Origin of the sequence: Burkholderia sp. HI2714 (assembly GCF_002223085.1) — a bacterium.
Taxonomy (GTDB): Bacteria; Pseudomonadota; Gammaproteobacteria; order Burkholderiales; family Burkholderiaceae; genus Burkholderia; species Burkholderia lata_D.
In genome coordinates, this window is sequence record NZ_NKFM01000024.1 from 113490 (window position 1) to 168915 (window position 55426).

The 55426-nt window shown below is 66.7% G+C and carries 54 protein-coding genes and 2 tRNA genes (2 of these 56 only partly in view); 30 read left to right on the top strand and 26 right to left on the bottom strand.

Going from position 1 to position 55426, the window contains the following annotated elements:
• A protein-coding gene (locus tag CFB82_RS13280) for a lactonase family protein (protein WP_089484368.1) crosses the window boundary here: on the bottom strand, positions 1-401 show its beginning. Its footprint begins 844 nt before the window's first position; 401 of the gene's 1245 nt are visible here — the first part of the coding sequence; the start codon lies at positions 399-401; its stop codon lies off the left edge, out of view.
• A 166-nt stretch (positions 402-567) separates the two neighbouring features.
• Between CFB82_RS13280 and CFB82_RS13290 the strand changes: the two genes are divergently transcribed.
• Entirely contained in the window at positions 568-2397 is a 1830-nt protein-coding gene (locus CFB82_RS13290; RefSeq protein ID WP_069248528.1) for a glycoside hydrolase family 15 protein, read from the top strand.
• A gap of 212 nt (positions 2398-2609) precedes the next feature.
• On the top strand, positions 2610-4076 hold the full coding sequence (locus CFB82_RS13300; protein WP_089484369.1) for a polyhydroxyalkanoate depolymerase: 1467 nt from the start codon (positions 2610-2612) through the stop codon (positions 4074-4076).
• Between the two features lie 88 nt (positions 4077-4164).
• Here CFB82_RS13300 and CFB82_RS13305 read toward each other — a convergent pair whose 3' ends face one another.
• Positions 4165-4797 carry a TetR family transcriptional regulator gene (locus CFB82_RS13305; RefSeq protein WP_069248530.1) on the bottom strand — a complete coding sequence of 211 codons (633 nt, stop codon included), beginning with the start codon at positions 4795-4797 and terminating at the stop codon, positions 4165-4167.
• Between the two features lie 156 nt (positions 4798-4953).
• Between CFB82_RS13305 and rsxB the strand changes: the two genes are divergently transcribed.
• Positions 4954-5955, top strand: a complete 1002-nt coding sequence (gene rsxB, locus CFB82_RS13310) for an electron transport complex subunit RsxB (RefSeq protein WP_089484370.1) — start codon at positions 4954-4956, stop codon at positions 5953-5955.
• Positions 5952-6596 (top strand): endonuclease III, encoded by a 645-nt coding sequence (gene nth, locus CFB82_RS13315; protein WP_069248532.1) that lies wholly within the window; start codon positions 5952-5954, stop codon positions 6594-6596. Before rsxB ends, nth begins: the two co-directional genes overlap by 4 nt.
• Before the next feature lie 155 nt (positions 6597-6751).
• On the opposite strand, the gene CFB82_RS13320 is transcribed toward nth, so the two are convergent.
• Positions 6752-7681, bottom strand: a complete 930-nt coding sequence (locus CFB82_RS13320) for a DMT family transporter (RefSeq protein WP_089484371.1) — start codon at positions 7679-7681, stop codon at positions 6752-6754.
• A gap of 216 nt (positions 7682-7897) precedes the next feature.
• Between CFB82_RS13320 and CFB82_RS13325 the strand changes: the two genes are divergently transcribed.
• Positions 7898-8365 (top strand): DUF1841 family protein, encoded by a 468-nt coding sequence (locus tag CFB82_RS13325; RefSeq protein ID WP_373558799.1) that lies wholly within the window; start codon positions 7898-7900, stop codon positions 8363-8365.
• A 99-nt stretch (positions 8366-8464) separates the two neighbouring features.
• Here CFB82_RS13325 and CFB82_RS13330 read toward each other — a convergent pair whose 3' ends face one another.
• Complete coding sequence (locus CFB82_RS13330) at positions 8465-8824, bottom strand: c-type cytochrome (RefSeq protein ID WP_011352792.1); 360 nt, start codon at positions 8822-8824, stop codon at positions 8465-8467.
• Between the two features lie 40 nt (positions 8825-8864).
• On the bottom strand, positions 8865-9224 hold the full coding sequence (locus CFB82_RS13335; protein ID WP_011352793.1) for a c-type cytochrome: 360 nt from the start codon (positions 9222-9224) through the stop codon (positions 8865-8867).
• Positions 9225-9470: 246 nt separating this feature from the next.
• On the opposite strand from CFB82_RS13335, the gene CFB82_RS13340 reads away from it, so the two are divergent.
• From CFB82_RS13340 to CFB82_RS13360, 5 genes are all read left to right on the top strand, one after another.
• On the top strand, positions 9471-10313 hold the full coding sequence (locus CFB82_RS13340; protein ID WP_011352794.1) for an AAA family ATPase: 843 nt from the start codon (positions 9471-9473) through the stop codon (positions 10311-10313).
• A gap of 27 nt (positions 10314-10340) precedes the next feature.
• Positions 10341-11516, top strand: a complete 1176-nt coding sequence (locus CFB82_RS13345) for a vWA domain-containing protein (RefSeq protein WP_089484372.1) — start codon at positions 10341-10343, stop codon at positions 11514-11516.
• A gap of 55 nt (positions 11517-11571) precedes the next feature.
• On the top strand, positions 11572-12783 hold the full coding sequence (locus CFB82_RS13350; RefSeq protein WP_089484373.1) for a benzoate/H(+) symporter BenE family transporter: 1212 nt from the start codon (positions 11572-11574) through the stop codon (positions 12781-12783).
• A gap of 171 nt (positions 12784-12954) precedes the next feature.
• Positions 12955-13908: a transaldolase gene (tal, locus tag CFB82_RS13355; protein ID WP_089484374.1), complete on the top strand. Its 954-nt coding sequence runs from the start codon at positions 12955-12957 to the stop codon at positions 13906-13908.
• Positions 13909-14175: 267 nt separating this feature from the next.
• Positions 14176-14631 (top strand): VOC family protein, encoded by a 456-nt coding sequence (locus CFB82_RS13360; protein WP_089484375.1) that lies wholly within the window; start codon positions 14176-14178, stop codon positions 14629-14631.
• A gap of 67 nt (positions 14632-14698) precedes the next feature.
• Here CFB82_RS13360 and mctP read toward each other — a convergent pair whose 3' ends face one another.
• The 3 genes from mctP to CFB82_RS13375 all read right to left on the bottom strand — a co-directional run bounded on the left by mctP (position 14699) and on the right by CFB82_RS13375 (position 17604).
• A complete protein-coding gene (gene mctP / locus CFB82_RS13365; protein WP_089484376.1) occupies positions 14699-16249 on the bottom strand; it encodes a monocarboxylate uptake permease MctP in 1551 nt (516 codons plus the stop codon).
• On the bottom strand, positions 16246-16488 hold the full coding sequence (locus CFB82_RS13370) for a DUF3311 domain-containing protein (protein ID WP_011352801.1): 243 nt from the start codon (positions 16486-16488) through the stop codon (positions 16246-16248). The genes mctP and CFB82_RS13370 overlap by 4 nt, the downstream gene beginning before the upstream one ends.
• Positions 16489-16686: 198 nt before the next feature.
• Positions 16687-17604, bottom strand: a complete 918-nt coding sequence (locus tag CFB82_RS13375; protein WP_089446161.1) for a spermidine synthase — start codon at positions 17602-17604, stop codon at positions 16687-16689.
• Positions 17605-17742: 138 nt separating this feature from the next.
• On the opposite strand from CFB82_RS13375, the gene CFB82_RS13380 reads away from it, so the two are divergent.
• Positions 17743-17997: a hypothetical protein gene (locus tag CFB82_RS13380; protein WP_089484377.1), complete on the top strand. Its 255-nt coding sequence runs from the start codon at positions 17743-17745 to the stop codon at positions 17995-17997.
• 225 nt (positions 17998-18222) lie between these two features.
• Positions 18223-19737 carry a patatin-like phospholipase family protein gene (locus CFB82_RS13385; RefSeq protein ID WP_089484378.1) on the top strand — a complete coding sequence of 505 codons (1515 nt, stop codon included), beginning with the start codon at positions 18223-18225 and terminating at the stop codon, positions 19735-19737.
• A 50-nt stretch (positions 19738-19787) separates the two neighbouring features.
• On the opposite strand, the gene CFB82_RS13390 is transcribed toward CFB82_RS13385, so the two are convergent.
• The 4 genes from CFB82_RS13390 to CFB82_RS13405 form a co-directional block, all read right to left on the bottom strand.
• Positions 19788-20264: a DNA-deoxyinosine glycosylase gene (locus CFB82_RS13390; protein WP_089484379.1), complete on the bottom strand. Its 477-nt coding sequence runs from the start codon at positions 20262-20264 to the stop codon at positions 19788-19790.
• Positions 20264-20860 carry a chorismate--pyruvate lyase family protein gene (locus CFB82_RS13395; RefSeq protein WP_089484450.1) on the bottom strand — a complete coding sequence of 199 codons (597 nt, stop codon included), beginning with the start codon at positions 20858-20860 and terminating at the stop codon, positions 20264-20266. Before CFB82_RS13395 ends, CFB82_RS13390 begins: the two co-directional genes overlap by 1 nt.
• Positions 20861-20868: 8 nt before the next feature.
• A complete protein-coding gene (gene htpG, locus CFB82_RS13400; RefSeq protein ID WP_069248543.1) occupies positions 20869-22767 on the bottom strand; it encodes a molecular chaperone HtpG in 1899 nt (632 codons plus the stop codon).
• Positions 22768-22925: 158 nt separating this feature from the next.
• Positions 22926-24386 carry an aminotransferase-like domain-containing protein gene (locus CFB82_RS13405; protein ID WP_069248544.1) on the bottom strand — a complete coding sequence of 487 codons (1461 nt, stop codon included), beginning with the start codon at positions 24384-24386 and terminating at the stop codon, positions 22926-22928.
• 230 nt (positions 24387-24616) lie between these two features.
• Here CFB82_RS13405 and CFB82_RS13410 point away from each other — a divergent pair, with 230 nt between their 5' ends.
• From CFB82_RS13410 to CFB82_RS13445, 7 genes are all read left to right on the top strand, one after another.
• A complete protein-coding gene (locus CFB82_RS13410) occupies positions 24617-25309 on the top strand; it encodes a VOC family protein (RefSeq protein ID WP_089484380.1) in 693 nt (230 codons plus the stop codon).
• 54 nt (positions 25310-25363) lie between these two features.
• Positions 25364-26272, top strand: a complete 909-nt coding sequence (locus CFB82_RS13415) for a DMT family transporter (RefSeq protein ID WP_089484381.1) — start codon at positions 25364-25366, stop codon at positions 26270-26272.
• A gap of 151 nt (positions 26273-26423) precedes the next feature.
• The gene (locus tag CFB82_RS13420) at positions 26424-27605 is read left to right on the top strand and encodes an aminotransferase-like domain-containing protein (RefSeq protein ID WP_089484382.1); all 1182 of its coding nucleotides are present in this window, start codon (positions 26424-26426) and stop codon (positions 27603-27605) included.
• 42 nt (positions 27606-27647) lie between these two features.
• Positions 27648-28106: a RidA family protein gene (locus CFB82_RS13425; protein WP_011352811.1), complete on the top strand. Its 459-nt coding sequence runs from the start codon at positions 27648-27650 to the stop codon at positions 28104-28106.
• Between the two features lie 13 nt (positions 28107-28119).
• A complete protein-coding gene (locus CFB82_RS13430; protein WP_069249342.1) occupies positions 28120-29001 on the top strand; it encodes a PhzF family phenazine biosynthesis protein in 882 nt (293 codons plus the stop codon).
• 219 nt (positions 29002-29220) lie between these two features.
• On the top strand, positions 29221-31560 hold the full coding sequence (locus tag CFB82_RS13440) for a bifunctional diguanylate cyclase/phosphodiesterase (protein ID WP_069248548.1): 2340 nt from the start codon (positions 29221-29223) through the stop codon (positions 31558-31560).
• 203 nt (positions 31561-31763) lie between these two features.
• Positions 31764-32972: a chromate transporter gene (locus tag CFB82_RS13445; protein WP_089484383.1), complete on the top strand. Its 1209-nt coding sequence runs from the start codon at positions 31764-31766 to the stop codon at positions 32970-32972.
• Positions 32973-33037: 65 nt separating this feature from the next.
• Here the strand turns inward: CFB82_RS13445 and CFB82_RS13450 are convergent, their stop codons facing one another.
• Complete coding sequence (locus CFB82_RS13450) at positions 33038-33484, bottom strand: multidrug/biocide efflux PACE transporter (RefSeq protein WP_069249343.1); 447 nt, start codon at positions 33482-33484, stop codon at positions 33038-33040.
• Between the two features lie 113 nt (positions 33485-33597).
• On the opposite strand from CFB82_RS13450, the gene CFB82_RS13455 reads away from it, so the two are divergent.
• Positions 33598-34482: a LysR family transcriptional regulator gene (locus CFB82_RS13455; RefSeq protein ID WP_089484384.1), complete on the top strand. Its 885-nt coding sequence runs from the start codon at positions 33598-33600 to the stop codon at positions 34480-34482.
• A 53-nt stretch (positions 34483-34535) separates the two neighbouring features.
• Here the strand turns inward: CFB82_RS13455 and CFB82_RS13460 are convergent, their stop codons facing one another.
• The 5 genes from CFB82_RS13460 to CFB82_RS13480 all read right to left on the bottom strand — a co-directional run bounded on the left by CFB82_RS13460 (position 34536) and on the right by CFB82_RS13480 (position 42523).
• Entirely contained in the window at positions 34536-34994 is a 459-nt protein-coding gene (locus CFB82_RS13460; RefSeq protein WP_069248551.1) for a CopD family protein, read from the bottom strand.
• A gap of 250 nt (positions 34995-35244) precedes the next feature.
• Positions 35245-37566 carry a DNA topoisomerase IV subunit A gene (gene parC / locus CFB82_RS13465; RefSeq protein WP_089484385.1) on the bottom strand — a complete coding sequence of 774 codons (2322 nt, stop codon included), beginning with the start codon at positions 37564-37566 and terminating at the stop codon, positions 35245-35247.
• Between the two features lie 69 nt (positions 37567-37635).
• Entirely contained in the window at positions 37636-39618 is a 1983-nt protein-coding gene (locus tag CFB82_RS13470; protein WP_069248553.1) for a DNA topoisomerase IV subunit B, read from the bottom strand.
• 241 nt (positions 39619-39859) lie between these two features.
• On the bottom strand, positions 39860-41809 hold the full coding sequence (locus CFB82_RS13475) for an ATP-binding cassette domain-containing protein (protein WP_069248554.1): 1950 nt from the start codon (positions 41807-41809) through the stop codon (positions 39860-39862).
• A 309-nt stretch (positions 41810-42118) separates the two neighbouring features.
• Entirely contained in the window at positions 42119-42523 is a 405-nt protein-coding gene (locus CFB82_RS13480) for a DUF4399 domain-containing protein (protein WP_089484386.1), read from the bottom strand.
• 199 nt (positions 42524-42722) lie between these two features.
• On the opposite strand from CFB82_RS13480, the gene CFB82_RS13485 reads away from it, so the two are divergent.
• The 4 genes from CFB82_RS13485 (at position 42723) to CFB82_RS13500 (ending at position 43964) form a co-directional block, all read left to right on the top strand.
• Entirely contained in the window at positions 42723-42905 is a 183-nt protein-coding gene (locus CFB82_RS13485; protein WP_006398668.1) for a rubredoxin, read from the top strand.
• A 155-nt stretch (positions 42906-43060) separates the two neighbouring features.
• Positions 43061-43135 (top strand) — tRNA-Arg (locus tag CFB82_RS13490).
• Positions 43136-43342: 207 nt separating this feature from the next.
• Positions 43343-43419, top strand: a tRNA-Met gene (locus CFB82_RS13495).
• 212 nt (positions 43420-43631) lie between these two features.
• Entirely contained in the window at positions 43632-43964 is a 333-nt protein-coding gene (locus CFB82_RS13500; RefSeq protein ID WP_089484387.1) for a hypothetical protein, read from the top strand.
• Positions 43965-44018: 54 nt separating this feature from the next.
• On the opposite strand, the gene CFB82_RS13505 is transcribed toward CFB82_RS13500, so the two are convergent.
• Entirely contained in the window at positions 44019-44759 is a 741-nt protein-coding gene (locus CFB82_RS13505; protein ID WP_089484388.1) for an SDR family NAD(P)-dependent oxidoreductase, read from the bottom strand.
• A gap of 115 nt (positions 44760-44874) precedes the next feature.
• On the opposite strand from CFB82_RS13505, the gene CFB82_RS13510 reads away from it, so the two are divergent.
• Positions 44875-45489 carry a TetR/AcrR family transcriptional regulator gene (locus tag CFB82_RS13510; RefSeq protein ID WP_089484389.1) on the top strand — a complete coding sequence of 205 codons (615 nt, stop codon included), beginning with the start codon at positions 44875-44877 and terminating at the stop codon, positions 45487-45489.
• Positions 45490-45528: 39 nt separating this feature from the next.
• Here the strand turns inward: CFB82_RS13510 and eco are convergent, their stop codons facing one another.
• A complete protein-coding gene (gene eco, locus CFB82_RS13515) occupies positions 45529-46029 on the bottom strand; it encodes a serine protease inhibitor ecotin (protein WP_046544670.1) in 501 nt (166 codons plus the stop codon).
• 142 nt (positions 46030-46171) lie between these two features.
• On the opposite strand from eco, the gene CFB82_RS13520 reads away from it, so the two are divergent.
• Entirely contained in the window at positions 46172-46504 is a 333-nt protein-coding gene (locus CFB82_RS13520) for a hypothetical protein (RefSeq protein WP_069248571.1), read from the top strand.
• Positions 46505-46699: 195 nt separating this feature from the next.
• On the opposite strand, the gene CFB82_RS13525 is transcribed toward CFB82_RS13520, so the two are convergent.
• Positions 46700-47101 carry a hypothetical protein gene (locus CFB82_RS13525; RefSeq protein ID WP_089484390.1) on the bottom strand — a complete coding sequence of 134 codons (402 nt, stop codon included), beginning with the start codon at positions 47099-47101 and terminating at the stop codon, positions 46700-46702.
• A 117-nt stretch (positions 47102-47218) separates the two neighbouring features.
• Between CFB82_RS13525 and CFB82_RS13530 the strand changes: the two genes are divergently transcribed.
• Positions 47219-47599: a DUF5594 family protein gene (locus CFB82_RS13530; protein WP_039368496.1), complete on the top strand. Its 381-nt coding sequence runs from the start codon at positions 47219-47221 to the stop codon at positions 47597-47599.
• A gap of 159 nt (positions 47600-47758) precedes the next feature.
• Positions 47759-49126 (top strand): MFS transporter, encoded by a 1368-nt coding sequence (locus tag CFB82_RS13535; protein WP_089484391.1) that lies wholly within the window; start codon positions 47759-47761, stop codon positions 49124-49126.
• Between the two features lie 31 nt (positions 49127-49157).
• On the opposite strand, the gene CFB82_RS13540 is transcribed toward CFB82_RS13535, so the two are convergent.
• The 3 genes from CFB82_RS13540 to CFB82_RS13550 all read right to left on the bottom strand — a co-directional run bounded on the left by CFB82_RS13540 (position 49158) and on the right by CFB82_RS13550 (position 51519).
• Entirely contained in the window at positions 49158-49751 is a 594-nt protein-coding gene (locus CFB82_RS13540) for an AAA family ATPase (RefSeq protein WP_089484392.1), read from the bottom strand.
• Positions 49744-51165 (bottom strand): alpha,alpha-trehalose-phosphate synthase (UDP-forming), encoded by a 1422-nt coding sequence (otsA, locus tag CFB82_RS13545; protein WP_089484393.1) that lies wholly within the window; start codon positions 51163-51165, stop codon positions 49744-49746. The genes CFB82_RS13540 and otsA overlap by 8 nt, the downstream gene beginning before the upstream one ends.
• A gap of 141 nt (positions 51166-51306) precedes the next feature.
• Complete coding sequence (locus CFB82_RS13550; RefSeq protein WP_089484394.1) at positions 51307-51519, bottom strand: hypothetical protein; 213 nt, start codon at positions 51517-51519, stop codon at positions 51307-51309.
• A 288-nt stretch (positions 51520-51807) separates the two neighbouring features.
• Here CFB82_RS13550 and CFB82_RS13555 point away from each other — a divergent pair, with 288 nt between their 5' ends.
• Entirely contained in the window at positions 51808-52359 is a 552-nt protein-coding gene (locus CFB82_RS13555) for a hypothetical protein (RefSeq protein WP_069248576.1), read from the top strand.
• The gene (locus CFB82_RS13560) at positions 52356-52850 is read left to right on the top strand and encodes a hypothetical protein (protein WP_069248577.1); all 495 of its coding nucleotides are present in this window, start codon (positions 52356-52358) and stop codon (positions 52848-52850) included. Before CFB82_RS13555 ends, CFB82_RS13560 begins: the two co-directional genes overlap by 4 nt.
• A gap of 67 nt (positions 52851-52917) precedes the next feature.
• Here CFB82_RS13560 and CFB82_RS13565 read toward each other — a convergent pair whose 3' ends face one another.
• Together CFB82_RS13565 and CFB82_RS13570 are read right to left on the bottom strand one after the other, a co-directional pair.
• Positions 52918-54255: an ABC transporter ATP-binding protein gene (locus CFB82_RS13565; protein ID WP_011352844.1), complete on the bottom strand. Its 1338-nt coding sequence runs from the start codon at positions 54253-54255 to the stop codon at positions 52918-52920.
• Positions 54256-54277: 22 nt separating this feature from the next.
• Positions 54278-55426, bottom strand: partial view of an ABC transporter permease gene (locus tag CFB82_RS13570; protein ID WP_069248578.1) — the 3' portion only. It continues 609 nt past the right edge of the window; 1149 of the gene's 1758 nt are visible here — the last part of the coding sequence; its start codon lies beyond the right edge, outside the window — the gene reads right to left on this strand; the stop codon is at positions 54278-54280.

A 55426-nucleotide genomic window follows, 5' to 3' on the forward strand; every position in this document is an offset into this window, starting at 1 on the left:
CTCAGCGCGCCCGTCTTCGCGTCGAAGCGGAATGCGCTGATGCCGCCGCGCGTCGTCGCCGGCCCGTCGTCGCCGGGCAGTTCGTTGACCGCGTAGACGGTGCGACCGTCGCGGCTCGGCAACAGGTACGACGGATTCACGGTCTTCGCCGACGACACGGGCGCGACGCTGCCGGTTTTCGTATCGAAGCGGTAAACATAGATGCCGTCGCTGCCGCCCCCCGTATAGGTGCCGACGAGCAGGTTGTAGACGCCGTCGGCCGGGGCAGGCGATTGCTGCGCAAATGCGTGGGTCGCAGAAAGGGAGAGCACGATCGCGAAACCTTTCATCCAGTGAGCGAGCCTAAGCGGGAACCCTCGTGTCGAAGCGCGTGCGTCACGCTCGCGTAAACGGTTGGGCATTGAATCCTCCTTGCATCGAGTCGCTTCAAGTGTTGAGATAGGACGAAACGCCGGCCGTTCATGCGCTCCGCCGCCCGGCCGAGTATACGGGGCGCGGTGCCAGCGCGTGAAGCCTTGGCCGGCGCCGTCCGCATTGTGAACTCGAATACCCAAGGATCGCCTGCCCATGCCTGCCCTGATCGAAGACTACGCCCTCGTCGGCGACGGCCACACCGCCGCGCTGATCGCTAAAGACGGCTCCGTCGACTGGCTGTGCTGGCCCCGCTTCGATTCGGGCGCCTGTTTCGCGGCGCTACTCGGCACCCCCGAGCACGGCCGCTGGCTGCTCGCGCCGGCCGCCGACGCCGCAATCACGCACACGACGCGCCGCTATCGCGGCGACACGCTGATTCTCGAAACCGACTACGAAAGCGCCGACGGCGCCGTCACCGTGGTCGACTTCATGCCGCCCGGCAACGGCTGGTCCGAACTGGTGCGGATCGTGGTCGGCCGCCACGGCACGATGAAGATGCGCATGGAGCTCGTGTTGCGCTTCGACTACGGCTTCTCGATCCCTTGGGTCACGCAGTTGACCCGCGAGGACGGCATGAAGGCGATCGCGGGCCCCGACACCGTCGTGCTGCGCACGCCGGTGCCGCTCACCGGCCAAAACCTTCATACGCTCGCGGAATTCACGGTGAGCGCCGACGAACGCGTGCCGTTCTCGCTCAGCTATGCGGCTTCGCACCTGCGGCTGCCGCCCGCGCGCGATCCGCTGTCGATGCTCGCGCGCACCGAGAACTACTGGCTCGAATGGTCGGGCCGCTGCCAGGTGCAGGGCCGCTACGCGGCCGCCGTGCGCCGCTCGCTGATCACGCTGAAGGCGCTCGCATACGAGCCGACCGGCGGCATCGTCGCCGCGCCGACCACGTCGCTGCCCGAGAAGATCGGCGGCAACCGCAACTGGGACTACCGCTACTGCTGGCTGCGCGACGCGACGATCACGCTGCTCGCGCTGATGCGCGGCGGCTATTACGACGAGGCGCGCGCGTGGCGCACGTGGCTGGGCCGCGTGATGGCCGGCTCGCCCGAGCAGATCCAGATCATGTACGGGATCGCCGGCGAACGCCGGCTGCCGGAAATGGAGCTCGACTGGCTGCCCGGCTACCAGGACTCGCAGCCGGTGCGCATCGGCAACGGCGCCGCGAACCAGCTCCAGCTCGACGTATTCGGCGAGGTGATGGCCGCGCTGCACCTCGCGCGGGTGGGCGGCCTGCAGGCCGACGACACGGTCTGGTCCGTGCAGTGCGCGCTGCTCGACCATCTCGAGAAGATCTGGCAGGAACCCGACGAAGGCATCTGGGAAACGCGCGGCGGCCGCCGCCATTTCACGTTCTCGAAGGTGATGGCGTGGGTCGCGTTCGACCGCGCGATCAAGTCGGCGGAGATGTTCCGGCTGCCCGGCTCGCTCGACCGCTGGCGCGCGCTGCGCGACCAGATCCATGCCGACGTGTGCACCAACGCGTGGCATGAAAGCAAACAGGCGTTTGCACAGAGCTACGGCAGCGACGAGCTCGACGCCAGCGTGCTGCTGATGCCGCTGCTCGGCTTCCTGCCGCCGGAAGATCCGCGCATCGTCGGCACGGTCGAGGCGATCGAGCGGGAATTGCTGCACGACGGGCTCGTGATGCGCTACCGCACGACCGACTACGACGACGGCCTGCCGCCCGGCGAAGGCACGTTTCTCGCGTGCAGCTTCTGGCTGGTCGACAACTATGCGCTGCTGGGCCGGATCGACGACGCGCATCGCCTGTTCAGCCGGCTGCTCGCGCTGTCGAACGACCTCGGGCTGCTCGCGGAGGAGTACGATCCGGTGGATGGGCGGCTCGTCGGCAACTTCCCGCAGGCGTTCTCGCACGTGGCGCTCGTGCATACCGCGATGAACCTGATGCACCACGAGGACGCGATGGCGCGCGCCGCCGGCCAGCCCGCGCCGGCCGTGGCGGCGGGGCGCTGAACGGGGGCGCGAGCGGCTAGGTCAGAGAACGTCAAATCGCAAAACTTTGATGAAAAATCGGGGAAATGTTGCATTGCACCACCCATCGTTGTCCGATATGATCGACGCGATTGTCCGGCTGCAATGCAACATGGCCGGTCGCTGACCCACACGGCACGCCGCGACGCCCCACGCCGCCCTTGCGCACCGTCCCCCACGCGGGAGTAGTCTGCATGCTTTACCAACTGCACGAATTCCAGCGCGCCATGCTGAGCCCGCTGACGGCCTGGGCCCAGGCCGCGTCCAAATCGTTCGCCAATCCGTCCAGCCCGTTCTCGCTGATGCCGGGCGCCCCGCGGATGGCCGCCGCGTACGAGCTGATGTACCGGCTCGGCAAGGATTACGAGAAGCCCGAATTCAACCTTCATCAGATCGTCAAGGACGGCCACAACATCCCGATCGTCGAGCAGACGATCATTGAGAAGCCGTTCTGCCGGCTGCTGCGCTTCAAGCGCTATTCGGACGATGCCGATGCCGTCACGCAGCTGAAGGACGAGCCGGTCGTGCTGGTCTGCGCGCCGCTGTCGGGCCACCACTCGACGCTGCTGCGCGACACCGTGCGCACGCTGCTGCAGGATCACAAGGTCTACATCACCGACTGGATCGACGCGCGGATGGTGCCGGTCGAGACCGGCCCGTTCCACCTGCACGACTACATCGCGTACATCCAGGAGTTCATCCGTCACATCGGCGCGCGCAACCTGCACGTGATCTCGGTGTGCCAGCCGACGGTGCCGGTGCTCGCGGCGATCTCGCTGATGGCGAGCCGCGGCGAGGACACGCCGCTCACGATGACGATGATGGGCGGCCCGATCGATGCGCGCCGCAGCCCGACGTCGGTGAATTCGCTCGCGACGCAGCACTCGACCGCGTGGTTCGAGAACAACGTGATCCACACGGTGCCGGCGAACTATCCGGGCGAAGGCCGCCAGGTGTATCCGGGCTTCCTGCAGCACACGGGCTTCGTCGCGATGAACCCGGAGCGGCACGCGCAATCGCACTGGGATTTCTACCAGAGCCTGCTGCGCGGCGACGAGGACGACGCCGAAGCGCACCGCCGCTTCTATGACGAATACAACGCGGTGCTCGACATGGCCGCCGAGTATTACCTCGAGACGATCCGCGTCGTGTTCCAGGAATTCCGCCTGGCGGAAGGCACGTGGGATGTCGAAGGCGAGCGCGTGCGCCCGCAGGACATCCAGCACACCGCGCTGATGACGATCGAGGGCGAACTCGACGACATCTCGGGCAGCGGCCAGACGCACGTCGCGCACGAGCTGTGCACGGGCATCCCGCAGGACCAGCGCCGCAGCCTGACCGCCGAGAAGTGCGGTCACTACGGGATCTTCTCGGGCCGCCGCTGGCGCACGATCATCTATCCGCAGCTGCGCGATTTCATCCGCGAGCATGCACCGGAGCCGAAGCACGGTGCGACGAAGGATGTCCCGGAAGCGCCGGCCACCAAGACGCTCTCCGCCGTGCCGGCCGCCGACGCACCGGCCGAAACGACGCGCGCCACGACAGCGAAGCGCGCGAAGGCGCCGGCGAAGGCCGCCGCCCCCGCCAAGGCCGCACCGGCCGCGAAACGCGCCGCCGCCAGCCCGCGCGCAAAAGCCGTGCGCACGCGCAAGGCCGCCTGACGCACCGCGTTCCGACGAAAAAACGCCGCCGTTGCCTGCGCACGGCGGCGTTTTTACATCGGGCGCCCGCTTCGGCGCGGTCAGCGCATCAGCGCCGCAGCAGATACGCGAGCAGCACCTCGGTGTTCATCCGGACCATCTCCGCGCGCTCGTCGGCGTCGGTGAAATCGCGGCCGAGCGTCGCGGCGAGCGTGAAGCGGTTCGACACGATGTAGTAGCCGAGCCCCGACAGCGTCACGTAGAAGCGCAGCGGATCGACGTCGGTGCGGAACAGCCCGGCCTTCTGGCCGCGCGTCAGCACGTTGCCGAGCTTCGCGACGATCGGCGACATCATCTCGCGGATCCGCGTCGACTTGTGCAGGTAGCGCGCTTCGTGCAGGTTCTCGTTGTTGATGAGCCTGAGCAGTTCCGGATGGTCGCGGTAGTAGTCCCAAACGAAATGCGCGAGCCGCGTGACGGCTTCGACCGGCGCGACGCCGTCGAGATCGAGCTCGCGCTCGACCTCGGTCAACGCGGAGAACGCGTGTTCGAGCACCGCCGTGAACAGCTGTTCCTTGCTGCCGAAATAGTAATAGAGCATGCGCTCGTTGGTTTCGGCCCGGCGCGCGATCTGGTCGACGCGCGCGCCGAACAGCCCTCCACTCGCGAACTCTTCGGCTGCCGCCATCAGGATGCGGCGGCGCGTACCTTCAGGATCTCTTTTGATTTTTGGCTGATTCATGGTGGCGTTTTGCTATGTGAGCCGCTTGATCCGGACCGGCACCCCCACCGCCTTGGCGCCGGCCGCCCTGGAACGGGCGCGCCGCGGGCGGCCGCCCTCCTGCTGAGCCCCTGCAAAAAAGCGGTTCGATTATGCGCACAGACGGCGTCCAGCGCAATGCGGGAAATCGGCGATAATCGAGCTTTGGCAAACCTTTCCGGCCGCGCCCGACGCGGCCGAGAGCCATTCGGCGCCGCTGCGCCCGTTGTCACCGTGACCGATTCCAAAACACTCGCAGATCGCATCGAAGATCTGCTTCCCCAGACGCAATGCACGAAGTGCGGCTATAACGGCTGCCGTCCGTACGCCGAGGCGATCGCCGCCGGCGACGCGAACTACAACCAGTGCCCGCCCGGCGGCGCCGAAGGCATCGTGCGCCTGTCGAGCCTGCTCGGCAAACCGGTGATTCCGCTGAACCCCGTCAACGGCAGCGAGCATCCGCGCGCGGTCGCCTTCATCGACGAAAACCTGTGCATCGGCTGCACGCTGTGCATGCAGGCGTGCCCGGTCGACGCGATCGTCGGCGCGCCGAAGCAGATGCACACGATCATCGAGTCGCAGTGCACCGGTTGCGACCTGTGCGTGCCGCCCTGCCCGGTCGACTGTATCGCGATGCTGCCGGTGACCGGCGAACGCACCGGCTGGGACGCGTGGTCGCAGGAGCAGGCCGATGCCGCACGCGAGCACCATGACCTGCGGCTCGCGCGCCAGCGCCGCGAACGCGAGGCCGCCGAAGCGCGCGCAGCCGCACGCCGCGCGGCCAGTGCCGCGAAACCGGCTGCGGCACAAGCGGAAACGCCATCCTCCGCACCGGCCGCCGCACCTGCGGACGACGCCGAAGCGAAGAAGCGCGCGATCATCGCCGCCGCGCTCGAGCGGGCGCGCAAGAAGAAGGAAGAGCTGTCCGGGCAAGGCACCGGGCCGAAGAACACCGAAAGCGTGAGCGCGGCCGTCCAGGCGCAGATCGACGCGGCCGAGGCGCGCCGCAAGCGGCTCGCCGAACAGCAGGCCCAACGCGACGCCGAGGCGGCCGCCGCGAGCGGCAACGACGAAGAGAACGACGCAGGCAACGACGGCCCGGGTGGCCCGTCCGCACCGCCCGACCAGAACGCTCCATGAACGCCAGCAAACGACGCGCGATCTACGAAACGCTGCAGAGCCTCAATCCGCATCCGACCACCGAGCTCGAATACTCGACGCCGTTCGAGTTGCTGATCGCCGTGATGCTGTCCGCGCAGGCGACCGACGTGTCGGTCAACAAGGCAATGCGGAAGATGTTTCCGGTCGCGAACACCCCGCGGCAAATCGTCGCACTCGGCGAAGAAGGCGTCACCGAGTACATCAAGACGATCGGCCTGTACCGGACCAAGGCGAAGAACGTGGTCGCGACGTGCCGGATCCTGCTGGACCGCTACGACGGCGAGGTGCCGGCCGATCGCGAAGCGCTCGAAGGGCTGCCGGGTGTGGGCCGCAAGACCGCGAACGTCGTGCTGAACACCGCGTTCGGCCAGCCGACGATCGCGGTCGACACGCATATCTTCCGCGTCGCGAACCGCACCGGGCTCGCGCCGGGCAAGGACGTGCGCGCCGTCGAGGCCGCGCTCGAGAAGTTCACGCCGAAGGAATTCCTGCAGGACGCGCATCACTGGCTGATCCTGCACGGGCGCTACGTGTGCAAGGCCCGCAGGCCCGAATGCTGGCACTGCGCGATCGAGCCGCTGTGCGAATTCCGGCCGAAGACGCCACCACCGAACGAGTGACGCGCCACCGCGGCTGACAGGCCGCAGGCCACCCGGCGCCAGGCGGCCGGGCGCACGATGCACGCCGCGCCCGCCGTTGGTCGGCCGTCTAACCGCAGCCGCAACCACGATAGCGCGTCGCCACCCGCGCCATCGCCCCGCTTTCCCCTTCCCGACTACGCGTTGGACGTCGCCGTCGCGTCGTCTGCCGCCGCGCCGCCCGCGCGCACCAGCGCCAGCACGGCAGCCAGAATCGCGACGCCGCCCGCCCACTGCAGCGGCGACAGCGCTTCGCCGAACAGCAGCGCCGCAAGCGCGACCGTCACGACCGGTTCGAGCGTCGACAGCATCGACGTGCGCGCGGCCCCGAGCCGTTCGAGCCCGGCAAAGAACGCGAGCATCGCCGCCACCGTCGACACCAGCGCGATCGCGAGCATCGACGCCCAGCCGCCGGCCGTCGCGGGCCAGCGCGGCGGAGCGCCGAACGCGGCGGTCCGCACGACGGCGATCGCCACGAGCGTCGCGGTTGCCGACAGGCAGATGATCGCGGTGGTCGCGAGCGGATCGACGCCGCGCGTCGCCTTCGTGCCGCCGACGATGTACAGCGAATAGATCACCGCGGCGGCCAGCGCGAGCGCGATCCCGAGCGGCTCGCCATGCCCGCCGCCGACCATCAGCGCCGAACCCGCGACGCACAGCACGAGCGCGACGGCCTTCGCGCGCGTGAGGCGCTCGCCGAGCCACCACGCGGCCAGCAGCGTGACGAAGGCCGGATACAGGTACAGCAGCAGCGCGACGAGGCTCGCCTGCGCGTGCTGCAGCGCGCTGAAATAGCAGAACGACTGCCCGACGTAGCCGAGCGCGCCCATCGCCACGAGCGGCGCGAGCGCGCGCCCGCGCGGCCACGCGACACGGCGATGCCGTGCAATCGCGGCGAGCACCGCGCCGCCGATCGCGAAGCGTACGATCAGCAGCCCGAGCACGTCGACGCCGGCCGCATACGCGTAGCGGCCGAAGATCGCCATCGCGCCGAACGCGGCGGCGGACAGCGCGACATAGAGCGTGCCCTGCAGGGCGGCGGACGACGTGTGGGTGGTGGCGGTCATGATGGAACGGGGACGATCGGCGTGGCGCCGGAAATCGTCGGAGTGTAACGGCGCGGCGGCGGCGAGCCTAGCCCGCGCTTACCCGTTCCCGGGCGCCGGCTCAGGGCGCCCGCAACCGGCCGGCGCGCGCCTGCTCGCCCGGCGGGCCGCCGCGCAACCCGCTCCCGCCCGCCGCCAGCGCCGTCCGCCGACCCGGCGTACAATGCGCGACGCGGCATTACGCCGTCCGAATCACGACGTTTCCCCACCATGTTCAATCCAAGCCGCGACGAAGTGCGTCGCTTTTTCACCGAGACCTGGCGCAAGCAGCGCGCCGGCGAGATCCTGACGCCGCTGGAAGCGATCGCAGCCGACTGGATCGTCGAGCATCCCGAATACCACGACGAACTCGCCGACGCCGATGGCGCGACCGCGCGCGAGTACACGCCCGAGGAAGGCCGCACGAACCCGTTCCTGCACCTGTCGATGCATCTCGCGATCAGCGAGCAGTTGTCGATCGACCAGCCGCCCGGCATCCGCGCCGCGCACGACAAGCTCGCGGCCAAGCTCGACTCGACCCACGACGCGCAGCACGTGATCATGGAATGCCTCGGCGAGACGATCTGGGAAGCCCAGCGCACGAACACGCCGCCCGATACCGACGCGTACCTGCAGCGCATCCTGCGTCGCGCATCGCGCGATTGAGCGCCGCGGCGCCGGCCCTTGGGCGCCGGCGTGCGGACAAAAAAATACCCCGCCTCGGCGGGGTATTTTTGCTGCGCGAGCCCGTCGGGCCCGTCGCGCTTACTTCTTGAACACGAGATCGGTTTCTTTCAGCGACTCGATGTAGGCCGCGATGTCCTTCATGTCGCTGACCGACAGGCTCTGCACCTGCGCCTGCATGATCGCGTTGTTGCGACCGAGCAGCGGATTCGTCAGGCCCATCTGGTACTGGCGCATCGCCCACACGAGGTAGTCGGCGTGCTGGCCGGCGAGGCGCGGATATTCGGCGTTGATCGGCTTGTTCATCTGCGCGCCGTGGCAGGCGGCGCAGTTGTGCGATTCGACCAGTTCCTTGCCCTTCGTGGTGTCCGCCGCGTGCGCGGTACCGATCGCGAGGCCGGCCGCCAGTGCAACCGCCGCCGTCTTGAATGCGTTGTTCATGAATGCTCCTGTCCCGCCGGTCAGATCGGCGGCGCGCGCTTTACTTGTAGGGATTGTCCTTCGTGTCGGCCTTCTGGACGGCGTAGTACGCCGCCAGATCCGCGATGTCCTGGTCCGTCAGCGAACCGGCGATCGCATTCATCGACGGGAAGTGACGATCCTTCTTGCGATAGGCCTTCAGCGCGTTCTCGAGATATTGCTGGTTCTGGCCGCCGAGGACAGGCACCCGGTAGACCTCCGGGTACGCCGCGCGGTAGTCCTGGATGCCGTGGCAACCGATGCACATGGCGGCCTTGCTCGCCCCGTCCTTCGGGTTGCCGACCACACCGGCCGCCTGCGCGCTGCCCGCGAGCGCCACGAGCGCTGCGACAACGACGTGTTTGCCGACGAATTTGTTCATAGCTCTTGTAACCTAGCTTGAGGGGAAACTGGCGCCGAAGCGGCAACGGCCCGCGCCGTTATGCTTATCAGGTCGCCACGCAGGCCAAAAAAAACGGCCAGATTGTACCGCGTCGGCGGGGAACGCGTCCACAAGGCACCCCGGTTCTCCCCGCCACAGCCCCGCAACGATACGCGGGCGTGGCCCAACCGGACAGCCCTTCTGACTTATACTGGGTTTTTTTCCCCGATTGAGAAGAGCGCCGCCATGCGTTTCGAAGGGTCCTCGCACTACGTCGCCACCGACGATCTGAAGCTCGCGGTCAATGCCGCGCTGACGCTGCAACGCCCGCTGCTGATCAAGGGCGAGCCCGGCACCGGCAAGACCATGCTCGCCGAGGAAGTGGCCGCCGCGCTCGACATGCCGCTGCTGCAGTGGCACATCAAGTCGACCACGAAGGCGCAGCAGGGCCTGTATGAATACGATGCCGTGTCGCGGCTGCGCGATTCGCAGCTCGGCGACGAGCGCGTGAAGGACATCTCGAACTACATCGTCAAGGGCGTGCTGTGGCAGGCGTTCGACGCCGAGCACCCGAGCGTGCTGCTGATCGACGAGATCGACAAGGCCGACATCGAATTCCCGAACGACCTGCTGCGCGAGCTCGACCGGATGGAGTTCCATGTGTACGAAACACGGGAAACTGTCCGCGCGAAGCACCGCCCGCTCGTCATCATCACGTCGAACAACGAGAAGGAGCTGCCCGACGCGTTCCTGCGCCGCTGCTTCTTCCACTACATCCAGTTTCCCGACCCGGCAACGATGCAGAAGATCGTCGCGGTCCATTTCCCGGACATCCGCGAGGAGCTGCTGCGCGCGGCGCTCGAGAGCTTCTTCGAATTGCGCGGCGTGTCGGGCCTGAAGAAGAAGCCGTCGACGTCCGAGCTGCTCGACTGGCTGAAGCTGCTGCTCGCCGAGAACATCCCGGCCGACCAGCTGCGCGGCGTGGATGCGAAGCAGATCGTCCCGCCGCTCGCGGGCGCGCTGCTGAAGAACGAGCAGGATCTGAGCCTGCTCGAACGGCTCGTCTACATGAACCGGCACAACCGGTAATCCTCTCTCACCCGCGAAGGCCCGGCCATGCTGCTCAATTTCTTCTACGCGCTGCGCGCAGCCAAGCTGCCCGTCTCGGTGAAGGAATACCTGACGCTGCTCGAATCGCTGAAGGCCGGGCTGATCTCGCCGTCGATCGATGCGTTCTACTTCCTCGCGCGGATGACGCTCGTCAAGGACGAGCAGTACTTCGACAAGTTCGACCAGGCGTTCGGCGCGTATTTCCACGGCGTGTCCGCGTTGCCGTCCGAAGCGTTCGACATTCCGCTCGACTGGCTCGAGAAGCGCCTCGAGCGCGAGCTGTCGCCCGAGGAAAAGGCGCAGATCGAGGCGATGGGCGGCCTCGACAAGCTGATGGAGCGCCTGAAGGCACTGCTCGACGAGCAGAAGGAGCGCCACGAAGGCGGCAACAAGTGGATCGGCACCGGCGGCACGTCGCCGTTCGGGCACGGCGGCTACAACCCGGAAGGCGTGCGCATCGGCGGCCCGTCGAACGGCAACCGCACCGCGGTGAAGGTGTGGGAAGCACGCGCGTATCGCGACTACGACGATTCCGTCGAGATCGGCACGCGCAACATCAAGGTCGCGCTGCGGCGGCTGCGCCGCTTCGCGCGCGAAGGCGCCGCCGAGGAGCTCGACCTGCCCGGCACGATCCGCAGCACCGCAGCGAACGCGGGCTGGCTCGACCTGCGGATGGTGCCCGAGCGCCACAACAACGTGAAGGTGCTGATGCTGCTCGATGTCGGCGGCTCGATGGACGATCACATCAAGCGCACCGAAGAGCTGTTCTCCGCCGCGAAGGCCGAATTCAAGCACCTGGAGTTCTTCTACTTCCACAACTGCGTGTACGACCACCTGTGGAAGAACAACCGCCGCCGCCACTCGGAACGCACCGCGACGTGGGACGTGCTGCACAAGTTCACGCCCGACTACAAGCTGATCTTCGTCGGCGATGCAACGATGAGCCCGTACGAAGTGCTGCAGCCCGGCGGCTCGGTCGAATACAACAACCCGGAAGCCGGCGCCGTATGGCTGCGCCGCCTCGCCGACCAGTTCCCCCATCATGCATGGCTGAACCCCGAGCCCGAGCGGCTATGGGAGTATCGCCAGTCCGTCTCGATCATTCGCGACGTGCTCGGCCATCGCATGTATCCGCTCACGCTCGCGGGCCTCGAAACCGCGATGCGCGCACTCAGCAAGTAACGACACCCACCAAGACACGAAGGCCGCGTCCGAGCGGCCTCCCCCCGGAGATAGCATGAACCCCTCGCCCACCGCGAGCGCCAGCCGCGCCGGCGGCCGCCGCTTCTTTGCCGATACGTCCGTGTCCGCGCTCGTCGCCGGCTTCGTCGCGATGATGACCGGCTATACGAGCTCGCTCGTGCTGATGTTCCAGGCCGGCCGCGCCGCCCACCTCACCGACGCGCAGATCTCGTCGTGGATCTGGGCGCTGTCGATCGGCATGGCGTTGACGACGATCGGCCTGTCGCTGCGCTTTCGCGCGCCCGTCGTCGTCGCGTGGTCGACGCCCGGCGCCGCGCTGCTGATCGCATCGCTGCCCGGCGTGCCCTACCCCGAGGCGATCGGTGCGTTCGTCGTCTGCGCGGTGCTGCTGACGGCCGTCGGCGTGAGCGGCCTGTTCGACACGCTGATGCGCAAGATTCCGGCCGGCATCGCAGCCGCGTTGCTCGCGGGCATCCTGTTCGAGATCGGCATCGAGATCTTCCGCGCCGCGCAGTTCCAGACGGCGCTGGTGCTCGCGATGTTCTTCACGTACCTGATCGTCAAGCGGCTCGCGCCGCGCTATGCGATCGTGACGACGCTGATCGTCGGCACGGCGGTCGCCGGCGGTCTCGGCCTGCTCGACTTCAGCGGCTTTCACATCGCGTTCGCGAAGCCCGTATTCACGATGCCCGCGTTCTCGATCGCGTCGATCGTCAGCATCGGCATCCCGCTGTTCGTCGTCGCGATGGCGTCGCAGAACGTGCCGGGCATCGCGGTGCTGCGCGCGGACGGCTATCAGACCCCGTCGTCGCCGCTGATCGCGACCACCGGCCTCGCGTCGCTGCTGCTCGCGCCGTTCGGCTCGCACGGCGTCAACCTCGCGGCGATCACGGCCGCGATCTGCACGGGCCCGGAAGCACACGAGGATCGCGCGAAGCGCTACACGGCCGCCGTGTGGTGCGGCACGTTCTACCTGGTCGCGGGGATCTTCGGCGCGACGATCGCCGCGCTGTTCGCGGCGCTGCCGAAAGCGCTCGTCGTGTCGGTCGCCGCGCTCGCGCTGTTCGGCTCGATCATGAGCGGCCTCGCGAACGCGATGCAGGACGTGAAGCAGCGCGAGGCCGCGCTCGTCACGTTCATGGTCACCGCGTCGGGCCTTACGCTGCTGTCGATCGGCTCGGCATTCTGGGGGCTCGTCGCGGGGATCGTCACGCAGGTGATCCTGAACGCGCGCCGCCCCGCGTGACGCGGCGCGGCCCCCGCCGCCGCTGCGGCCCTCGGACACGCCAGAACGTGCCCGACACGAATCGGGCCTAGAATAGCGGATCGGAGGCGGTGCCCGGCGCCGCCTCGCTTCGCCGCCGCGTTCGCGCGGCCCGTGAGAACCCGGCGCCTTGCGCCCTTCTTCCGAATCGCCATGACTACCGCACTCGACCAGCTGAAGCAGTACACGACCGTCGTCGCCGACACGGGCGATTTCCAGCAGCTTGCGCAATACCAGCCGCAGGACGCGACCACGAACCCGTCGCTGATCCTGAAGGCCGTCCAGAAGGATGCGTACAAGCCGATCCTCGAGAAAACCGTCCGCGATCATCGCAACGAAAGCACCGATTTCATCATCGACCGCCTGCTGATCGCATTCGGCACCGAGATCCTGAAGCTGATCCCGGGCCGCGTGTCGACCGAGGTCGACGCACGCCTGTCGTTCGACACGCAGCGCTCGATCGACAAGGGCCGCGAGCTCATCAAGCTGTACGAAGCAGCCGGCATCGGCCGCGAGCGCATCCTGATCAAGCTCGCATCGACGTGGGAGGGCATCCGCGCGGCCGAAGTGCTGCAGAAGGAAGGGATCAAGTGCAACATGACCCTGCTTTTCTCGCTCGTGCAAGCCGCCGCATGCGCGGAAGCCGGTGCGCAGCTGATCTCGCCGTTCGTCGGCCGCATCTACGACTGGTACAAGAAGCAGGCCGGCGCAGCGTGGAATGAAGAGCAGGATGGCGGCGCGAACGATCCGGGCGTGCAGTCGGTGCGCCGCATCTACACGTACTACAAGACGTTCGGCTACACGACCGAAGTGATGGGCGCGAGCTTCCGCACGACCAGCCAGATCATCGAACTCGCCGGCTGCGACCTGCTGACGATCAGTCCCGATTTGCTGCAGAAGCTGCAGGACAGCAACGAGACGGTCGCGCGCAAGCTGTCGCCGGAAGCGCTGCAGGACAAGCCCGCCGCGCGTGTCGCGATCGACGAGGCCGCGTTCCGCTTCCAGCTGAACGACGACGCGATGGCAACCGAAAAGCTCGCCGAAGGCATCCGCGTATTCGCCGCCGACGCGGTGAAGCTCGAGAAGCTGATCGACTCGCTGCGCTGAGCCGCTGAGCCGCTGAGCCGCTGAGCCGTAATAAGCGTCAGCGGCTGTCAGCAACACTGGCAACAGCCGTCAGCACGCACGCCGCATACGGCCGCGAACGTCATGTTCGCGGCCGTTTTTATTTTTCATTCCATCGTCAAGCACGCGCACTACAATCCACGTCACGGGTGCGTCGGCCGCCTCCCGAGGCCCCCTTTCCCAGTCAGTCTCGCACGACGCCGAACCCGCGCGAATGCGCAGGCCGGCTCCCCACTCCAGGAGACAACGATGCAAGTCCAACCGTACCTGACGTTCTACGGTCGCGCCGACGAAGCCCTTCAGTTCTACGAAAAGGCACTCGGTGCGAAGACGATGTTCAAGATGCACTTCAAGGACGCGCCGCCGAATCCCGACTATCCGATGGCGCCGGAGATGGCCGACAAGGTGATGCACGCGAGCTTCACGATCGGCGACTCGATGATCATGTGCTCGGACGGCGACTGCAGCCAGCCGGCCGGCGCGGCGCACGCCGGCTATTCGCTGTCGCTGAACCCGGCAACCGTCGAAGAGGGCCAGAAGCTGTTCAATGCGCTCGCCGACGGCGGCGAAGTGACGATGCCGTTCGGCAAGACGTTCTGGGCGCTCGGCTTCGGGATGGCGAAGGATCGTTTCGGCGTGCACTGGATGGTCAACGTCGAAGACCTGTCGCAACGCGAGGACCTCGCGAAACGCGCGCAGGGATGACACGAACGACAAAGCCCGCCACCTTGCCGGTGACGGGCTTTTTCATTGCGTGGCCGTGCAGGCAGCGTCAGCCTTCCACCACGTCGAGATAGTCCTCCGGCCGCGTGCGATCCTCCGCATGCGCCATGCCCATCACGCGCACCAGCACGCTCACCACCACCGCCACCACCAGGTTCACGACCAGCGACCACACGGCCGCGTAGCCGGGAATCGCGAGACCGAACAGGTGGATCGTGAAGATCGAGCTGGCCAGCTTCAGCGAGATCGCCATCCACGTGCCGCACACGATGCCGGCGGCCCAGCCGGCCAGCAGGCCGCGGTGGTCGAGCACGCGCGTGTACAGACCGAGCACGATCGCCGGCAGCGTCTGGATGATCCAGATCCCGCCAAGCAGCTGCAGCTGGATCGCGTAGGTCAGCGGCAGCCCGAGGATGAACGCGACCGCGCCGACCTTCACGATCAGCGACACGAGCTTCGCGACGTGCGTTTCCTGGTCGTGCGACATGTTGCGGTTCACGAACTCGCGGTGAATGTTGCGCGTGTACAGGTTCGCGGCCGCGATCGACATGATGGCCGCCGGCACCAGCGCGCCGATGCCGATCGCCGCGAACGCGACGCCGACGAACCACGACGGGAAATACTCGAGGAACAGCGCGGGCACCGCGAAGTTCGGGCCGAACGCCTTGAAGTACGGCGCATACTGCGGCATGTCCTTCACGCCCGCTGCGAGCGCCATGTAGCCGAGCAGCGCGAGCAGGCCGAGCACGAACGAGTACGCGGGCAGCATCGCCATGTTGCGGCGGATCGAGTTGCCGGACGACGACGACAGGATCGCCGTCACCGAGTGCGGATACAGGAACAGCGCAAGCGCCGAGCCGATCGCGAGCGTCGCGTACGCGCTGTAGCCGTTCAGGCTCATCGCGTCGGGCGCTTTCAGCAGCAGCTTCGCGGGCGGCACGCTCGCGAAGATGTGTCCGAAGCCGCCGAGCTTCGCGGGGATCACGATGACCGCCGCGGCGATCGTGATGTAGATCAGCACGTCCTTGACGATCGCGATCATCGCGGGCGCGCGCAGGCCCGACGTATACGTATATGCGGCGAGGATCGCGAACGCGATGATCAGCGGCAGGTCGCCCACGAAGCCGGTCGTGTCGAAGCCGAGCGCGCCGATCACCACCTCGATGCCGACGAGCTGCAGCGCGATATACGGCATCGTCGCGACGATGCCCGTCACCGCGATCGCCAGCGCGAGCATCCGGCTGCCGTAGCGCGCATTGACGAAGTCGGCGGCCGTCACATAGCCGTGCCGCTTCGCGATGCTCCACAGCTTCGGGAACACGACGAACGCGAACGGGTAGATCAGGATCGTATAAGGCAGCGCGAAGAAGCCCATCGCGCCGGCGCCGAACACGAGCGCGGGCACCGCGACGAACGTGTAGGCCGTGTAGAGGTCGCCGCCGAGCAGGAACCACGTGACGATCGTGCCGAAGCGGCGGCCGCCGAGGCCCCATTCGTCGAGATGGGCGAGATCGCCGCGCCGCCAGTTCGCGGCCAGGAAACCGATGATCGTGACGCCGATGAACAGCAGCACGAAGACGAAGGTTGCGCCGAGATTCATCGTGCACCTCCCTGCGGGCCGCTCGCCTTCCACGCGTTCTTGGTCTTGAAGTACACGAACGCGGTGATCACCGCGCTAATGAAGACCCAAAGCAGCTGGTACCAGTAGAAAAACGGAAAACCCAACCATTGCGGTTCGATCTTGCTGTACGACGGTACCCAGACCATCGCAATCAGCGGCAGTACCAGCAGCCAGAGCCAGCGCTTGGCGGCCCGGTTGGCGTCGGCATCGTGAGCCATGACGTCTCCTCATCTTTCCCGGTTATCGATCTTGTTGAGCGGGTACGGCGCCGAGAGGAGCGCAAAACGGGTAGGCTGCGGCTCCCCTGGCTTCGCGCCAGTATAGGAGCCGCCAGCACACGGTCAAGCAGGGGCGAACCCGAGGTGATCCGCCCCTTGACGCGTGGTTGCACCGGCATGCCGCCGGTGCATGAAGCGTCAGATCGCGAACGCGGTGTCGCGTGCGCCAGTCGTTTCTTTCAAAGCTTTCACCCACTTGCGTGCGGGCAGCTTCAGCGTGTCCTCGATCAGCTTCGCCCGTTCGTCGAGCTGCGCGAACGACACGTCGAGCGCGGGGCCCGAGAACGCGATCGCGATCCGGTTGCCGTCGTGCACTTCCGGCAGCGCGATCACGCGGTGATCGAACGCCGCGTTCAGGTGCTTCATGTTGCGCACGAAGCTCGGATGATCGCCGAACAGGTTGATCGTCGCGATGCCCGCGTCGGCGAGGCAGCCGCGCACCGCGCGGTAGAACGCGACGCTGTCGAGCACGGGGCCGCGCGCGGTCGCGTCGTACAGGTCGATCTGGATCGCGCCCGTCGTGCCGCGGTTGGCCGGATCGTTGACGAAATCCCAGGCGTCGGCTTCGTGCACGGCGAGACGTGCATCGTCGGGCGGCAGCGCGAACATCGTGCGCGCGGCGACGATCACCGCCGGGTTCAGCTCGACGGCCTCGACCTTCGCGTGCGGCAGGAAGCGGTGCGAGAACTTGGTCAGCGCACCGGTGCCGAGCCCGAGCTGGACGACCCGCTCGGGCGTTTCGAGGAACAGCAGCCACGCCATCATCTGCTGCGCGTATTCGAGCTCGATATGCAGCGGCTTCGAGATCCGCATCGCGCCCTGCACCCATTCGGTGCCGAAGTGCAGGAAGCGCACGCCGCCTTCTTCGGAGAACGTAACGGGCGCGAAGCGCGGCTTGCGCGGGGCTTCGAGCACGGGTACGTCGTCGTGCTCGTCGATGTCCGGGCGGCGCTTCACGCGCGGCGGCTGGAGCTTTTCGGAGCCGTTGTAGGCGGACGGCTTGCTGCGCTTGGACGCGCGCGCCTCGGCGGACGCGCGCTTGATCAGTCGGGTCATGTGTGAATCTCGCTGGGTGAAGCTGGTTTTAGCGGACGAGAGGATAGCATTGGTGCAGAGCGGAAGCCGTGCCGACTGCCCCTCATGACTTCAACTCCCACTGGCGCTACGCAGCAATCGTTGATCGAAGGAGGACACATGACCTCGAGCGACAAGAAAATCTGGTTTCCGGCGAAACGCTACGGCTGGGGATGGGGGTTGCCGGTAGCCTGGCAAGGCTGGGGCGTGCTGCTGCTGTTCGCGATCGGGATCATCGCAAGTGCGTGGCTGGTGCCGCCGCACCGTTCGCCGATCGCGTACGGCGCTTGCATCGTCGTGTTGGTCGCGCTGCTGACTGCGGTGTGCTTGATCAAGGGCGAGAAGCCCCGATGGAGATGGGGCAAGGACGATTAGGCGTGAAAGCAATCTTGACGTAGATACCGCTATATCGTCACCGCAAAACCCATGAGTTCGCGTTGACACCGATACCTAATATCACTGCACTGTTTCGTGCCCTATACCCATAAGCCTCACGCCACTTAACATACTGCCACCCCACCTTGTCAACACACTCTTATTTTGTTGAAATGCTTCACGGCATCGCCCCAGTACAAAAATTTACAGACCAAAAATTCCACTATGAATAATCCAACACATAATGAACCCATTCAAAACCTCTCCCTTTCAGGAGGCGGATTTCGCGCCGCATTCTTCCACTTTGGAGCGCTTTATGCACTCGCGGCAGCCGGTCGCCTACGTGACCTGAAAGTATTGATCACGGTTTCCGGTGGCTCAATCGCTGGGGCATTCTTTTTGCAGGCCGTACAGAAAGCAGGTCCATCGACGTGGCAAGACGACAAAAAACTCGCAGACTGTGCCATACACGCATGCCAGGCCCTCTATTCACAATCAAAAAGAAATCCACGAGGACGCATTCTTTCCTCATTTCGTGCATTATGCCAAGGCTTGGTCCGTCACGAATGGGGGTTCTCCAAGGCACTCATCCGCTTGATGAGCCGCTGGTTTAAAGATCTGTCGAGCATCTCACCGCAACAACCGTCGACGGGTGCCCCCGAATGGCGAATCGCCGCCACAAGTTATACCACTACCAGACGCGTGCTTCTGGTGACTGCACAGGACAAGCGGCAGAATAGAAGTGACGCACACTATATTGAGTTGTCAAGCAAGGACATCCCTGTCGCCATCGCAGCTTCCAGTGCGCTTCCCGGGATCTTTGAGCCGGTAACGCTCAACGGTCTGTTGCTTGGTGATGGCGGAATTCTGGACAATCTCGGTGTGCATGAGCTCGCGACTTCGGATACGTCATCAGTATGTGTAGATGCGTCGGCAGAAGCGGCCCCGTTAGATCATATCGACGGATGGAGCACACCAATGCGTGCAATGGATATGTTATTGGATCAGGATCGCGCTATTGCCATCAGATCTGCAAGCATGCAAATTATTTCCCTTCGCGAGTCGAGACCGGACAATCAAGCATGGCGCAACGCACTGCGGTCGGTCCGCACCGATCTCGACGATTTCACATTCTGCGAAGCAAATCTTCTATATTTATCCGGATATCAAGCCGCGAGCGACTCACCTTACTCGCCACCACAGGAGTCGATTCCTGGAGCAAGTTATATTTGGCGCCTAATGACATTGGAAGACCCCAAAGATTCGTCAAACAACCACTTGGCCAGATTAGAAAAAATCAGAAAATCAATCTTGAATGAACTTGAGCGAGGGAAATTTGGAATTGGCTCGGGATTCAGAAAACCGTCCCTTATGTCAGTTTTTATGTCACTCAGCTCCATATACATGGCCCTAGCTGGCACAGCAACCGCCGTGCTTTACGCCATGTTGGCCTTCGCTGGAATCGTTTTAAAGCTACCGCCGTCGTGGCAAAAGCTTCCCTTGGAAAATCTAATCCTCGTGATATGGATTGCATCCAGCATCTGGCTCTTTTCCTCATACGCCGAACGGGGTTCACGCAAACTCAGCAGATTCTCCCGGGCGCGGCAGATCTTTGGTGCAGTCTTAGGACCATCTCTGCTGCCCGCAATTCTAATAGTCTCAATATTCCTCAAATTCGGCCCACTGTTCCCCGTTCGCGAACACTCCATGTTCACGAGGATTCGGGCATGCAAACTCTGACGACTCAAAATACTCGCCTGCATGTTCGGCAGACGTTCGGCGCCCTTCTATCAACCGCGAATCCCGTGCCACTGCGCGAGCTTCTGCTCGAACGTCAGCATCGCATTCGCCGGGCTCGACGAAGGCAGTACGAGCGTGTCGTACCCCGCCGCGCCGATCACCTCAGCAAACCGCCCCGCCGTCTTGCCGTTGAAACACACGCGCTTGAGCAACGGCGCATGCTCGCGCAACGACGCGAAATCGTTCGGCTTCGCATGCCGGATCGCCGAGTCGAGGCTGCCCTCGCGATGGCACGCGGCCAATACATCCCAGATACCGATCCCGTGCGACAGCACGCGCTCGAGCCGCTCGTCGTACGCGAGCGCGTGCAGCCCGTGCTCGCCGAGCACCGTGCCGAGCAGCCGCCAGAACTGGTTGCGCGGATGCGCGTAATACTGCGAGGCGTCGAGCGACGCCTCGCCCGGAAAACTGCCGAGGATCATCGTATGCGTATGCGCCGCGACGACCGGCGGAAAACCCCGCAACATCATGCGCCTCCGCCCGGCCCGCCCGAGCGCGGCCCGTCGCCGTGCGCATCGAGATGGCGCCACAGCGCCGGCAGCATGCACTCGGTGACCATCAGCGGCTTGCCGTGACGCTGGAACACCGAGCGCCGCGCGGCGAACGAATGCGGCGCACGCGCCCCGCCAAGCGCATGGGTCGCCAGCGCATACAACGGATGGCCGGCGATCACGCGCCGGCTGACGAGCGCCGAACGCTCGACCTGCGGATCGCTGTACAGCAGCTCCGCCAGCGGCCGCGTGCGCAACCGCCGCATCGCCTGCCACACGCCCTTGCTGGCCGCGAGCGGCGCGATGCTGTGCGCGGCGACGAACGGCGTGCCGTCGACCGACAGGATCACCTCGCGCACCCACATCGGCGCGCGCGGCGCACTGGCGAGCGCGTCCGGCTCGTCGAACCACGGGCAGTCGACGGCCTCGCGCGTCACGCGCACGTTCACGCGGCCGAGCCGCGCGAGGTGCGCGGTCAGCGATCCGCCGCGCGTCAGCCAGTCACGCTGGTCGAGCGTGCAGCCAGGCCGCGGCGTCTCGCGCCAGCCGGCCTGACCGCCGTCGAATCGCATGCGTGCGTTCACGCGGCGCGCGACAGCAGCAGCGCGTTGGTTCGCTTCACGAAGCTTGCCGGATCGTCGAGCATGCCGCCTTCGGCGAGCAGTGCCTGATCGAACAGCAGATGGCACCAGTCGCCGAAATCGGCGCTGTCGGCATTCAGCTGCTTCACGAGCGCGTGCTCGGGATTGATCTCGAGGATCGGCTGCATCGCCGGCGCGTTCTGGCCGGCCGCCTTCAGCATCCGCTGCAGGTAGCCGCTCATGTCGTTGTCGTCGGCAACGAGGCACGACGGCGAATCGGTCAGACGGAACGTGACGCGCACTTCCTTCACCTTGTCGCCGAGCGCTTCCTTCATCTTCTCGACGACCGGCTTGATCGCCTCGCCCGCCTGCTCCTGCGCCTTCTTCTCCTCGTCGTTCAGCTCACCGAGATCGAGATCGCCGCGGGCCACGCTCGCGAGCGGCTTGCCGTCGAATTCGTGCAGGAACGACAGCATCCATTCGTCGACGCGGTCGGTCAGCAGCAGCACCTCGACGCCCTTCTTGCGGAACACTTCCAGATGCGGGCTGTTCTTCGCGGCCTGCCACGTATCGGCGGTCACGTAGTAGATCTTGCTCTGCTCGGGCTTCATGCGCGACACGTAGTCGGCGAGCGACACGTCCTGCGCGTCGGTGTCGCCGTGCGTCGACGCGAAGCGCAGCAGCTTCGCGATGCGCTCGCGGTTCGCGTGATCCTCGCCGAGGCCTTCCTTCAGCACCTGGCCGAACGCGCCCCAGAACGTCTTGTACTTCTCCTTGCCGGCATCCTCTTCCGCGTTCGCGAGCTCTTCGAGCATCGACAGCGCACGCTTCGTCACGCCTTCGCGGATCGCCTTCACGTCGCGGCTTTCCTGCAGGATTTCACGCGACACGTTCAGCGGCAGGTCGGCCGAATCGACGACGCCCTTCACGAAACGCAGATATTGCGGCAGCAGTTGCTCGGCGTCGTCCATGATGAACACGCGCTTCACGTACAGCTTCAGGCCGCCGCGATAGTCGCGGTTCCACAGGTCGAACGGCGCGTGCGACGGCACGAACAGCAGTTGCGTGTATTCGCTGCGGCCCTCGACGCGGTTATGCGTCCACGTGAGCGGATCCTGGTGGTCGTGCGCGATGTGCTGGTAGAACTGCGTGTACTGCTCGTCGGTGACGTCGCTCTTCGAACGCGTCCACAGCGCGCTCGCCTGGTTGACGGTCTCGTCCTCGTCCTTCAGGACCATCTCGCCCTTTTCCTGATCCCATTCTTCCTTCTGCATCAGGATCGGCAGCGCGATGTGGTCGGAATACTTCTGGATGATCGACTTCAGGCGGTGCGACGACAGCAGGTCGTCCTCGCCTTCGCGCAGGTGCAGCGTGATCGTCGTGCCGCGCTGCGCGCGCTCGATCGCGTCGATCGTGAAATCGCCCTCGCCCGCGCTTTCCCAGCGCACGGCTTCGTTCGCCGGCAGGCCGGCGCGACGCGTCTCGACGGTGATCTTGTCGGCGACGATGAAGCCCGAGTAGAAACCGACGCCGAACTGGCCGATCAGCGCCGCGTCCTTCTGCTGGTCGCCGGACAGCTTCGTGAAGAACTCCTTGGTGCCCGAACGCGCGATCGTGCCGAGGTTCGCGATCGCCTCGTCGCGGCTCATGCCGATGCCGTTGTCGTCGATCGTGATCGTGCGCGCGGCCTTGTCGTAGCCGATGCGGATGCGCAGGTTCGGATCGTTCTCGTACAGCGCGTTGTCCGCGAGCCCTTCGAAACGCAGCTTGTCGGCCGCGTCGGACGCATTCGACACCAGTTCGCGCAGGAAGATTTCCTTGTTGCTGTAGAGCGAATGGATCATCAGGTGGAGGAGTTGCTTGACCTCTGCCTGAAAGCTCATCGTTTCGTGTGCCATGGATGCTGTTTCCTCTTACTTGAACTTGAATGGTATGGCGCGACCGCCCGGCGCGCGATGCCGGCCGGCCCATGAAAGACAACCGCCCGGCGCATGCGGTTTGCGCGCGTATCTGGAGGCGGCACACCCGATTTCAAGGGCGGGCGTGCCGCGCCGCGTCATGATGCGCGGCGCACGGCCGAATCGATATAGCGCGACAGCAGCGCCGGCAGCGCCGGATCGCCGCAGTTCGCGACGTTAAAGCGCATCCACGTGGACGGCGATTGCTGCGGCGAGAACAGGCTGCCCGGCGTCAGCAAAAAGCCGGCCTCGTGCGCGACCGCCGCGAGCGCGTCCGAGTCGACACCCGTGTCGGCCCACAGGAACATCCCGGCCGCCGGCATCGTGAAAAGGCCGAGCCCCGTGCGCTCGAGCATCCGCGCGGTCTTGTCGCGCACCCCGTCGAGCCGCGCGCGCAGCCGCTCGACGTGGCGCCGGTAATGCCCTTCGGTCAGGATCTTGTACAGCACGCGCTCGTTGAGCTCGGGCGTCGTCATCCCGACCAGCATCTTCTGATCGGTGACCGCCTTCGCGATCTCCGGCGCGCACGCGACATAGCCGACCCGCAGGTTCGCCGCGAGCGTCTTCGAATAGCTGCCGAGGTAGATCACGCGCTTCAACTGATCGAGACTCGCGAGGCGCGTGGCCGGATAGCTCGGCGGGCACAGGTCGCCGTACACGTCGTCCTCGACGACGAGGAAGTCGTATGCCTCCGCGAGCTTCAGGATCCGGAACGCCTGCGCGGCCGACAGCGACGTGCCGGTCGGGTTCTGCAGCACCGAATTGATCACGAGCATCTTCGGCCGCCACATCTGCACGAGCGTCTCGAGCGCGTCGAGATCGGGGCCGTCCGGCGTGTACGGCATCCCGACGAGCTGCGCGCCCTGCGCCGCAAAGCGGCCGAACATCTGGAACCAGGCCGGATCGCCGACGATCACCGCATCACCGGGCTTCACGTAGATCCGCGAGATCAGGTCGATCGCCTGCGTGATGCCCGACACCAGCACGATCTGTTCGGGCTTCGCGCCGATTTCCACTTCGGCGAGGCGCGTCTGCAGTTGCTGGCGCAGCGGCAGGAAGCCCTGCGCGGTGCCGAAGCCGAGCATCTGCGCGCCGGACTGGCGCCCGAGCGCGCGCAGCGCACCGGTGATCAGTTCGCCGTCGAGCCAGCGGCCCGGCAGATAGCCGAGACCCGGCCCCTTTTCCGGGCTGACGGTGTGCAGCATGTTGCGCAGCAGCCAGACGACGTCGATCGTGTTGTGCACCGGCGCGGCCTCGGCCACGCGCGCGACGCTGTCGGCCGGCTGCGGGCCGGCGGCCGTGCGCTCACGCACGTAGAAGCCCGAGCCGCGCCGCGAGTCGAGGTAACCCTGCGCGACGAGGCGCTCGTACGCCTCGACGACGGTGAAGCGCGACACGCTCTTGTCGAGCGCGAGCTTGCGGATCGACGGCATCCGCATGCCGGGCCGGAACACGCGTTCGTCAATGCGCCGTCGCGCCCACTGGACAAGCTGGTCGACGAGCGTGAGCGTGGCCGTGTCGTGCGGCGCGGGAATCTGGGCGAGTGGGACGGTGGACATGGGCGGCAGCTCCAACTGTACCGAAGGCTATCGCGCCGATTGTACCGTTACTGTGCCGGTAGCGACGATTACAGTTGACCGGAATGGCGACCGTGCGGCCACCGTTCCGGCCCCGCCGCACCTGGCGCCGCGCCCACCGGCCCGCATCGCGGCCGGTACGCCGGCCGGTCCGGCCACCGCCCGGCGCATCGCCTGCCCACCATGACACTTTCGCTTCCCGACCGACGTTCATGCCAGCCCGCTCCCTGACACTCGACCATCTCGTGATCGCCGCGCGCACGCTCGACGAAGGCGTCCGCCATGTCGCCGACGCGCTCGGCATCGAACCGGCCGGTGGCGGCCGCCACCCGCTGATGCGGACCCACAATGCGCTGTTCGGCGCGTGGGGCGGGCTCTACCTCGAAGTGATCGCGATCGATCCCGATGCACCTGCGCCGAACGCCGGCGCCGAGCCGCCGCGCGCGCGGCTGTTCGGGCTCGACGATCCGGCCATGCACGCGCGGCTTGCGCAAGGCCCGTTTCTCGCGCACTGGGTCGCCCGCGTCGAGCGTCCGCGCCAGCTCGCGCTGTGGCAGAGCCAGTACCCGGCGCGCATCCCGCCGGTCGTCGCGATGCGGCGCGGCGACCTGAGTTGGGGCCTCACCGTGCCCGACGACGGCACGTTCCCCGCGTGGCAAGGCGCGGGCGATGGCCTCCTGCCGTCGCTGATCCAGTGGGACAGTGCGCGCCACCCGGCCGAATCGCTGCCGGCCGACGGCGTCGCGCTGAAGGCGCTCAAGGGCGCCCACCCGCGTGCGGACACGATCCGCGAGCAGCTCGACTGGCTCGGCGCCGCCCACCTGCTCGATCTCGAAGCCGCCGACGGCCCGCCCGCGCTGGTCGCCGAATTCGACACGCCGCAGGGTGCGCGCACGCTGCGCTGAACGCCACGCCGCCCCCGACTACATCCATACCGGCAACACGGAGACACCCACTTCATGAATTCGCGCGAAACCCGGGGCATGCTGCTCGGCCTCATCGGCGTGATGATTTTCAGCCTGACGCTGCCGATGACGCGCATCGTCGTCGCCGAACTCCACCCGCTGCTCAACGGGCTCGGCCGCGCGCTCGCCGCCGCGATACCGGCCGGCCTGTTGCTGTGGTGGCGCCGCGAGCCGCTGCCGACCCGCGCGCAGCTGAAAAGCCTCGCGATCACGTCGCTCGGCGTGATCATCGCGTACCCGGTGTTCTCCGCATGGGCGATGAAATCGGTCCCGGCCTCGCACGGCGCGGTGGTCAACGGCCTGCAGCCGCTGTTCGTCGCGCTGTATGCGGCGTGGCTGTCGCACGAGCGGCCGTCGAAGGCGTTCTGGGCCAGCGCGGTGGCCGGCAGCGCGCTCGTGATCGCGTTCGCGCTGCGCGACGGCGGCGGCACCGTGCAGGCCGGCGACGCGCTGATGCTCGTCGCGGTCGGCATCGGCGCGCTCGGCTATGCGGAAGGCGCGCGCCTCGCGCGCCAGATCGGCGGCTGGCAGGTGATCTGCTGGGCGCTCGTCGTGTCCGCGCCGTTCCTCGTGCTGCCGGTCGGCTGGCTCGCGTGGATGCAGCATGCCGCGCATCCGGGCCCGCTCGCGCTGCGCACGTGGCTCGCCTTCGGCTACGTGACCCTCTTTTCGCAATTCATCGGCTTTTTCGCGTGGTACGCGGGGCTCGCGATGGGCGGCATCGCGCGCGTCGGCCAGGTGCAATTGCTGCAGATTTTCTTCACGATTGCCTTTTCCGCGCTGCTGTTCGGCGAAACGGTGACGCCGTCGACATGGCTGTTCGCGGCCGCGGTGATCGCCACCGTGGTGCTCGGGCGCCGCTCGGCGGTCGCCACCGCCGCGCAACCGGCTCGCGCCGGCTGAACAGCTGCGCCATAATGGACGTTTTGCCTGATCGGTTTGCCCACCCGGCCGCGAAGGCTCGATCGCGCTCGTGCCCGCCCACCCGGCGGCGTCGAAGCGATGCGCCCGAACGACCTTTCTTGACTGACCACGATATCCGAACGAGGAGACTATGAATCCGAGCGACCTGCATCCGCCGCACTGGCAGCTTTCCGAACGCGCACGCAAGCTGACGAGCTCTGCCATCCGCGAAATCCTGAAGGTCACGGAACGCCCCGAGGTCATCTCGTTCGCCGGCGGCCTGCCCGCCCCTGCCACGTTCCCGGCCGAACGCATGCGCGCCGCCGCCGATCGCGTGCTGCGCGACGCGCCGGCCGCCGCGCTCCAGTACAGCGCGACCGAAGGCTACCTGCCGCTGCGCGAATGGATCGCCGAACGCTACAGCGTGCGCGTGTCGCAGGTGCTGATCACGACCGGCTCGCAGCAGGCGCTCGACCTGCTCGGCAAGGCGCTCGTCGATCCGGGCAGCCCGATCCTCGTCGAAACCCCGACCTACCTCGGCGCGCTGCAGTCGTTCTCGCTGTACGAGCCGCGCTACGTGCAGGTGCCGACCGACGAGCAGGGCCTGCTGCCGGACGGCCTCACGCCCGCACTCACGCAAGGCGCGCGCCTGCTGTACGCGCAGCCGAACTTCCAGAACCCGACCGGCCGCCGCCTGCCCGTCGAGCGCCGCCGCGCGCTCGCCGCGTTCGCGCAGTCGAGCCCGTTCCCGGTGCTGGAAGACGATCCGTACGGCGCGCTGAACTACCGCGGCGAGCCGCTGCCGACGATGCTGTCGATGGCGCCCGATCACATCGTGCACCTCGGCACGTTCTCGAAGGTGCTCGCACCGGGCCTGCGGATCGGCTACATCATTGCGCCCGAGGAACTCCACTTCAAGCTCGTGCAGGCCAAGCAGGCCACCGACCTGCACACGCCGACGCTCACGCAGCGCATCGCGCACGAAGTGATCAAGGACGGCTTCCTCGACGAGCACATCCCGACGATCCGCGAGCTGTACAGCGCGCAGTGCGACGCGATGCTCGGCGCGCTCGAGCGCCACATGCCGGAAGGCGTCACGTGGAACCGCCCGGAAGGCGGGATGTTCATCTGGGTGAACCTGCCCGCGCAGATCGACAGCATGAAGCTGCTCGCCACGGCCGTCGACAATCACGTCGCGTTCGTGCCGGGCGCGCCGTTCTTCGCGGACAACGCGCAGCAGAACACGCTGCGCCTGTCGTTCGTGACGGTGCCGCCCGAGAAGATCGAGGAAGGCGTCGCGCGCCTCGGCAAGCTGCTGCGCGAGCGTCTCTGATCCCCTTTTTCCTGTCACGACTCTCTACGAGGAATCGAATCCATGGCTAACGTCTACGACAAGCTGAAGTCGCTCGGCATCGAGCTCCCGACCGCCGGCGCACCGGCCGCCGCCTACGTGATGAGCGCGCAAACCGGCAACACGGTCTTCCTGTCGGGCCACATCGCGAAGAAGGACGGCAAGGTCTGGGCCGGCAAGCTCGGCGCGGATCTGCAGACGGAAGACGGCAAGGCCGCCGCCCGCTCGATCGCGATCGACCTGCTCGCGACGCTGCACGCACACACCGGCGACCTGAACAAGGTCACGCGCATCGTCAAGCTGATGAGCCTCGTCAACTCGACGCTCGACTTCACCGAACAGCACGTCGTGACGAACGGCGCGTCGGAACTGATCGCGGAAGTGTTCGGCGACGCCGGCAAGCACGCGCGCTCGGCATTCGGCGTGGCGCAGATCCCGCTCGGCGCGTGCGTCGAGATCGAGCTGATCGCCGAAGTTGCGTAACGAACGCAGCACGATGCCCGGCCGTCTCGTCCGTTTCAAGCAGGTCGACGTGTTCACGTCGGTGCCGTTCAAGGGCAACGCGCTCGCCGTGGTGTTCGACGCCGATTCGCTCGGCGACGACGACATGCTGGCGATCGCCCGCTGGACGAACCTGTCGGAAACGACGTTCCTCTGCACGCCGACCGATCCGGAAGCCGACTACCGCGTCCGGATCTTCACGACGGAGGGCGAACTGCCGTTCGCCGGCCACCCGACGCTCGGCACCGCGCATGCGTTTCTGGAAAGCGGCGCGCGGCCGCGCACGCCGGGCCGGCTGATCCAGCAGTGCGGGGTCGGCCGGGTCGCGCTGCGCGAGCAGGCCGACGGCTGGGCGTTCGCCGCGCCGCCGGCACGCGTCACGCCGCTCGACCGTTCAGACTACGCGGCGCTGGCTGCCGCGCTGCGCAGCGACGCGCTCGATCTGGATGCCGAGCCGTGCGCGGTCGACAACGGCGCGCCGTGGCTGGTCGTGCGGCTGAAGTCGGCCGATGCCTGCATTGGCCTGACGCCCGATCCGGCCGCGCTGACGGCACTCACGCACCGCTACGGCACGGACGGCCTCGCGGTCTACGCGCCGCACGCCGAAGGCGGCCCCGCGACGTTCGAGATCCGCTGCCTGATGACGGGTGGCAATTTCGGCTTCGGCGAGGATCCCGTCACCGGCAGCGCCAACGCCGCGCTCGCCGGGCTACTGACGCGGCAGGAACGCCGCCCCGGCCAGTCGTATACGGCCCGCCAGGGTACGGCGATCGGCCGCGACGGCCGCATCTTCGTCAGCTATGACGAGGACGGCACCACGTGGATCGGCGGCCATGTCGTCACCGTCGTCGACGGTACCTTCCTGTCACCCGCCTGACATTTCGCGATGTGCGATGGCGCCGGCCCGCCCGGCGCCCCCTGCGATTCGCCCAACTATCGCAAAAACGTTCCAACCAGTAATATCGGGCCTAATCCGTTGTTTCGGAGGTCTGTCCATGGTTGCGTGTCCCGCGAACGAACAGACGTCGGGACAATCCCAACCCATAGTCAGCCATCCAGACGGGTGGCGCACGCGAGCAGGACGCCACCCTCTTCGATGAGCTCCGCCCGGTCCAACCACACGCCGCCGACCCGGCCGCTACGCGCGCCGCGCAAATCGCGCCGGCGTGCGCTATTTGCGATCCCGCTGCTCGGGATGCTGGCGCTCGCGCTGCTGTGGGCCGTGATCATCGCGCGTCTGTCGGTGGAGAAGGACAGCGCGTACAAGGAAGCAGCGGCTTCCGCAGCGATCCTGTCCTCCGCGCTCGAGCAGCATACGGTCAAGGCGATCCACCAGGTCGACCAGATCACCCGCTTCGTCAAGTTCGAATTCGAGAAATCGCCCGCCCGCTTCAACCTCGCCAGCGCCGTCGAGAAAGGCGTCGTGCCGAGCGACACGCTGATCCAGGTGTCGCTCGTCAACGCGAAGGGCATCCTGTTCGCGAACACGGCCGAGCTGCATCCGCAGCCGATCAACCTGGCCGACCGCGAGCACTTCAAGGTCCACCTCGCGCACAACGACGACCGCCTGTTCATCAGCAAGCCCGTACTCGGCCGCGTGTCGAGCCACTGGACGCTGCAGATGACCCGGCGCCTGAACAACCCGGACGGCAGCTTCGCGGGCATCGTCGTCGTGTCGGAAGACCCGAGCTACTTCACCAACGACTTCTACAACAACGCGGCGATCGGCAAGGAAGGCGTGATCGCGGTGGTGTCAGATACGGGCGCGGTGCTCGCGCGGCGCACGGGCTCGGTCAGCAACGCGCCCGGGGCGTTTTCCGCGTCGGGTGTTTACCCGATCGCCGAGCGCGTGACGGGCACGATCATCGACCCGATCGACGGTGTGACGCGTATCGTGTCGTACCGCCACCTCGACGGCTACCCGCTCGCGGTGATGGTCGGGCTGTCGCAAACCGAGGAATTCGCGGACTACTACCACACGCGCAACGTCTACCTGCTGATGACGAGCTTCATCACGCTCGCGATGCTCGCGTTCTTCGGCGTCGCGACGGGCCTGATCGGGAAGCTGCTCGGCCGTGAGCGCGAAATGACGCAGCTCGCCGAATACGACCTGCTCACCGGCCTCGCGAACCGCTATGCGACGCTGCGCGGGCTGCGCAACGACGTGTCGATGCCGGCGAGCCTGTCGCGGCTCGGGCTGCTGTTCATCGATCTCGACAACTTCAAGACCGTCAACGATACGCTCGGCCACAACGCCGGCGACATCGTGCTGCAGATGACCGCGTCGCGCCTGGCCGATGCGGTCGGCGACGAAGGCTCGCTCGCGCGCATCGGCGGCGACGAGTTCGTCGTGGTGATGAAGGGCGACGACGTCGAGCGGCGCGCGGTGCGGCTCGCGGAAGCGATCATCCGGATGTTCGGCGAACCGTTCGACGTGCGCGGCAGCTCGTTCGTGCTGCATGCGAGCATCGGCATCGCGCTGCACACGGTGGCGAACGAAAGCGAGATCGACCTGCTGAAGAAGGCCGACCTCGCGATGTACAGCGCGAAGGACGCCGGCAAGAACTGCTACCAGTTCTATGCGCCGCACCTGTCGCACCGCGCCGACCACCTGATGCGCTGGGAACAGCAACTGCGCGTCGCGCTCGCCGAGGGGCAGTTGTTCCTCGCGTACCAGCCGAAGATCGACCTCACGCACCGCCACATCACCGGCTTCGAGGCGCTCGCGCGCTGGGATCATCCGGAGCACGGCGTCATCTCCGCGAACGAATTCATTTCGATTGCCGAATCGACCGGCCTGATCGTGCCGATCGGCGACTTCGTGATCCGCACCGCGTGCGAGCAGATCGCGCGCTGGCGCGACGACGGCCACGACACACTGACGCTCGCGGTCAATATTTCGCCCGTGCAGTTCTGGCGCGGCGACCTGATCGAGACGATCTCGCAGGCGATACAGGACACCGGCATCGACGCGAACCGGCTCGAGATCGAGATCACCGAGACCGCGATGATGGAATATCCGGAGCTCGTGTCCGAGAAAATTGTCGCGCTGAAGAAGCTCGGCATCCGGATCGCGCTCGACGATTTCGGCACCGGCTATTCGTCGCTGTCGTACCTGCACCGCTTCTCCGTCGACACGCTGAAGGTGGACCGCTCGTTCGTGCAGGCCATCCCGAACGATCGCAGCGTGTGCGTGATGGTGTCGTCGATCGTGCATCTCGCGCGCTCGCTCGGCCTGACCGTCGTCGTCGAAGGCACGGAAACCGAGGAGCAGATCACGTGGCTGGCCGCGCTCGGCGAGATCGAGGCGCAAGGCTTCCTGTTCTCGCGACCGGTGCCCGCCGACGCGATTCCCGCGCTGATCGCACGCTTCGGCGTGCGCGGCGAACATCCGAACGTCGTCGCGCATCGCGCGACCGGCAGCACCGGCGCCTGAGCGCCGCACCGCTGCAGCCTTGGCGTGCATTGCGCACTGCCGCAATTATTTCGTTTTCCGATCGAATCGGTTGGTTCATTAACTAGCGTTTTCGCGCATGGCAGTGTCATGATGTGCGGTGGACAATCGGGAGGGCCGACGTGTCGGCGGGCCGCCGGCCTGGTCACATACGAGAGATTTGGCGCTGCGCCATCCACACAATCATGACAACCGTCGAAGTCGAAGCGACCGCTCGTGTCGAAGAGGCACCGGTATCCCTATGGACCTTGTTCAAGGTCGTCGCCAGCATTTCGGCCGTCTCGTGGGGCGGGCTTTCGATGATGGCGCAACTCGAACGCCATTACGTGGAGCGGCTGCGGCGCATCGAGCCGCACGTCTTTGGCGATCTCGTCGCGCTCGCGTGGCTCGTGCCGGGCCCCGTCGGCTGCAACGTCGCGGTGCAGGTCGGCCAGACGCTGCACGGCCGCGCCGGTGCATGGGTCGCCGGCATTGCGAGCGTGCTGCCGTTCTCGATCCTGATGACGCTGTTCGCGATCTTCTATCAGACGCCGCTCGTGCGCTCGCTTGCCGCACCGGTGCTGATCAATCACTTCGGGATGGTGCTAGCCGCGCTGATCGGCGTCACGTGGGTCAAGCAGTTGCGCTCGCTCGCGCGCACGCGGCTCGAACAACTGATCGCCGCGCTGTCGACGATTCTGCTCGGTTTCGCTCATAATCCGGCCGCCTTCGTCGGGATTCTCTTCGCTGCGTTCGCGGCCGGCTGGCTGACGGGGCCGCCGCAACGCGACGCGGTCGATTTCACGTTGTCGACCCGCGACCGCAACCTGCTCGTGCTGCTCGGCGTACTCGTCACGCTGTTCGCGGTGCCGCTGCCCGGCGATTACCAGGCAACGCTGCTGTGGCCGCGTCTCGCCGGCGCCGGCATGACGCTGTTCGGTGGCGGATTTTCCGCGCTGCCCGTGCTCAAGACTCTGTTCGTCACGCCCGCAACGGGCATCTCCGATCACGACTTTACGCTGGCGTTCGCGCTGTCGCCTGTCGCGCCGGGGCCGCTGCTGAACGTCGTCCCGTTTCTCGGCTACCTGACCGACGGCTGGGTCGGCGCGCTGCTCGCCACGGCCGCGCTGTTCATTCCGTCGGGGTGCCTCGTCGTGTTTGCGCAGAACCACCTGTTCCGGCTCAAGCGCCATTCGCGCTTCGAGCACGGGATGCGCCTGCTGCGCGCGGCGACGACGGGCTTTCTCGTCGTCGCCGTCGTGAAGATCCTGCATCGCGAACCGGCCGACCCGGTTTACTGGCTGACGGGCGCCTTCGCGACGCTGTGCTTTGCGCGCTTCAAGGTGCCCGTCTATGCCGTGTACGGCACGGTCGCGGTTGCTTGCGGCGTGTGGCTGCTGGCCGCCGCGCGCTGACAGGCGGCGGCCGCCCTCCCCGGCGCGCTACCGGCATTCGCCCCGCTCGCCCGCCCTGCCCGTCCTCAACCTGCCTGCACCGCGACCCGGCGGGCCATCCAGCGGGCGCGCAACGCGTCGTAAGCGAGGTTGAAGCAGAACGTGTAAGGCAGGAAGAACAGCACGATGCCGAGGTCAAGCAGCAGCGCCTCGACGAGACTCACGTTCAGCCACCATGCGGCGACCGGCACCACCATCGCGACGAGGCCGAGCTCGAACGTGACCGCATGCGCGATCCGCATGCCGAGCGTGCGGGTCAGCCCAGCGCGACGCTCGAAGCGGTCGAACAGCGTATTGAACGCCATGTTCCACGCCATCGCGATCAGCGACACCATCACCGTCAGCACGCCGACGTGCGATACCGGCATGTCGAGCAGCCACGCGCCGATCGGCGCGCACAGCGCGATCGCGACCAGCTCGAACGTCAGGGCATGCAGCAGCCGTTCCGTCACCGTTTTGTTGATCTGTTTCATGATTCCCTCCGATTCGTCTGCTTCGTTCATGGCCTCCATTTTGATCGGCGAAACCGGGTGAATCCAGTTTGATATCATCGGTTTTACCGATATGTCGTACTCAGGAGCACCGCATGCGCCACGCCCCCGAAGCCCTGCTCGCCTTTGCCGAAGCCGCGTTGCTCGGCTCGTTCACGGCCGCCGCGCGCAAGCTCGGCAAGCGCCAGTCGACCGTGTCGGAAGCGATCGCGAATCTCGAGATCGATCTCGGCGTGCAGTTGTTCGACCGCTCGACGCGCGCACCGACGCTGACCGATGCAGGGCGCGCGCTGCTGCCGCAGGTGCAGCGCGCGCTCGAGGCCGGCGCGGCGATCGACCGCACGGCCGCGCGGCTCGCGCGTGGCGAGGAAGCGCGGCTGACGCTCGTCGTGTCCGATACGTACCAGTCCAAGCGCTACGAGGAAACGTTGATGGCGCTCGAACGGCGCTTCCCGGCGCTCGAGCTCGAATGCCAGATCGCCGAGCACGAAGACGTGCTCGACCTGATCCAGCAGGGCCGCGCGCAGCTCGGGCTGATGGCCGCGCGCGCGGCCTACCCGGCCGACATCGGCGCGGCGACGATCGCGGAGGAGTCGGAAATCGGGCTGTTCGTCGGCCGCACGCACGCGCTCGCCGAATACGGCGACGCCGACGTGCCGCACGCCGCGCTGCGCGACGTGCGCGAACTGCGCCTCAATACCTATGTGAAAACGGAAAGACGCGGCGCCGACGACCGGATCGTCGTCGGCACGCAGCACTGGCTGGCACCGAGCTACCTGATGCTGCTGGAGATGGCCGTGCTGGGGTTCGGCTGGGCCGAACTGCCGCGCTGGATGGTCGATCACTTCGCGCGCGATCGCCTGTGCGAACTGCGTGCGCGCGGCTGGCCGCGCCGTGTGCGGGTCGATGCGGTCTGGTCGCGCAACCGGCCGCTCGGCCCGGTCGGCTCATGGCTGCTCGATGCGATGCTGGCCGCGTAGCGGTGCTTGCCGGCCCACCCGCGGCTGCGCGCGGGCCGGCCGGCTCCGGTCAATCAGAAACCGCGCGACAACACCGCCGCGCCGATCGTGACGACGCCGAGCACGAGGTTCACGAGGACCAGCAGCCGCACCGTATTCACCGCGCGCGCGCCGTCCGGCCACTTCTGCGCCTGCACCGCACGGCGGATGCGCGGGAACAGCGCGAACCGGATATGCCCGAAGATCAGCATCATCACGACGCCGAGCCCGGCCATCGCGTGCAACGACCACGTCGCGTGCGCGCCGCCGAATTGCACGAGCAGGAAGCCGCCGGTCAGCAGGATCACGATCACGGAACCCGATACCCAGTTGAAGAAGCGGCCGAACACACCCTCGATCAGCGGCAACCGAAGCTGCGGCGACAGGTCGGACAGCGCCGGACGCAGGCAGAAGTTGGCGAAGACCATCCCGCCCACCCACACGGCGACGGCCAGCAGATGAAGAAACAGCGCGACGGAGACAGCATGGGACATGACGGCAATCCTGTGAGGAGGTGGGTGCGGCGAACGGCCGCGTCGCACGCGGCATCGAGCGACGTTCGACCCGATTGTCGCTGCGCGGTTCAGACCCCAGGCGCGATTTCACACTATTTTGCAAGTTCCGCGTGACAGCGCCACGCTTGCTTACCCGAATCCCCCGTCCAAAAGAAAAAGCCGCACGTCCGCCGGAGCGGAGGTGCGGCCTTCGATCGCGGCCGAGCCGGACGATCGAACGTGCGCAGCGTCAGCCGAGCAGCGGACGCAGTTCGCTGACGACCTTGAGCTTCGTGTCCGGCGCGCGGCCCTTGCGCGCGCGCTTGCCGACGTGCGGCGCCAGCCCCGCATACGACAGCGTCTCGTCCATCGCCTTGCCGCCGCGGCCGGTGCCGATCAGCACGACGCCGGCCGGATCGATCGCGAGCGCCTGCACGAGCGTTTCCTTGTCGTCGAGCGCCATCAGGATCACGCCACGACCGCCGCCGGACAGCGTCTTCATCTCGTCCATCCCGAACACGAGCAGGCGGCCGCCGCTCGACAGGCACGCGACCTGCGTGGCATTCGGCAGCACCGGCATCGGCGCGAGCGGCACCGCGCCCGCATCGATCGTCATGAACGCCTTGCCGGCCTTCACACGGCTCACCATGTCGCCGACCTTCGCGAGGAAGCCGAAGCCGTTGCTCGACGCGAGCAGCAGTTGCTGGTCGGCCGGCGCCGCGAAGTAGTGCATCAGGTGCGAGCCCGATTCGAGCTCGATCAGCGACGTGACGGGCACGCCGTCGCCGCGCCCGCCAGGCAGTACCGACACGTCCACCGAATACACGCGGCCGCTGCTGCCCCATGCGATCAGGCGGTCCGGCGTGCGGCACTGGAACGCCGCGTACAGGTGGTCACCCGCCTTGAACGTGAAGCCGGCCGGATCGAGCCCGTGGCCCTTCAGCGCGCGCACCCAGCCCTTCTGCGACACGACGACCGTGACCGGCTCGTCGACCACCTTCGCCTCGAACGTCGCGCGCTTTTCCTGCTGGATCAGCGTGCGGCGATCGTCGCCGTACTGCTTCGCATCAGCCTCGATCTCCTTGATCATCAGCCGCTTCATCGCGCTTTCGTTCGCGAGCAGTTCCTCGAGCTTCGCCTTCTCTTCGCGCAGCGCTTCGAGTTCCTTCTCGATCTTGATCTTCTCGAGCCGCGCGAGCTGGCGCAGCCGGATTTCGAGAATGTCTTCCGCCTGCCGTTCGCTGAGGCCGAACGCGCTCATCAACGCGGCCTTCGGCTCGTCCGACTCGCGGATGATGCGGATCACCTCGTCGATGTTCAGGAAGACGATCATCCGCCCTTCGAGGATGTGGATGCGGTCGTCGACCTTCGCGAGACGATGGCGGCACCGGCGCGTCATCGTCAGTTGGCGGAACTTCACCCATTCGTCGAGGATCGTCAGCAGGCCCTTCTGGCCCGGCCGGCCGTCGGCGCCGATCATCACGAGGTTCAGCGTCGCGTTCGATTCGAGGCTCGTGTACGCGAGCAGCGTATTCACGAATTCCGTCTGGTCGATCGTGCGCGACTTCGGCTCGAACACGAGCCGCACCGCCGCTTCCTTGCCCGACTCGTCGCGCACCGCGTCGAGCAGGTCGAGCATCGCCTTCTTCGTGTTGAGCTGCTCGGGCGTCAGCGTCTTCTTGCCGAGCTTGATCTTCGGGTTCGTCAGCTCCTCGATTTCCTCGAGCACCTTCTGGCCCGACGTGCTCGGCGGCAGCTCGGTCACGACGAGCTGCCACTGGCCGCGCGCGAGATCCTCGATCTTCCAGCGCGCGCGCACCTTCAGGCTGCCGCGGCCTGTTTCATAGGCCGCCGCGATTTCAGCGTCGCTCGAGATGATCTGGCCGCCGCCCGGGAAATCCGGCCCCGGAATCAGGTTCATCAGCTCTGCGTGCGAGAGCTTCGGATTGCGGATCAGCGCGACCGCCGCGCCCGCGACTTCACGCAGGTTGTGCGACGGGATTTCGGTCGCGAGACCGACCGCGATGCCCGACGCGCCGTTCAGCAGCACGAACGGCATGCGGCTCGGCAGCGTCTTCGGCTCCTCGAACGAGCCGTCGTAGTTCGGCATGAAGTCGACCGTGCCCTGGTCGATCTCGTCGAGCAGCAGCTTCGCGATCGGCGTGAGGCGCGCTTCGGTGTATCGCATCGCCGCCGCGCCGTCGCCGTCGCGCGAGCCGAAGTTGCCCTGCCCGTCGATCAGCGGGTAGCGCAGCGAGAAGTCCTGCGCGAGACGCACCAGTGCGTCGTATGCCGACTGGTCACCGTGCGGGTGGTATTTACCGAGCACGTCGCCGACCACGCGTGCCGACTTCACCGGCTTCGCGTCCGGGCCGAGGCCCATTTCGTTCATCGCGAACAGGATCCGGCGCTGCACCGGCTTCTGGCCGTCGCACACGTCGGGCAGCGCGCGGCTCTTCACGACGCTGACCGCGTAGCTGAGATACGCCTGCTCCGCGTAGTTGCCGAGCGTCAGCGCGTCGGCGTCCGGTGCATCGGAGCTGGCGAAGAGATCGGAAGTGTTGTCGTCCATCTGAATTCCGTATTCGTAAGTGGCGTGAGGCCGGGCCGGGCGTCATGCCCGGCCGCGCAGGTGTTCGGCTTAGATGTCCGCTTCGACGTCGTTGCCCTTTTCCTCGAGCCAGCCGCGTCGCGCGGCTGCCTCGCCCTTGCCCATCAGCATCGTCATGCGTGCGACGGTCGCCTCGTAGTCGAGCTCGCCGAGCTTCACCGGCATCAGGCGGCGCGTATCGGGGTTCATCGTCGTATCCCACAGCTGCTCGGCGCTCATTTCGCCGAGACCCTTGAAGCGGCTGATGCTCCATTGCGTCTCGCGCACGCCGTCCTTGCGCAGCTTGTCGAGGATCGCCTCGAGTTCGCCGTCGTCGAGCGCATAGAGCTTCTGCGCGGCCTTCTTGCCGCGCGCGGGCGCGTCGACGCGGAACAGCGGCGGGCGCGCGACGCACACATGGCCGCGCTCGATCAGTTGCGGGAAATGCTTGAAGAACAGCGTGAGCAGCAGCACCTGGATGTGCGAGCCGTCGACGTCCGCGTCCGACAGGATGCAGATCTTGCCGTAGCGCAGGTTCGACAGGTCGACGCTTTCATCCGGGCTGTGCGGATCGACGCCGATCGCGACCGAGATGTCGTGCACCTCGTTGTTCGCGAACAGGCGGTCGCGCTCGGTTTCCCACGTGTTCAGCACCTTGCCGCGCAGCGGCAGGATCGCCTGGTACTCCTTGTCGCGACCCATCTTCGCGGAGCCGCCTGCCGAGTCACCCTCGACCAGGAACAGTTCGTTGCGCGCGATATCTTCCGTCTCGCAATCGGTCAGCTTGCCGGGCAGCACCGCGACGCCCGAGCTCTTGCGCTTCTCGACCTTCTGGCCCGCGCGCGTGCGCGCCTGCGCCTGCTTGATCACGAGTTCGGCGAGCTTCTTGCCGTGCTCGACGTGCTGGTTCAGCCACAGCTCCAGCGCCGGGCGCGAGAACGACGACACGAGCTTCACCGCGTCGCGGCTGTTCAGGCGCTCCTTGATCTGCCCCTGGAACTGCGGATCGAGCACCTTCGCGGACAGCACGAACGACACGCGCGCGAACACGTCTTCCGCGAGCAGCTTCACGCCCTTCGGCTGCAGGTTGTGCAGTTCGACGAAGCTTTTCACGGCCTGGTAGAGACCGTCGCGCAGGCCGGATTCGTGCGTGCCGCCGGCCGGCGTCGGGATCAGGTTCACGTACGACTCACGCACGAGCGAACCTTCCTCGCTCCATGCGACGACCCACGACGCGCCCTCGCCTTCGGCGAAGGTGTCGTCGCCCGAACGCGAATCGGCAAAGCGCTCGCCTTCGAACAGCGGGATCAGCAGCTCGCTGCCGTTCATTTCGTCGAGCAGGTAGCCGCGCAGGCCGTCTTCATATTTCCACGTCTGGCGCTCGCCCGACTTCTCGTTGACGAGCACGACCTCGACGCCCGGCAACAGCACGGCCTTCGAGCGCAGCAGGCGCTGCAGTTCGCCAAGCGGCAGGTTCGGCGAATCGAAATACTTCGGATTCGGCCACACCTGCACGCGCGTGCCGGATTTCTTCTCGCCGCGGCCCGCGCCCTGCGTGGACAGCGGCTTCACGACGTCGCCGTCGGCGAAGCCGAGCTCGGCGATCTTGCCGTCGCGCCAGACCGTCACGTCGAGGCGCGTCGCCAGCGCGTTCGTCACCGACACGCCGACGCCGTGCAGGCCGCCCGAGAACGTGTAGGCGCCGCCCGCGGCCTTGTCGAACTTGCCGCCCGCGTGCAGGCGCGTGAATACGATCTCGACGACCGGCACGCCCTCTTCCGGGTGCATGCCGAACGGGATGCCGCGACCGTCGTCCTCGACCGATACCGACTGGTCGGCGTGCAGCGTGACCGTGATCTGCTTGCCGTAGCCGCCGAGCGCCTCGTCGGACGCGTTGTCGATGACTTCCTGGATGATGTGCAGCGGATTCTCGGTACGGGTGTACATGCCGGGCCGCTGCTTGACCGGCTCGAGACCCTTGAGCACCTTGATCGATGCTTCGCTATAGGCCGCGCTGGGTTTCTTCGTTGACATAGGCGCTGAATTTCGTCATTCATCGGGACGTTGTCCACACCTCGTGTGGATAACGTCGTGGACAAAACGTTGAGTTCCGTAAAAAAGCGAATCGAAACAACGGTGTGCTTGGACTGCTCCGAAAGCGGGCGCGCGGCGTGCGCTGCGCTGCCCGGGACGCGCGGTATTTTACTGGTTCCACGTGGCACGCCAATCGCGGAATCGCGCGCAGCGGCCGCCGGCCGCGCGGCGCGTCCGCGTTTTACGCGGGCTTGCGCTTCGCCTCGAGCGTTTCCCACCGTTCGAGCGCTTCGAGCAATTCGTCGTCGATCGCCGCGAACCGCTCGGTCAGGCGCGTGCCTTCCTGCGGATCCTTCGCGAAAATCGAGCCGTCTTCGAGCCGCGCATTGATCGTCTTCTGCTCCTCTTCGAGCGCCGCGATCTTCTCCGGCAGCGCATCGAGCTCGCGCTGCTCGTTGAACGACAGCTTCACCGTGCGTTGCGTGTTGCGGCCCGCGGCGCTTTTCGCCGCCTCTTCCTTGACCGGCGCGGCTTCCTTGACCGCACGCTTCGCGGCTTCCTGCTGCGCGAGCTGATCCGCGCGCGCGCTCTGGATCTGCCAGTCGCTGAAACCACCGACGTATTCGCGCCACTTGCCGTCACCTTCGGCCGCGATCACCGACGTCACGACGTTGTCGAGGAACGCGCGATCGTGGCTGACGAGCAGCACCGTGCCGTCGTAGTCGGCCAGCAGTTCCTCGAGCAGCTCAAGCGTCTGGATGTCGAGGTCGTTGGTTGGTTCGTCGAGCACCAGCACGTTGGCCGGACGCGCGAACAGGCGCGCGAGCAGCAGCCGGTTGCGCTCGCCGCCCGACAGCGACTTCACCGGCGAACGCGCGCGCTCCGGCGCGAACAGGAAATCGCCGAGATAGCTCATCACGTGCTTGCGCACACCGCCGATCTCGACCCATTCGCTGCCGGGGCTGATCGTATCCGCCAGGCTCTTCTCCTGGTCGAGCTGGGCACGCATCTGGTCGAAATAGGCGACCTGCAGGTTGGTGCCGATGCGCACCGTGCCTTCGTCGGGCTTCAGTTCGCCGAGAATCAGCTTGAGCAGCGTCGTCTTGCCGGCGCCGTTCGGGCCGATGAAGCCGATCTTGTCGCCACGCATCACCGTCGTCGAGAAACGATCGACGACCGCACGGCCGCCGTAGCGCTTCGTCACGTCGGTCAGTTCCGCGACGATCTTGCCGGACTTCTCGCCCTGCGCGACATCCAGCTTCACGTTGCCCAGCGTATTGCGGCGCTCCGCGCGCTCGTTGCGCATCTGCACGAGCCGCGCGATGCGGCCGACGCTGCGCGTGCGGCGCGCTTCGACGCCCTTGCGGATCCACACTTCTTCCTGCGCGAGCAGCTTGTCGAACTTCTCGTTTTCCACGCGCTCGATTTCGAGCTGCTGTGCCTTGCGCGTCTGGTACGCGGAAAAATTGCCCGGGTACGACAGCAGCCGGCCGCGATCGAGATCGACGATGCGCGTCGCGACGCGGTCGAGGAACGCGCGATCGTGTGTGATGAACAGCAGGCCGGCGCGCTGCGCGACCAGCAGCTCTTCCAGCCAGCGGATGCCGTCGAAGTCGAGGTGGTTGGTCGGTTCGTCGAGCAGCAGCACGTCGGGCTGCAGCACCAGTGCGCGCGCCAGCGCGACGCGCTTCTGCATCCCGCCCGACAACGCATCGACGGGTGCATCGACGTCCGCCAGGCCGATCTGCGCGAGCGTCATCGACACGCGCGTGCGCCAGCTCCACGCGTCGTGCGCATCGAGCGACGACTGCAGCGCGTTCATCCGCGCGAGCAGCGCATCATGCTCGGCGCCTTCGGGGATATCCGCGAGGCGATGCGCGATCGAATCGTATTCTTCGAGCAGTTCGCGTGTGTGCGCGAGCCCCGATGCGACTGCATCGAACACCGTCGCGCCCGGCTCGAATTCGGGCTCCTGCGGCACGTAGACGGTCACGAGTTCCTGCTGGCGCGTGACCAGCCCGTCGTCGGGCTTCGCGAGCCCGGCGACGATCTTCAGCAGCGACGACTTGCCCGCGCCGTTGCGGCCGATCAGGCCGACGCGCTCGCCGGCTTCCAGCGAGAAATCCGCGTGATCGAGCAACGCGACGTGACCGAACGCGAGCTGCGCGCCGGAAATGGAATAGAGCGACATGGGGAGACGGCGAAGAGAGAAATCGGAAGCGCCCATTGTACCGGTCGCGGGCGGCGTCACCGGCATGGCCGGACGGATAAGGCCGACAAACGGGTTGGGAGGCGGGTTGGAACCTGCATTTGACGGCTGGCAGGCGGCCATCGACGCGCAGCGACGCGATGCGATGGCGCGCCGGGTGCGGCCGGCTTCCGGTAGCGGACGCCGGCCGCGAATTCCGAGCGAAAGGGCCAACGTCGGCCGGATGCCTACAGCCGGCCGATCGCCCCTCCCGCGCCGGACGCCTCGGGCGCCCGTACGCGGCACACGCAGTTACTTCACGTTGACCGTGATCGTCGAGCTCAATTCGGGGCCGTACGAGCGGTGGATGCCGTCACCCAACTGCAGCGTCAGCGTGTGCTGGCCGGGCGGCAGCTTGATGTCGGTTTCGGTCTGGGCCTTGCCGAAGTGCAGCGAACGCTCGCTCGCGGGAATCACGTCGCCCTTCGGAATCGGCCGGCCGTCGATCAGCAGGTGATGATGGCCACTGTTCGGCGTGTTGTCGCCGGCCGGTCGAAGCTCCATTCCTTCGAGCCCGAACTTCACATGCACCGGGTTCGACACCGTCGCGCCTTCGCTCGGCGCTTCGAAATACACGCGCGCCTCGGCCCGCGCCATCGTCGACACGGCCATCGCCGCCACACATACCGCACCTGCGATCCACTTTCTGTTCAGCATCGCATTCTCCTTATGATTGGATAGCCCGCGAAGCATACACCGCACGCACGGGATATGTGTTTCGGTTGCATTGTTCGCGATGCGTACGTTTAAAACGACGTTGCGGAGCCGTTCGACGAAATTCCGGTACCATTGCGCCTTTCGTCCGCCGGCCAGGCTGCGGACGGCATCACCGGATTTCCATTTTCCCGAGCGCTACATGAGTGAAGTAACCGAATACCAGAGCTGGGTCTGCCTGATTTGCGGGTGGGTCTACAACGAAGCGGAAGGGCTGCCCGACGAAGGCATCGCGCCCGGCACCCGCTTCGCCGACATTCCCGCCGACTGGCGCTGCCCGCTGTGCGATGTGGGCAAGGAAGATTTCGTCGTCGTCGATTTCTGATTTGCTGACACGCTGATTTCCGATCGCGGCTGATTGCGCGATCACGCGCGTCGGCATGCATTCCGCCCCGCCGACGCGCCGCGCGTTTGTTATACTCTGCGCGCTGTCCACACCGCCGTCCGGTTCGCGTTTTTTGCGTTTCCCCGGACATGGCTCTCCCCGTAGTTCAATGGATAGAACAAGCGCCTCCTAAGCGCTAGATACAGGTTCGATTCCTGTCGGGGGGACCAGCCATCCTCATGGCCTCATCCACTTCCCCACGACCAAGTACCGCAACGACGCCGACGAAAAGCGTCTGACGTCGAAGCAGATCGGGAAGCATCGGCAGGCAACCTGCACGCCGGATCGTCGCGCGCGGAGAAGGTGGGCCGCCGATTCCATTCGACGTAATTCACCAATCGATTGACTCTCCACATCAGCCCTAGTACACTTCGCGCCGCGGGGTGGAGCAGTCTGGCAGCTCGTCGGGCTCATAACCCGAAGGTCGTAGGTTCAAATCCTACCCCCGCAACCAATACCGAAGCCCGCTCTGCGAAAGCAAGCGGGCTTCTTGCTTTCCGCGTGCACTGCTGCGTGCTCAAAGCCTGCCAGCATCACATACGGATCGACGAGCATTCAGCCGCCGGCGTCCCCTGCGACACACCATCGCATCTCGCCCGATCGCCACGGCCCTGCGCCACATATTGCGTAGAATTCCGAACCTTCTTCAGCACCCGGACTCCCGCAATGATTCGAGCGATCGCGGCACTCGCCGCGCTTTCAGCGATGACCGGCACGGCAAACGCCGCCGACACCCTTACCGCACCCGCAAAGCCGCGCTACGTCAGCCCCGGCATCGCCAACATCACGAACGCAGCGGCACCGCACGCGGAAAACCCCTCGCCCGACTCACGCTGCCGTGAACTGGCCGCCGGCATCGACGCCGTCACGCACGCCCCCGACCGCGGCCAGAAGGTCGTCCGTGGGATGGCCCCGGACGGCAAGCCACGCAACGAACTGCGCGCTTACGACAAGCGCGCCGATCTCGAAACCGAGCATCACCGGCTCGGCTGCCGATAACGAACGCGACGCCGCCCGGTCGAAAACTCACGCCGGGCGTCGGCATTCACGCACTCACGCGTTCGCACCGCCATCGATCGTCAACCCGGTCCCGTTGATCGACCGCCCTTCCGGCCCGACCACGAACGCGACAAGCGCCGCCACGTCGTCGGCCTTGCCGTACTGCGGGATCGCCATCCGCGAACGCTGCGCACCGGCATGTTCGCCGTCGGCCGGGTTCATGTCGGTATCCGTCGACCCCGGATGCACGATATTGACCGTGACGCCTCGCGGGCCGAGATCGCGCGCAAGCCCCTGCGTCCAGCCGATCAGCGCGGCCTTGCTCGCCGCATAGAGGCTCATCCCCGCATCGGGCACGCGCGTGGCAAGGCAACTGCCGGTCGACACGATGCGCCCACCCTCGCCGAGATGCCGCGCCGCCGCCTGCGACGCGACGATCACCGCGCGCACGTTCACGTTCAACGTCGCGTCGATATCGTCGAGCGTGAGGTCGTCCAGCGCACCGGCCCGGAAAATCCCCGCGTTGTTGACGAGAATGTCGAGACCGCCGAACGCCTCCGCCGCACGATCGACCGCGTCGCGCACGGCCACCGGATCGGCGCTGTCCGCCTGGATCGCGACGGCGCGGCGGCCCAGCGCCTCGATGCCGGCGACGACGGCCTGCGCCCGCTCCGCCGATTTCTCGTAGGTAATCGCGACGTCCGCGCCATCGGCCGCCAGCCGTTTCGCGATCGCCGCACCGATGCCGCGGCTGCCGCCCGTGATGAGTGCACGCTTGCCCTGAAGTCGATTCATGTCGGTTCCTTTCCTCATTTATGTAACGACCGACACAGAATGTGGCAAGTTGCGCGACACAGTCAATTGATTTAATTTATCGATCGACACAGAAATCGACGAAGGGACGGACACAATGGCTGAACGGGGCCGACCGAGAAGCTTCGACAAGGAAGCGGCGCTGGATCGCGCGATGGAGGTGTTCTGGCGCCTCGGCTACGAAGGCGCGTCGATGGCCGACCTGACGGCCGCGATGGGCATCGCGTCGCCGAGCCTGTATGCGGCGTTCGGCAGCAAGGAAGCGTTGTTCCGGCAAGCGCTCGATCACTACGGCGCGACGGAGGGACGGGAAATCTGGGGGGGCGTCGAACAGGCCGGCAGCGCGCACGACGCCGTACGGAACTACCTGATGGATACCGCACGCGTGTTCACGCGACGGTCGAAGCCGGCGGGCTGCCTGATCGTGCTGTCAGCACTGCACCCGGCCGAGCGCTCCGATACGGTCCGGCAAACGCTGATCGCGATGCGCGAGCGCACGGTCGAGAACCTGCGCGAACGCCTCAGGCAAGGCGTCGCGACCGGCGAGATCGCGGCACACGCGAACCTCGACGCAATCGCGCGGTACTACGTGACGGTCCAGCAGGGGATGTCGATCCAGGCGCGCGACGGTGCGAGCCGTCGCGATCTGGAGGCCGTCGCACAAGCCGCGCTGGCCGCGTGGCCAGCGCTCGTCGGCACAGGCGGCGCGTAGCGGCAGGACGCCGCCGCCACGCGCGGCCGCGCCGTGGCGTTACTGCTTCGCCGCGTGCTGCACGTCCTTCGACGCATGCCACACGCGATAGCGCACCTCGAAGCCGTCCGGCACATAGACGACGAGCGGCAGGCGGCTGTTGTAGCGCAGCAGCTGGCCGTCACCACGCACCTGCACGAATCGTTGCTGCGGCGCCTGCCCCGGGCATGCCATCAGCGTCGATGCCGGCCCCTTCACGTCGGTGAGCCGGTAGTACGTATAGCCCCAGCCCTTCACGTCCTCGGCGGTCAGCTCACCGCCGAACCACTGCTGGTTGCAGTCGGTCTGCAGCGTCTTGCCGATCATCAGCTCGACGCGCGCATCGCCTTCGTTCTCGAGCGCGGGCAGCGCGATCACGACGCGCTGCTGGCCGGCCGCTGCCTGCGGAAACATCTTGATCGACTCGGCCGTCACGGCGGGCGCCGAAGCGGGCCCCGCCACGCAGGCGGCGGCTGTCGTCACGCAGAAGGCGGCCAGCGCGGCCCGGATCGCGAATTTCATCGATGTGCTCCTGAAAAACAAATGAGCCCCGGATGCTAACACTTTCGCCGCACGACCTTACGACGCTGTAATTTGACGACACAATTGCAAACAGCTGGCAATCCCCTTGCGCGGTACTTATAGGGAATCAACGGAGAACATCATGCTGAAGCTCATTGCTGCCGCCGGCGTCGCGACCCTGCTGGCCGGCTGCGTCGTCGCCCCGGACGCCGGATACGGTTACGGGCAGCCCTACTATTCCGATCCCGGCTACGGGTACGGGTATGCGCCGTCGCCCGTGTACGGCACGGTCAATATCTGGGGCGGCGGTGGCGGCGGACGCGACTGGGATCGCGGCCGGCGCGACTACCATCGCTGGGACGGCGATCGTGGCAACCGTGGCGATCGCGGCAACCGCGGCAACGGCTGGGGGCACGGCGACGGGCGCCGCGGCGACTGGAACGATGGCGACGGTGGCGGCGGCCATCGCCACTGACGCATATTTGCAACCGTTTGTATCCGAGCACGGCCCGCCGACGGCCGACCCGTCACGCAAACGAACGGACGGCCGCGCAAAAGACCAAGGCCCTCGCATCAAGCGAGGGCCTTTTGTCGTCCACTGCGGCGAAGTGAACGTCGGCGGTGCCGGCCGTCCGGCGCGGACCGATCACACGTCGCGCGGCCGCCCCGCTTACCAGCCTGCCGGCCGCGCGTAGCCGCCCGACACGGGCGCGCCGCACACATACGCGCGCTGGTAACGGTCGTAGCAATAGCTCGGGCCGTCGTCCTGGTACTGCGCCTGCTGGTAGGTCGGATACGCAGGCTGCTGGTACGCGGGCGCCTGGTAGTACGTCGGCGGCTGATAGGCCGGTGCCTGGTACGCGGGCGCCTGATACGCGACGGGCGGATTCATCGCGGACGTCACGATCGCGCCGAGCACCGCGCCGCCGATCAACGCGCCGATGACGGCGCCGCCGTCGCGGCCATGCGCGGACGCCGGGCCTGCCACGGCAAGCGAACCGGCGAGGACACACACTGCGGCAATTTTTTTCATGATGGACTCCCACGCGAAGTGGTACTGGATGCGATGCATTGTGGCGGCTCGCGGCCGTAATAGATGCAGCAAGTGGTAACGCGCGATTACCGGTATCACGTCGATCGAAATGCGCCGTCGCCGTGCTACGATTTTCGACATACAGGAGACGCCGTCATGCAGCCCGAAACCGCCCGCCGTTTCGATACGGAATTCGCCCCGCGCATCGCACAGGCAATCGCCGCCTTCTTCGCCGAACACGTGCTGACCGACGTCGTCCCGTATGGCGGCCACGGGCACCCGACGCGCGTGCAGATCCGCAGCGCGCCGCACGAGCACGTCAGCGGCTTCGATCATCCGCTGAACCTCGAGCTGACCTGGGACACCGACGAAATCGAGCGGCTGATGGAGCCGGACGGCCCGCAACGCTTCGAGCACTACCTCGCCGCGCTACCGAAAAAGCTGGGTGCATGGCAGAGCGCGCGCGACATCGATCTCCTGTCGCGCACACAGGCCGACCCGCTCGTGCGGCTCGGCGGCCTCGACTTCGAAGGCTGAGCGCCGGCGTCGCGCGATGCGGCCTGGTGATACACTCGACCGGCCCCGCTCCGGTGCAGTTGCACCGGCCGGGCCGCTCATCGCCGCCTCCCCCCTTGCGCATGGTTGCGCACGCAACCGGCAACCGGGCGCGCGGACAACCACGCCTTTGCTCCCGCCATGAACGCCGATACCGGCCTGCCCCTTCCGCAACGCTACTGGGCGATCGTCTGCGTCGCACTGGGCATCACGCTCGCCGTGCTCGACGGCGCCATCGCGAACGTCGCGCTGCCGACGATCGCGCGCGACCTGCACGCATCCGACGCCGCCTCGATCTGGATCGTCAACGCGTACCAGCTCGCGGTCACGATCACGCTGCTGCCGCTCGCGTCGCTCGGCGAGCGCATCGGCTATCGCCGCATCTACATCGCGGGGCTCGCGCTATTCACCGCGGCGTCGCTCGGCTGCGCGCTCGCCGGCTCGCTGCCGATGCTGGCCGTGATGCGCGTGATCCAGGGCTTCGGCGCGGCCGGCATCATGAGCGTCAACGCCGCGCTCGTGCGGATGATCTACCCGTCGTCGATGCTCGGGCGCGGGCTGTCGATCAACGCGATGGTGGTGGCGCTGTCGTCGGCGATCGGGCCGACGGTCGCGTCCGCGATCCTGTCGTTCGCCTCGTGGCCGTGGCTGTTCGCGGTCAACGTGCCGATCGGCATTGCCGCGGTATTCGGCAGCCTGCGCGCGCTGCCGGCCAACCCGCTGCACGACGCGCCGTACGATTTCGCGAGCGCGCTGATGAACGCGTGCGTGTTCGGGCTGCTGATCACGGCCGTGGACGGGCTCGGCCACGGCGAAGGCCATGCGTACGTCGCGGCCGAGCTGGCCGTTGCATTCGTCGTCGGCTACTTCTTCGTGAAGCGCCAGCTGTCGCAACCGGCGCCGCTGCTGCCGGTCGACCTGATGCGCATCCCGATGTTCGCGCTGTCGGTCTATACGTCGACGGCGTCGTTCACGTCGCAGATGCTCGCGTTCGTCGCGCTGCCGTTCTGGCTGCAGAATTCGCTCGGCTTCTCGCAGGTCGAGACGGGCCTGTACATGACGCCGTGGCCGCTCGTGATCATGTTCGCCGCGCCGCTCGCGGGCGTGCTGTCGGATCGCTATTCGGCCGGCATCCTCGGCGGAATCGGGCTCGCGCTGTTCGCGGCCGGGCTGCTGTCGCTCGCGACGATCGGCGCGCACCCGGGCACCGTCGACATCGTGTGGCGGATGGCGCTGTGCGGTGCGGGCTTCGGGTTGTTCCAGTCGCCGAACAACCGCGCGATGCTGTCGTCGGCGCCGCGCGAACGCAGCGGCGGCGCGGGCGGCATGCTGAGCACCGCGCGGCTGACCGGGCAGACACTCGGCGCCGCGCTCGTCGCATTGATTTTCGGGCTTGCGCCCGATCGCGGGCCGACGATTGCGCTCTATGTCGCCGCGGCATTCGCGGCGGTGGCCGCGGTCGTCAGCATGCTGCGCATCACGTCGCCACGGCCGGACACGGCGACCTGACGCCACCGCGCACCGCCTGCGTGGCCGAGCGTCATGCCGCGTCGAGCGCGTCCAGCACGAAGCGCACGCGCGTCTTCACGCTCTCACGCGGCAATTCGATCAGCCGGTAGCCATATGACGTGTAGCAATCGACCATCGCGTCGTAGGTGCGCACGGCTTCCGCGAAGTCCTGCCTGCGTTCGGTGTCCTGCGCATAGATGTCCGGCCACGGCGGCGCGATGAACACGCGCCGGTGGTAACGGAAACGGCGGGCCGCGGCTTCCGCATGCGCGGGCACCGCGAGCCCTGTCAGCCGTAGATAGCCGACCACGTCCGGCACGCCTCGATCGAAGAACACGGGCCCGCGCGCGTGGCGCGCGAGATCGTACGAGCGCATCTCCCAGCTCAGCATCAGCTCGGCGAACGCCGCCGGGTCACGCCACGGCAACGCGTGACCGTCGATCGCCACCTGGTCGCGGATCACGCCGCGACCGGCTTCCTGCGAGCGCGCGAAACCGGCGTGCTCGAGCGCGTCGAGCAACGTGCTCTTGCCCGAACCGGGGCCACCGGTCACGACGAAGAAGCGACGGATGGCTTCTTCGGTGGCGTGATCCTCAGTGCCAGGCCCCTGCACCACCTCATGCATGCGCAACCCGCCGGCCCGCGCGCCGCGTGACCGACGCGGCCGCCGCGACACTGCGCAAGTCGGCAACGAACGTATCGCGCCAGACCGACAGGTCGTTCGCGCGCAGCCGCGCGAGGTTCTCCTCGTGGCGCGCCTGCCGCTCCGCGAGCGGCATCGACAGCGCGCGCTCGAGCGCCTCGGCCATCTGCGACAGGTCGTACGGATTGACGAGGAGCGCGCCCGTCAGTTCGGCCGCCGCGCCCGCGAACTCCGACAGCACGAGCACGCCCGGATCGGCCGGATCCTGCGACGCAACGTACTCCTTCGCGACGAGATTCATCCCGTCGCGCAGCGGCGTCACATAGCCCACCTGCGACATCCGGAAGAACGCCATCAGCAGGTTGCGCTCGTACTTGCGGTTCAGGTACTGGATCGGTGTCCAGTCGAGCTGCGAGAAGCGGCCGTTGATGCGGCCGGCCTCGCCCTCGAGCGTTTCGCGGATGTCCTGATAGGTCTTCACGTCGGAACGCGTCGGCGGCGCGATCTGCAGGAGCGACACGCGCCCCTGCCAGCCCGGCGCGTTCGCGAGCATCCGCTCGAACGACTGGAAGCGCTCGACGAGCCCCTTCGAATAATCGAGGCGGTCGACGCTCATCACCAGCTTGCGGCCGTCGAGCGCCTCGCGCAGCCTCTTCACCGGCTTGCGCGTGCCGTACTGGACAGCCGCCTGCGCGATCGCGTCGGGATGCACGCCGATCGGATAGGCGGCGACCTTCACGACGCGGCCATGCGCGTGCAGCATCCCGTCGTCGCTCGCCGCGCCGATCCCGCGCCGCTCGATGTAGTCGGTAAACGCCTGCTTGTCAGCCTCGGTCTGGAAGCCCGCGACGTCGTACGCGCACATGAACTTCACGAGTTCCTCGTGCGGCGGCACGAGACGCAGCATGTCGGGCGACGGAAACGGAATGTGCAGGAAGAAGCCGATCGGGTTCTTCACGCCGAGTTCGCGCAGGTAATGCGCGAACGGCAACAGGTGATAGTCGTGCACCCAGATCAGGTCGTCGGGGCGCAGCAATGCGGCGAGCTGCTTCGCGAGCATCGCGTTCACGCGCAGATAGCCCGCGTACTCCTGGCGGTCGAAGCGCGCGAGATCGCCGCGGTAATGGAAAACCGGCCACAGCGTCGCATTCGAGAAACCGCGGTAGTACTGGTCGTAGTCGCGCCGGGTCAGCCCGACCGTCGCGTAGGTGACGTTGCCGTCCCGCTGGATCGCGGGCGCGGTGTCGGGTGCGTCGACGATCTCGCCGTTCCAGCCGAACCAGACGCCGCCCGTTTCCTTCAGCGCGTCCATCACGCCGACCGTCAGGCCACCCGCGCTCGGGCGCGTGTCCTCACCGGCGGCGACACGGTTCGATACCACGATCAATCTGCTCATGCGGCTTCCCCTCCTCGATTCGATTGGCTGGCGCGCGGCGCGCGCCAAGGCGGACACGGCGGCCCGAAGGCGGCCGTGCGGCGATTCAGATGTGAGCAATGCAGGTGTGAATGACAGCGGCGGAATACGGCGGCAACGGCATCAGGCATCCTGCTCCTGGCCGAGATCCCGCTGATAGTCGAGCCCTTCCGGACGCGCGCCACCCTGGTTGTGATCGCCGTCGGCCGGCGTCTCGCCGGGCGCGCCGGCGGGCGGTGCCGGCGGCGCGTCGGTCGGCGCACGCGGACGGTCCGTCTCCGGATGGCCGGTCCCGGCTTCGGGCGGCCGGGGCGAAAGCCGTTTTGAACGGCGCATGGCTGGGTGTCTCATGTGGGTCGCGGCCCGAGGCCGTCGTAGAAACATTCCATAACTCAAAAGTCTAGGTCGCTTCCTTGCATGCCGAGGTAACAATTGCCTTCAATTTGTAACGTTTCGACCCCTCTCGATTCATCTGTTCGACAATGGCCACGCGCGCACGCGCGCGGCCTGCCGTCCGGCGATTTGTCAAAGCTTTGCAGTTTTCCTATGACAATTGCGAAACAATGACGCGGCATGACGGCGTGCATGCGACGCCGCTCACCCAGACAGGACTTGCACTCAGGGATGAACATTCGTTTCGAATCGACGCGCCGGGCCATGCCGGCGCGCGTCGTGCTGGCCGCGATCGCCACGGCCGCACTGCTGTCCGGCTGCAACTCGCTGTACAGCGAGGGCGCGACAGCCGGCGCCGGTATCGCGGGCGCCGCGATCGCCTCCAAGGTCACCAACAACGCCGCCGTCGCGACGGGCATCGGCCTCGGCGCCGTCGCCGGTGCGCGGGCGGGTGTGCAGTACTCGCAGCGGGTCGCACACCGTTACACCCAGGAACAGATCGCGAAGGCTGCGGGCCCGCTCGATGTGGGCGGCGTTGCGCCGTGGTCGACGCACCACTCGTTCCCGATCGAGGACGACGAGCAGGGGCGTGTGACGGTCAGCCGGATGATCAGCATCGGTCCGCTCGACTGCAAGGAAATCGTGTTCGCGGTCGATACGCCCGCGAAACCCGACAAAGCCGCGCAATCGGCCTTCTACGTCGCCACGATCTGCCGCGACGGCCCCGTGTGGAAATGGGCATCGGCCGAACCGGCGACCGAACGCTGGGGCGCGCTGCAATGAGCGTCGCACTCCGTATCGCGGCCATCGGCGCGCTGTGCGCGGCGATGGCCACGCTGTCGGGCTGCGGATCGGTCGGCGCGGCGAGCGGCGCCCTCGCCGGCGCGGCGACGGGCCTCGTCACCGCGAACCCGGCGGTCGGCGTCGGCGTCGGGATTGCCGTGCAGGCCGCGACCGACGAAGCCGTCAACCGCACGATGAAGCAGCTCCATCAGAACCAGCAGGACGCGATCGCGAAGACGGCCGGCAGCCTGGCCGTCGGCGAAGTGAAGCCGTGGAAGGTGAAGAACACGCTGCCGCTCGAAAACGGCGAAGGCGAAGTGCGCGTCACGCGCGCGTACGCGTCGGCGCTCGCGATCTGCAAGGAATTCGCGTTCTCGGTGAAGGATGGCGACAAGGCCGACTGGTATTTCGCGAATGCGTGCCAGCAAGGCGCGCACTGGAAGTGGGCGTCGGCGGAACCGGCGGTCGACCGGTGGGGGAACCTGCAGTAACCGTGCGATACGCTGCGCATGATGCGCGGCGCACACGCATGCCGGGCCGCACGGCCCGGCACGTCGATCAGGACTCGACGTCCTCGAGACTGAAGATCTCGGTCTGGTCGTTGTACGAGAAGATCTCGCCGTAACGGCCCCAGTCGATCACCGCGTCGAGCGTTTCCTCGGCCGCGCCGTCCGACAGGAAATCCTCCAGTTCCTGCTCGAAGCGCACACGCGGCGCACGATGGCCCGGGCGCTCGTTCAGCACCTTCTTGATCCGTGCGGCGAGCGGCACGTGCTTCAGCAGGTGATCCGCGAACATCAGCTTGCGCTCCTGCGTGCCGAATTCCGCGAACACGCGCCCCGGCGGCGTCAGGAACACGTCCCCTTCCCGCACGTCCGCGAAGCCGAGGTACTGCAGCACTTCGGCGATCGGGAACAGATCGTCGACTTCCAGATGCAGCGTACGCGCGATTTCCGGCATGTCCGCGCGGCCGTGGTACGGCGCCATCGCGAGCGTCTCGATCAGGCCGGCCATCAGGTTGGTCGACACCTGCGGCAGCCAGCTGCCGAGCTCCAGCCCCTTCTTCGTCGCCTCGCCGGTCTGGCGGGCCGTCATCTTCGCGTAGATGTCGTCGACGAGCTTGCGGAACGCCGGGTCGAGCCGGTTGCGCGGATGCTTGAACGGCACCTTGATCTCGGCGATCACGCGGCCCGGGTTCGACGACAGCACGAGGATCCGATCGCACATGAACACCGCTTCCTCGATGTTGTGCGTGACGATCAGCACCGACTTGATCGGCATCCGGCCCTGCGTCCACAGATCGAGCAGGTCGGTACGCAGCGTCTCGGCCGTCAGCACGTCGAGCGCGGAGAACGGTTCGTCCATCAGCAGGATCGTCGGATCGACGACGAGCGCGCGCGCAAAACCCACGCGCTGGCGCATGCCGCCCGACAATTCGCGCGGGTACGCGTTCTCGAAGCCGTCGAGACCGATCAGGTCGATCGCGGCCAGCGCACGCTCGCGCCGCTCGCGTGCGCCGACGCCGAGCGCCTCGAGGCCGGCTTCCACGTTCTGCAGCACGGTGAGCCACGGGAACAGCGCGAAGGTCTGGAACACCATCGCGACGCCTTCGGCCGGCCCGCGCAGCGGCTGGCCGAGGTAGGTCACTTCGCCGCCGGTCGGCTCGATCAGCCCGGCGATGATGCGCAGCAGCGTCGACTTGCCGGAGCCGGAACGGCCGAGCAGCCCGACGATCTCGCCTTCGCGCAGCGACAGGTTCGCATCGTCGAGCACGAGCAATTCGCCCTGCGTCTTGTTGAAGCCGCGACAGACGTGATCGACGCGCAGGATTTCCTCACCAAGGCGCGGCGGCTGGTTCGTCTGGACGGGGGCGTTTACAGCATTCGGATTGTGCATCGCGTTTCGCTCTCAATCGGTCTCAGTCGAGCCGCAGCTTCGCTTCGGCGAAGGCATACAGCGGACGCCACAACAGGCGGTTGAACAGGGTAACGAACAGGGACATCACGGCGATGCCCAGGATGATCTTCGGAAAATCGCCGGCGGCGGTGGTCTGCGCGATATAGGCACCGAGGCCGTGCGCCTCGATCTTGGTATTGCCCCACTGGACGGCTTCCGACACGATGCTCGCGTTCCACGCGCCGCCCGATGCGGTGATCGCGCCGGTCACGTAGTACGGGAAGATGCCGGGCAGGATCGCCTGCCGCCACCACTGCCAGCCACGGATGCGGAAGTTCGTCGCCGCTTCGCGATAGTCGTTCGGGTAGGACGTTGCGCCGGCGATCACGTTGAACAGGATATACCACTGGGTGCCGAGCACGATCAGCGGCGACAGCCAGATATCGGCGTTCAGGTGGAAGCGCGCGATCACGATCACGAACACCGGGAACAGCAGGTTCGCCGGGAACGCCGCGAGGAACTGCGCGAGCGGCTGCAGCTTTTCGGCGAGCTTCGGGCGCAGCCCGACCCACACGCCGATCGGTACCCAGATCACTGACGCGATGGAGATCAGCACGACCACGCGCAGCAGCGTGATGAGCCCCAGCACCAGCACGTGGCCGACCTCGGCCATCGTCACGCCGGTCGACACGAAGCTGATGACGCGCCACACGATATAGGCCGTGCCGAGCAGCACGAGGGTCGCCCACGCGATGTCGACCGTGCGTGACGCCTTCTTCTCGACTTTCGGCAGCGAGAAGCGCATCGCACCCGACAGCGGCAGCCGCAGCGGAATCCGCGCGGCCTTCGCGAAGAACCAGCCGGCCGGCACGAGCAGCTGATGAATCAGGCGCGTGCGGCGCACGAGGTCGAGCAGCCACGATTGCGGCGCATCGCCCGACGCGGTGTTCTCCATCCGGAACTTGTCGGCCCACGCGATCAGCGGGCGGAACAGCAGTTGGTCGTACGCGACGATCACGACCGTCATCGTGAGGATCACCCAGCCGATCGCACCGAGATTCTTGTCCGAGATCGCCTGCGCGAGATACGCGCCGACGCCCGGCAGCGTGATGGTCTGGTTGCCGACGGTGATCGCCTCCGACGCGACGACGAAGAACCAGCCGCCCGACAT

What these genes read in the sequence shown, in the direction of transcription:
- CFB82_RS13395 (WP_089484450.1), bottom strand. Translation starts at nt 20,860, where the DNA reads ATGCGATTCGACGGCGGTCAGGCCGGCTGGCGCGAGACGCCGCGGCCT.
- CFB82_RS13415 (WP_089484381.1), top strand. Translation starts at nt 25,364, where the DNA reads ATGAATTCGCGCGAAACCCGGGGCATGCTGCTCGGCCTCATCGGCGTG.
- CFB82_RS13450 (WP_069249343.1), bottom strand. Translation starts at nt 33,484, where the DNA reads ATGAAACAGATCAACAAAACGGTGACGGAACGGCTGCTGCATGCCCTG.
- CFB82_RS13430 (WP_069249342.1), top strand. Translation starts at nt 28,120, where the DNA reads ATGCCCGGCCGTCTCGTCCGTTTCAAGCAGGTCGACGTGTTCACGTCG.
- CFB82_RS13330 (WP_011352792.1), bottom strand. Translation starts at nt 8,824, where the DNA reads ATGAACAACGCATTCAAGACGGCGGCGGTTGCACTGGCGGCCGGCCTC.
- CFB82_RS13475 (WP_069248554.1), bottom strand. Translation starts at nt 41,809, where the DNA reads ATGTCGCTCTATTCCATTTCCGGCGCGCAGCTCGCGTTCGGTCACGTC.
- CFB82_RS13340 (WP_011352794.1), top strand. Translation starts at nt 9,471, where the DNA reads ATGCGTTTCGAAGGGTCCTCGCACTACGTCGCCACCGACGATCTGAAG.
- CFB82_RS13470 (WP_069248553.1), bottom strand. Translation starts at nt 39,618, where the DNA reads ATGTCAACGAAGAAACCCAGCGCGGCCTATAGCGAAGCATCGATCAAG.
- CFB82_RS13500 (WP_089484387.1), top strand. Translation starts at nt 43,632, where the DNA reads ATGATTCGAGCGATCGCGGCACTCGCCGCGCTTTCAGCGATGACCGGC.
- CFB82_RS13535 (WP_089484391.1), top strand. Translation starts at nt 47,759, where the DNA reads ATGAACGCCGATACCGGCCTGCCCCTTCCGCAACGCTACTGGGCGATC.
- CFB82_RS13345 (WP_089484372.1), top strand. Translation starts at nt 10,341, where the DNA reads ATGCTGCTCAATTTCTTCTACGCGCTGCGCGCAGCCAAGCTGCCCGTC.
- CFB82_RS13505 (WP_089484388.1), bottom strand. Translation starts at nt 44,759, where the DNA reads ATGAATCGACTTCAGGGCAAGCGTGCACTCATCACGGGCGGCAGCCGC.
- rsxB (WP_089484370.1), top strand. Translation starts at nt 4,954, where the DNA reads ATGCGGGAAATCGGCGATAATCGAGCTTTGGCAAACCTTTCCGGCCGC.
- CFB82_RS13525 (WP_089484390.1), bottom strand. Translation starts at nt 47,101, where the DNA reads ATGCATCGCATCCAGTACCACTTCGCGTGGGAGTCCATCATGAAAAAA.
- otsA (WP_089484393.1), bottom strand. Translation starts at nt 51,165, where the DNA reads ATGAGCAGATTGATCGTGGTATCGAACCGTGTCGCCGCCGGTGAGGAC.
- CFB82_RS13560 (WP_069248577.1), top strand. Translation starts at nt 52,356, where the DNA reads ATGAGCGTCGCACTCCGTATCGCGGCCATCGGCGCGCTGTGCGCGGCG.
- CFB82_RS13420 (WP_089484382.1), top strand. Translation starts at nt 26,424, where the DNA reads ATGAATCCGAGCGACCTGCATCCGCCGCACTGGCAGCTTTCCGAACGC.
- CFB82_RS13520 (WP_069248571.1), top strand. Translation starts at nt 46,172, where the DNA reads ATGCTGAAGCTCATTGCTGCCGCCGGCGTCGCGACCCTGCTGGCCGGC.
- tal (WP_089484374.1), top strand. Translation starts at nt 12,955, where the DNA reads ATGACTACCGCACTCGACCAGCTGAAGCAGTACACGACCGTCGTCGCC.
- CFB82_RS13380 (WP_089484377.1), top strand. Translation starts at nt 17,743, where the DNA reads ATGACCTCGAGCGACAAGAAAATCTGGTTTCCGGCGAAACGCTACGGC.
- CFB82_RS13370 (WP_011352801.1), bottom strand. Translation starts at nt 16,488, where the DNA reads ATGGCTCACGATGCCGACGCCAACCGGGCCGCCAAGCGCTGGCTCTGG.
- parC (WP_089484385.1), bottom strand. Translation starts at nt 37,566, where the DNA reads ATGGACGACAACACTTCCGATCTCTTCGCCAGCTCCGATGCACCGGAC.
- CFB82_RS13455 (WP_089484384.1), top strand. Translation starts at nt 33,598, where the DNA reads ATGCGCCACGCCCCCGAAGCCCTGCTCGCCTTTGCCGAAGCCGCGTTG.
- CFB82_RS13405 (WP_069248544.1), bottom strand. Translation starts at nt 24,386, where the DNA reads ATGTCCACCGTCCCACTCGCCCAGATTCCCGCGCCGCACGACACGGCC.
- CFB82_RS13510 (WP_089484389.1), top strand. Translation starts at nt 44,875, where the DNA reads ATGGCTGAACGGGGCCGACCGAGAAGCTTCGACAAGGAAGCGGCGCTG.
- CFB82_RS13320 (WP_089484371.1), bottom strand. Translation starts at nt 7,681, where the DNA reads ATGACCGCCACCACCCACACGTCGTCCGCCGCCCTGCAGGGCACGCTC.
- CFB82_RS13385 (WP_089484378.1), top strand. Translation starts at nt 18,223, where the DNA reads ATGAATAATCCAACACATAATGAACCCATTCAAAACCTCTCCCTTTCA.
- CFB82_RS13350 (WP_089484373.1), top strand. Translation starts at nt 11,572, where the DNA reads ATGAACCCCTCGCCCACCGCGAGCGCCAGCCGCGCCGGCGGCCGCCGC.
- CFB82_RS13550 (WP_089484394.1), bottom strand. Translation starts at nt 51,519, where the DNA reads ATGCGCCGTTCAAAACGGCTTTCGCCCCGGCCGCCCGAAGCCGGGACC.
- CFB82_RS13290 (WP_069248528.1), top strand. Translation starts at nt 568, where the DNA reads ATGCCTGCCCTGATCGAAGACTACGCCCTCGTCGGCGACGGCCACACC.
- CFB82_RS13565 (WP_011352844.1), bottom strand. Translation starts at nt 54,255, where the DNA reads ATGCACAATCCGAATGCTGTAAACGCCCCCGTCCAGACGAACCAGCCG.
- CFB82_RS13445 (WP_089484383.1), top strand. Translation starts at nt 31,764, where the DNA reads ATGACAACCGTCGAAGTCGAAGCGACCGCTCGTGTCGAAGAGGCACCG.
- CFB82_RS13440 (WP_069248548.1), top strand. Translation starts at nt 29,221, where the DNA reads ATGAGCTCCGCCCGGTCCAACCACACGCCGCCGACCCGGCCGCTACGC.
- CFB82_RS13410 (WP_089484380.1), top strand. Translation starts at nt 24,617, where the DNA reads ATGCCAGCCCGCTCCCTGACACTCGACCATCTCGTGATCGCCGCGCGC.
- CFB82_RS13480 (WP_089484386.1), bottom strand. Translation starts at nt 42,523, where the DNA reads ATGCTGAACAGAAAGTGGATCGCAGGTGCGGTATGTGTGGCGGCGATG.
- CFB82_RS13300 (WP_089484369.1), top strand. Translation starts at nt 2,610, where the DNA reads ATGCTTTACCAACTGCACGAATTCCAGCGCGCCATGCTGAGCCCGCTG.
- mctP (WP_089484376.1), bottom strand. Translation starts at nt 16,249, where the DNA reads ATGAATCTCGGCGCAACCTTCGTCTTCGTGCTGCTGTTCATCGGCGTC.
- CFB82_RS13485 (WP_006398668.1), top strand. Translation starts at nt 42,723, where the DNA reads ATGAGTGAAGTAACCGAATACCAGAGCTGGGTCTGCCTGATTTGCGGG.
- CFB82_RS13530 (WP_039368496.1), top strand. Translation starts at nt 47,219, where the DNA reads ATGCAGCCCGAAACCGCCCGCCGTTTCGATACGGAATTCGCCCCGCGC.
- htpG (WP_069248543.1), bottom strand. Translation starts at nt 22,767, where the DNA reads ATGGCACACGAAACGATGAGCTTTCAGGCAGAGGTCAAGCAACTCCTC.
- CFB82_RS13390 (WP_089484379.1), bottom strand. Translation starts at nt 20,264, where the DNA reads ATGTTGCGGGGTTTTCCGCCGGTCGTCGCGGCGCATACGCATACGATG.
- CFB82_RS13375 (WP_089446161.1), bottom strand. Translation starts at nt 17,604, where the DNA reads ATGACCCGACTGATCAAGCGCGCGTCCGCCGAGGCGCGCGCGTCCAAG.
- CFB82_RS13555 (WP_069248576.1), top strand. Translation starts at nt 51,808, where the DNA reads ATGAACATTCGTTTCGAATCGACGCGCCGGGCCATGCCGGCGCGCGTC.
- CFB82_RS13460 (WP_069248551.1), bottom strand. Translation starts at nt 34,994, where the DNA reads ATGTCCCATGCTGTCTCCGTCGCGCTGTTTCTTCATCTGCTGGCCGTC.
- CFB82_RS13335 (WP_011352793.1), bottom strand. Translation starts at nt 9,224, where the DNA reads ATGAACAAATTCGTCGGCAAACACGTCGTTGTCGCAGCGCTCGTGGCG.
- CFB82_RS13360 (WP_089484375.1), top strand. Translation starts at nt 14,176, where the DNA reads ATGCAAGTCCAACCGTACCTGACGTTCTACGGTCGCGCCGACGAAGCC.
- eco (WP_046544670.1), bottom strand. Translation starts at nt 46,029, where the DNA reads ATGAAATTCGCGATCCGGGCCGCGCTGGCCGCCTTCTGCGTGACGACA.
- CFB82_RS13540 (WP_089484392.1), bottom strand. Translation starts at nt 49,751, where the DNA reads ATGCATGAGGTGGTGCAGGGGCCTGGCACTGAGGATCACGCCACCGAA.
- CFB82_RS13305 (WP_069248530.1), bottom strand. Translation starts at nt 4,797, where the DNA reads ATGAATCAGCCAAAAATCAAAAGAGATCCTGAAGGTACGCGCCGCCGC.
- nth (WP_069248532.1), top strand. Translation starts at nt 5,952, where the DNA reads ATGAACGCCAGCAAACGACGCGCGATCTACGAAACGCTGCAGAGCCTC.
- CFB82_RS13425 (WP_011352811.1), top strand. Translation starts at nt 27,648, where the DNA reads ATGGCTAACGTCTACGACAAGCTGAAGTCGCTCGGCATCGAGCTCCCG.